We start from the raw sequence: 57,671 nt of genomic DNA, 5'->3' as shown, positions 1-57,671 counted from the left end.
GATGACTTTATCCGGGTCACCACCAACGTCATTAAAGACGGGCAACGGGCTATCGGCACTAAACTGGCGCCTCAGGGAAAAGCCATGGCGCAAATCAAACAACGCAAAGCTTATTACGGTGCGGTGGATATTCTTGGCAGTCCTTACCTGACAGCTTACGAGCCAATGTTTAACGCAAGTCAGCAGGTCATTGGTATCTGGTACGTGGGCTACTCCGCCGATTTACAGGTTCTGGAAGAAGCCATTACCAAAAGTAAATTGCTTGAAGAGGGCTTTGTCGCGCTCAAAGACAGCAAGGGCAATTTGCGTATGCATTCGGCACACGTTAACGAAGCCACGGTTAATAATGCCCTGGCGTCTGGCAAAGACAACTGGGATGTCACCACTATTCCTTTCGAAAAATGGGGCTACGAGCTAATTCTGGCCTCATCGAGTAATGAAAAGGCAGCCCTGGTAACATCAGCGGTGTTGGCCGTGCTGGTTAAAATTCTGATTGCCAGTGGGGCAATTCTGGCTACGCTCTTCTACCTGATAAATCATATGGTGGGTAAACCGCTGGATGAATTTATTGGTGTGGTGAACGATCTGGCCTCTGGTGAGGGCGACTTAACCTTCCGCTTTAATGCAAACTCCAGCGATGAATTTGGCCTGATGGCCAAAGGGTTTAATAAACTGTTATCCCAATTGCAAACCACTTTGAGAAGTGTCAATCAAGCCACCGACACCATGCTCTCGCAATCCCGCGAACTCAATGAAACTGCAGATAAATCCAGCTCCACGGTGACTGAATTAACCAATGAAACCCGCGCTATAGGGGATGCGTTGTCGACCCTGCAGGAAAATGCAAGAGCCGTATCCGGTAACATTAATCATTCTAATGAGGCTGCTGGCGCCGCCGACAGCGACACACGCAACAGCGTAAGCGTGCTATCGGCAACCATAAAAGACATTGAGGCGCAGGCCCATAATATCGATACCTCAGTACAGGTGATCAATGAGCTGGCCGCCGCCAGCGAACAAATCAGTGGCGTTATGGATGTGATCCGCAATATTGCCGAACAAACCAACCTGCTGGCGCTCAATGCAGCTATTGAAGCCGCCAGGGCGGGTGAGCAGGGCCGAGGCTTCGCAGTAGTGGCTGATGAGGTTCGCTCTCTGGCGAGTCGCACCCAATCATCCACCGAGGAGATCCGCGTAATGATTGAGCGGCTGCAACAAGGGAGTCGGGAAGCCGCTGAGAAAATGCAGCAAAACAAGGACAATGCGTTTTCTACCGTCCAGGTAACACAGAATGCCGGCGAGTCGCTGGAGAAATCCCTGCATGCCGTAGCAACCATAACAGAGTTGAATCAGGAAGCCGCCACCATGGCCTCACGTCAGGCCAGCATTACTGAAGATGTGGCAAAACGGTTGAGCAGTATTCAGGATGTAGGCAACCAGAATAGCGACTATGCAAGATTGGTGGCACAAAACTGTGCGCAGCTGGTGGACGAAATCAGCAGCATGCAACAACAGCTTAAACGTTACCGTTTTTAACGCCCGGCTGACGCCCGTTGAGTCAGTAACGAGTCAATGATTTCCCGGTTTGCGGCCGGGAAATCGTCATACTTCAGGTTATTTAAATCCAACCATTTACCAGGCTGCCCTTCAGCGCCTTTGGGTTCACCGCTAAACCCGCTTACCGTGTAGACATGCAATCGTACACACTTATCGCCATAATCATGTTCAATCAGCGTTAGCGGCTCACAGTGCGTGGTAACAATGGCCACTTCTTCCTGCAACTCCCTGCTCAGTGCAGAATCAGGCGCCTCACCCTCCTCCACTTTACCACCGGGGAATTCCCATTTACCGCCCTGATGTTTATTACTGGCGCGTAAACATACATAGGTTTGGTTATCACGCAGAATAACCCCAACAGCCACATCAATATATTTCATGATTTGTTACCTGTTTAATCTTACAAAAAAGGCCGGATACCTGCGATATACAGATAACCAGCCTTTTCATTTTCAGTGCTGACAGCCTATTTTAACTTTCCGTGACACTGCTTGTATTTTTTGCCGGAACCACAAGGACAAGGGTCATTACGGCCTACTTTGGGTCCCTCTCGCATCGCGGTCTGAGGACCACTGACATCTTCTGAGGGTTCGCCATCTGCGTCAGCATGCTGGAAATTCTTCGGTACATCATCTGCCTGACGACGTTGCTCTTCAACTTTTTCCACATCCGACTCAGCTCGCACCTGTACCCGGCTTAAAATAGTAATCACTTCAAGTTTCAGGCCCTCTAACATATTGGAGAACAACTCAAAGGCTTCACGTTTATATTCCTGCTTAGGATTTTTTTGTGCGTAGCCGCGCAGATGAATACCCTGACGCAGGTGATCCATTGCCGCTAAGTGTTCTTTCCAGTTGCTGTCGAGGTTTTGTAACATCACCGCTTTTTCGAACTGACGCAGTACCTGCTCGCCAACCATTTCTTCTTTGGCTTTATACGCTGTATTTAACTCATCCAGAATGCGTTCGCGCAATTTTTCTTCGTACAGTTTGTCATCCGCATCCAACCATTGTTGAATTGGCGCATCCAATGCAAAATCGGCTTTCAGGCGCTGTTCAAGGCCATCAACGTCCCACATTTCTTCGAGGGATTGTGGCGGAATATACTCATCTACCACACCACCAATGACATCTTCGCGAATAGCCTGAACGGTTTCACTGATGTCTGCCTCATCGAGCAGCTCATTACGTTGCTCGTAGATAACCTTACGCTGATCGTTGGCCACATCATCGTATTCCAGTAATTGCTTACGAATATCAAAGTTACGGCCTTCCACCTTGCGCTGAGCATTTTCAATGGCGCGGGTTACCCAAGGGTGCTCGATAGCCTCGCCTTTCTCCATGCCCAGACGTTTCATCATACTGGCCATTTTTTCTGAGGCAAAAATACGCATCAGGGCATCATCCAGCGACAGATAAAAACGCGATGAACCAGGGTCACCCTGACGGCCTGCACGACCACGCAACTGGTTATCAATCCGACGGGACTCGTGACGCTCGGTACCGATAATATGTAAACCACCGGCCGCTAGTACGGTTTCGTGATCCTTTTCCCACTGTTCTTTAATCTTCTGGATCTGAGCTTCGCTGGGATTTTCAATCTTATCGACTTCCGCCTGCCAGTTACCGCCGAGCACAATATCGGTTCCCCGACCCGCCATGTTAGTGGCGATAGTTACCGCGCCAGGACGACCCGCCTGGGCAACAATGTCGGCTTCCTGAGCGTGGAACTTAGCATTAAGAACTTTATGCGGGATCTTTTCTTTTTTCAGAATGCGTGACAACAACTCTGAATTTTCAATCGATACCGTACCAACCAGCGAAGGTTGACCGCGCTTAACACAGCGGCGAATATCTTCCACGATGGCATCATATTTTTCCTGAGCCGTAAGGTAGATTAAGTCAGCTTTGTCGTCACGAACCATGTCGCGGTTGGTGGGTATAACAACCGTTTCCAGGCTGTAAATATGATTAAATTCAAATGCTTCGGTATCAGCCGTACCGGTCATACCCGACAGTTTTTCGTATAAACGGAAATAGTTCTGGAAAGTTATCGAGGCCAGCGTTTGGTTTTCGTTCTGGATTTTAACGCCTTCCTTCGCTTCCACTGCCTGGTGCAAACCTTCGGACCAACGACGGCCTTCCATAGTCCGACCGGTATGCTCATCAACAATCACGATATTATCGTCTTTAACGATGTAATCAACGTCGCGGGTAAACAGCTTATGTGCACGCAAAGCCGCGTTAACGTGGTGCAGTAATGAGATATTACCGGCATCAAATAAGGATTCTTCTTCATTAAGCAGGCCTTCACGTTTCATGATTTCTTCAACGTGGATCTGACCGTGCTCTGTAAGGTGAATTTGTTTGGCTTTTTCATCAATGGTGTAATCACCATCGCCATGTTTACCCTCTTCGTCTTCCTTATCCTGCCGGTTCAGTTCAGGAATAATCTGGTTAATGCGTAAATACAGCTCGGAGCTATCTTCAGCGGCACCAGAAATTATCAGAGGGGTACGGGCTTCATCGATGAGGATAGAGTCAACTTCATCAATAACCGCATAAAAGAGTTCGCGCTGGACTCTGTCCTGTGGACTGAACGCCATATTGTCGCGCAGGTAATCGAAGCCAAATTCATTGTTGGTACCATAAGTGATATCGGCCTGATACGCTTCGCGCTTTTGCTCCGGCGCCAACCCTGGTACGTTACACCCTACGGTTAAGCCGAGGTATTCAAATAAACTGCGGCTCCAGTTAGCATCCCGCTTGGCCAGGTAATCGTTCACGGTAATAACGTGTACGCCTCGCCCGGTTAACGCGTTCAGGTAAGTGGGCAGCGTTGAGGTCAGTGTTTTACCCTCACCGGTACGCATCTCGGCAATTTTGCCAGAGTGAAGCACCTGGCCACCGAGCATCTGAACATCGAAGTGGCGCATGCCATATACACGTTTGCTGGCTTCACGCACTGTCGCAAAAGCCTCAATCAGAATATCATCGAGACTGGCGCCCTCTTTCAGACGTTGCTGAAATTCGGCCGTCTTTTGCTTTAGCGCAGCATCATCAAGAGCTTCGTATTCTGCTTCCAGCGCATTAATGGCATTGACGTGCTTTTGTAATTTTTTTAATAGTCGATCGTTACGACTGCCAAATACTTTCCTGAGCATGCTTGCAAACATTGTGTTGGTATTTCCACTTCTGTGATTTATCAAAAACAAAAAATCTGACCGGCAGATTGTTCTGTCGCGTTACATTAGATTGATTGGCGTGTAATAGAGGCTTACGCTACTTCTTGTAGACGTAAGGAAGTGGATCGACTTTTTGACCAGCTTTAATGACTTCGTAATGTACATGAGCGCCGGTAGAACGACCGGTGCTCCCCATTAGCGCGATAACCTGGCCTTTAGTAACCAAATCACCTTTATTAACCAGCAAAGTCTGATTGTGACCATAGCGTGTTACCAGACCATCACCGTGTTCAATCTCCACGAGATGACCGTAACCGTAGCGGTCGCCTGACCAGGTCACTATGCCTGCCGCGGTGGCTACGACATCGTCGCCCACTTCACCGGCAAAGTCTAATCCGTTGTGCATGGCCGGTTGTCCGTTAAAAGGATCCGTACGCATGCCGTAGTAGGATGATAACCATCCTGTCTCTATCGGGCGTCCCGACAAACTAATCTGTTCATCTATATGGTGCCCGGTAACCAATCTTTCAAGTGCGGCCAGTTGCTGCTGCTTGTGCTTTAACTGACTGCTTAATTCTTGTATGGGTGATAACAGTCGCTGTTCTTCTGCTTCTAACTGACTGCTTATCGTTGCTGATGCCAAACCAAAATCGCTTACCGACTGTTCTTCCACGCCCATCGCCCTGGCCAGTACCTGGGTCTTTGCATCAATTTTATCCAGCGAACTTTGCATGGCCATAAGCTGTGCCGCAAGGGCCTTTACCTGTTCATCGGTAGCCGCTGCGAGAGAATCCACTTGTTGCTGCTCGGCTTCAAGAATATTTTGAGCTACTTTTACGCGGGCGAGATTTTCGAAAGAAGAGTCGGTAGAACGGCTGGATACCAGCACAAACAATGACGATAAAACAGTAAGACTCACGATCGAGCGCACGCTAATGCTGCGCCTGATGCGTTTATGCTTACCTATAAATGTCACTGTTAGTTTCATTGTGTGTCTTATTTTGCTTTTCTGCGGTGGGCCAGCGGTACAATAACAGCCAGCCTAAATCTTTTGATTCGCTATTCTAGCGACATTCGCCCCTATTAAACAACAAAAAAGCCGCCACGAGGGCGGCTTTTTCAGCATAAAGTATTAAACCAGGGCGGGTTGTGCATACCGGATTGGCGCTTCGTCCTGAGACTCGTAAGTAATGTACTCCCAGCAGTCGCGCTGAGCCAACACGGCATTTAACAATTTATTGTTCAAGCCATGTCCGGTTTTGTAAGCGGCCAATTCACCAATAATGCTGTGACCGCCTAAATACAGGTCGCCAATAGCATCAAGGATTTTATGCTTAAGGAACTCATCGTCATAACGCAGTCCTTCGGGATTTAGTACCCGGTAATCATCCAGTGCGACGGCATTTTCCATACTGCCACCCAGCGCCAGATTGTTCGCGTTCATGTATTCCAGGTCGCGCATAAAACCAAAAGTACGGGCGCGGCTAACCTCATTAACATAGGAGCAGGAATCAAAGTCCATCACCATATGCTGACGGGTCTGGCTGATAACCGGGTGCTCGAAGTCGATTTGAAAATCAACCCGGAACCCATCGTAGGGGCGTAACTCTGCCCACTTATCGCCATCTTCCACGCGTACGGGTTTGGTGATTCGAATAAAACGCTTCGGCGCGTTCAATTCTTCAATACCCGCTGATTGTAAAAGAAATACAAACGGGCTGGCACTGCCATCCATAATGGGCAGTTCATTACTGTTAACCTCAACAATAATGTTATCAATACCCAGTCCGGCCAATGCTGAAGCTAAGTGTTCAACAGTATGTATACTCACACCGTCGTCATTATTCAGACAGGTACACAACATGGTATTCCCTACCGCGTTAGCGCGGGAGTGAATGTCGACATGCGGTTCAAGGTCAATACGCCGAAACACGATTCCCGTGTTCGCAGGCGCAGGCCGGAGAGTCATCGTGACCTTGTCCCCTTTGTGCAAACCTATGCCAGTTTCCTGGACTGCATGTTTAATTGTACGTTGTCTAATCATGGCTTTAAAAAACACCTAACCTAAAGCGGCCGAACATTATAGTTAGCCATCACTTACTTGTCAAAAATATCGGCTATTTTATGAACAACCTTAACCTTTTGAACAAGTACCCTGTAAATTTTTGTTTACCGTTCTAGTCTGCTTGCTTACGCAGGAAAGCCGGAATATCCAGGTATTCAAGGTCATTACCAGGTTGCGCATTTTCATCTGCTTTAAGCGCCTGGTTACCTTCTGTACCGCCAACCGCACGGGATTCACCGCTGGACTGGAATTCCCTGGCAGTGGCACTCAGGCGTGAGCCTTCAGAACTCACCAAAGAAATATCAGGCTTGCGCTCTGCGCCAATGCCGGTAGCCACTACGGTAACCCGCAGTTCATCGGTCATTTCCATGTCGATTACCGTACCCACTACCACAGTCGCGTTCTCTGATGCGAAAGCTTTTACCGCGTTACCGACAGTTTCAAACTCATCGATAGCAAAATCAGGACCAGCGGTAATGTTGACCAGAATACCGCGGGCACCCGACAGATCGATATCTTCCAGTAACGGGCTGGCAATCGCTGCTTCTGCTGCTTCTTCAGCACGATCCGGACCAGAGGCTGCACCACTGCCCATCATGGCTTTACCCATTTCAGACATCACGGTACGAACGTCAGCGAAATCCACGTTAATCAGACCCGGACGGGTGATCAGCTCAGCAATGCCCTGTACGGCTCCGCGCAACACATCGTTAGCCGCGCTGAATGCCTGTAGCAATGGTGTACCAGGACCCATCACTTTCAGCAGCTTTTCATTCGGAATGGTAATCAGTGAGTCGACATTGTTCGCCAGTTCATCGGTGCCCTGGTTTGCAAAATCAGTTCGCTTTTTACCTTCAAATGGAAACGGTTTAGTGACAACCGCGACGGTCAGAATACCCATCTCACGAGCAATCTTGGCCACTTCGGGTGCCGCTCCCGTACCAGTACCACCGCCCATACCTGCGGTGATAAAGATCATGTCCGCACCATCCAGCGCTTGTCTGATGGTTTCACGATCTTCTTGTGCAGCTTCACGACCCTTATTCGGATCAGCACCGGCCCCCAGACCTTTGGTGACATTTGAGCCGATCTGCAAAGTAACATCTGCAGATGAGCTTCGTAGCACCTGTGCATCGGTATTAACTGCAATAAACTCTACGCCTTCAATGCTTTGAGACACCATGTGCTCAACTGCATTGCCACCGCCGCCACCGACTCCGATGACTTTGATTACGGCTTCTTCGCCGTGGCTATCCATTAATTCAAACATACTTACTCTCCGGTTCTGTACGTCTTTCTAACACTTGAGTTCACCTGCATATTGAGCATTCCATGACTCTCGCCGGTCAACCTAAGCGCCCCCTAAAATTTAAAATTCGCCTTTAAACCAGCTTTGCACACGCTTGAACAGACTATCTGTCGCACGTTGCTTACCCGTTTTTTTATTATCTGCTTGCATTTTTCCATAGTGGAGCAGGCCTACGGCCGTCGCAAAGCTGGCATCATCGGTATATTCTGACAAGCCAACCATATTCAACGGACTACCGACCCGCACCGGCATCTGGAAAATTTCTTCAGCAATTTCAACAGCACCTTCCATTTTCGCGGTCCCGCCGGTTAAAACCAGCCCCGCTGCAATTTGCTCTTCAAAACCACTGTTTTTAATTTCTTTATGTATCAGTTCAAATAATTCCTGATACCGAGGTTCTATGACCTCTGCGAGCGTATGTCGGGACATCACCCGGGCAGGACGACCGCCCACACTGGGTACCTCGATACTCTCTTCCATACTAACCATGTCTTTTAGCGCGCAGGCATAGTTAACTTTTATCTCTTCAGCATTGCTGATAGGCGTTCTGAAGATTTTTGCTATATCGCTGGTAATCTGATTACCTGCTAACGGCACCACCGCAGTGTAACGAATGGCGCCATCGGTATAAATCACAATATCCATGGTGCCGGCGCCGATATCGACCACACAAACACCGAGTTCGCGTTCGTCATCGGTCAGCACTGCATAACTGGAAGCCAGTGCCGAGAAAATAATCTGATCAGCCTGCAACTCACAGCGCTCGATACATTTCACCAGGTTTTTCGCCATATCATCCGCACAAGTGATGATATGCGCTTCAGCTTCCATTCTTACGCCTGACATGCCAATCGGGTTTTTGATCCCTTCCTGCACATCAATGGTAAATTCCTGTGGCAACACATGCAGTAAACGACGCTCTGCCGCAATGGGTACCGAGCGAGCTGCATGAACCACGTTATCCACGTCTTCCTGGGTCACTTCCTGGTTATTAATCGGCACCATGCCACTTTCATTCTGACACTTTACGTGACGACCAGAAATCGACATAAACACAGAAGAGACCTGACAATCCGCCATCAGTTCCATTTCATTTACCGCGCTTTGAACCGATTTCACTACCAGGTTCAAATCATTCACGCCGCCCTTGTCCATACCACGGGCAGGATGGGTACCGACACCTACGATACTGATTTGATCATCGTCGAGTAACTCGCCGAGGACAGCCTTCACACGGCTGGTGCCGATATCCAGTCCTACAATCAAATTACGTTCTGCCGGTTTAGACATATGTCGCTTATCTCTTATTAACTTTTAGTCTGATTACTATCAGAGTCATTTTGCCAGCCTACGGCCAGCCCTGTGTCGTAGCGTAAATCCACGTAACTGACACCCTTAGGTTGTTCGCTCAGTAACGGGTAAACATCTACAAATCGTTGTAAACGGTCAATAAACTCCTGTCGACCAAGGTTTATCTCTATGCCATTTACTAGTTGTACCTGCCATGCAAATCGCTCAGATAATGACAACTCTTCAATATCCAGTTGCCGACTGCGCAATAAACTCTGCATGGCGTTAAACCCTTCCAGCGCCGTCTTCTCACTGCCCCCCGGGCCAAACAGTCGCGGTAAACCCAAATTCTTACCTTCTGCGTTAAAACTCTCGCCGTAAGGATTCAGCATCAAATCTTCATTCCATCTGGCGACCGGTGTTTGCTCCACCAGGTAAACCTTGAGCCGGTTAGGCCACTGTTTACGTACCGATGCCCGGTACACCCATGCCTGATCTTCCAGCAGCTGGTGAATGTCGTTGACATCCAAAGCAAAAAAACTCCCCGGCTGCGACTGGCGAATAAGCCTTTCCAGTTTCAGAACATCCAACTGCTCAAACTGGCCGGAAAAATCAATTACCTGCACCGGCGCCTGCTGCTCGTCCTGCATCCAGTGGTAGGTGTGAATGCCGCCTACCGTCAACATCACAACCAACACGGCTAAAAAAGCAATGCCGCCCCAGGGCGCCTGGCGTTGTTCTGCTGACATTTTCGAATCACTCCATACTGGTTGCCAGAATAGCTAATACTAAATCAGTAAAACTAATCCCGGCGGCAGCCGCGGCCTTGGGCACCAGACTTTTTTCAGTCATGCCAGGTACCGTATTGGCTTCAAGTAAATAAAACTCACCAGATTGTTTGTCCTGCATTACATCAACCCGCCCCCAACCAGTGGCTGAAAGCGCTTCAAAAGCTGATGTACACAGCGATGCCAGGTGTTGCTCGTCTTTGTCAGACAAGCCACTCGGGCAAAAATATTCGGTCGTATTATCCTGATACTTTGCCGAATAATCGTAAAATATATGCGGGGTTGACATGCGGATCGAAGGTAAAGCCTGCCCTTGCACAACGGCAACGGTATATTCAGGTCCTTCAATATACTGCTCCAACAAGACTGTATTATCATATTTAAAAGCGTCTTGTATGGCAGTCGCGAGTTGTTTAGCGCTAGTCACTTTGGCCATCCCGATGCTCGAACCTTCCCGAGCCGGTTTAACCATGACTTTTCCCCCTAATTTATCCATTATAGCGCCGCATGATCCAGCTTCAAAGCGACTTTTTACAGCAATTTCATATTTCGCGGTGGGAATATTCAGACACTGCCAGATTTGCTTACTGTGGATCTTATCCATTGCCAGTGCCGAGCCCAGTACACTGCTGCCGGTATAGGGTATTTTTAGCTGCTGCAAGGCACCTTGCATACTCCCATCTTCGCCCCCGCGACCGTGTAACATAATCAACACGCGATCGAACTTTTCATCAATCAATTCAGTGAGTTGCTTTTCAGCTGGATCGAAACCTACCGCCTCTACACCGGCCCCTTGCAAGGCGCTTAAAACGGTCTCTCCCGAGCGCAGCGACACCTCTCGCTCAGCCGAGTCGCCGCCGTACATCACAGCCACTCGTCCGAAGGCTTTTGGAGTATAAGTTTTTAAGGTCATTACTGCCCCTCCGGCTGCATGAGTTCGGGATTCAATTGCATGGCAGCCAGTTTCCTGGCTAACTGCCCCACATTACCCGCGCCCTGGGTCATCACAATATCGCCATCCTGTAACTGATTTGCCAGAATAACCGGCAGCTCCTCATGTTCACTGACATAAACCGGTTCTAACTGGCCACGGGCCCGAATCGAGCGCGCCAGCGAGCGGCTATCGGCACCATCGATGGGCTGTTCACTGGCGGCATACACATCCAGTAGTAACAAACAATCCACCTGGGATAACACTTCCACAAAATCTTCATAAAGGTCCCGGGTGCGAGTATACCGGTGCGGCTGATAAATCATCACCAGACGCTGTTGCGGCCAGTTATTGCGGGCCGCCTCAATGGTGGCAGCCACTTCGGTTGGATGATGACCATAATCATCCACCAGGGTAACTTCGCCGACACTGGTGGCAAATTGCCCCAGCACTTCAAATCGGCGACCTATCCCACCAAAGCTAAGCAATGCTTGTTGAATAGACTCATCATCAATGCCTTCTTCACTGGCCACCGTAATTGCAGCCAGTGCGTTCAACACATTATGCTTACCGGTTTGATTCAGTTTCACAGTCAGTGGCGTTCGTTGCGGGCGGTGAACCGTAAAATGTGCCGAACCAAAACTAAAACGAATATCCGTTGCATAAACATCGTTATCTGCATCCAGACCATAGGTGATCACGCTGCGGCCGATTTGCGGCAACAGAGAGCGGATCACCGGGTCATCACCGCATACCACGGCCTGACCGTAAAACGGCAGATTATGTAAAAACTCTATGTAGGTGTCGGTCATTTTGCTGAAATCACCGCCATAGGTTTCCATGTGATCGGCTTCAATATTGGTCACCACACTCATCATCGGCTGCAAGTGCAGGAACGAAGCATCACTTTCGTCGGCTTCAGCAATCAGATACCGGCTGCTGCCCAGTCGCGCGTTAGTTCCGGCGCTGTTTAGTAAGCCGCCGATCACAAACGTGGGATCGCGCTCAGCTTCAGCAAAAATGGTGGCAATTAAACTGGTCGTCGTGGTTTTGCCATGTGTTCCCGCCACCGCAATACCGTGACGAAAACGCATTAATTCGGCCAGCATTTCAGCGCGCCGGATAATAGGGATCCGCTGGGCTCTGGCGTATTGAATTTCCGGGTTTGCCTCGTTGATGGCGCTGGAGACGACCACTACGTTTGCATCCACTACATTTTCCGCTTTGTGACCGATAGCAATATCGGCCCCCAGCGCGGTGAGGCGTTCTGTCATCGCTCCGGTCTGAATGTCAGAGCCAGCAATATCATAGCCTTCATTCAACAGTACCTCGGCAATACCGCCCATCCCGGCGCCGCCAATGCCCACAAAAAATATGCGCGTAATTTTTCGCATTTGCGGACTTTGAAAAGGCGTTTCCAATACCATTTACCGCTATCTCTCTTTGGTTAAAGCTTCACAGGCATCTGCCACCTGTTGAGCTGCGTTATAGGGTGCAAACTGCTTTGCGTTGGCCGCCATCCTGACACAGTCGGCAGGATTTTCCAGCCAGTCACGCACAATTACCGGCAATTCTTCACTAAGTGCTGTTTGAGCCACCAGTTTGGCCGCATTCTGTTCAGCCAGTGACCGGGCATTCAGGGTTTGATGATCGTCAACCGCATGGGGCAACGGCACAAATATCGCCGGTTTACCCGCTGCAGCGATCTCTGCCACCGTCAGCGCGCCAGCCCGACAGACGACAAAATCTGCCCATTCATAAGCCGCTGCCATATCAGTAATAAATTCAGACACTTCAACCGCTTTGTCACCATAGGCCTGGCGCACGCTGTGTTCGTTGCCTTTGCCACACTGATGACGTATTGCCAGTTGCGGGAATGACTGACAGATAACCGGCAATTGCTCATTAAGCGGCCGGGCACCCAAGCTACCGCCAATAACCAGCATACGCATTGGCTGAGAAGCCTCAGCTTTTGGTTTAAGGGCAAGAATCTCATCCCTTACCGGGTTACCAACTGCCTGACACTTATCTTTGACACTTGCAAAATAGGGACTGGCAGAGGCAAAGCCCAGCATCACTTTGCTGGCAATTCGTGCCAGCAACTTATTGGTGACTCCCGGCACGGCATTCTGCTCATGGATGATAATCGGGATGCCCAGGGTTTTAGCCGCAATACCGCCTGGTCCGCTGGCATACCCACCCATACCAATCACCACATCCGGCTTAATTTGCTGTAGCAACTGGCGGGCACAGAACAAGGATTTAACCAATGCCATGATGCCCGTAAGTCGCGCGGTTATTCCTTTGCCTCTTAATCCCTTAACGGGAATAAAGTGAATCGGGAAGCCGTACTCAGGAACAACCTGAGCTTCCATGCGTTCTGCAGTGCCCAGCCAGTCAATATGCCAGCCACGACGGCGAAGTTCGCTGGCCACGGCAATCCCCGGGAACACGTGTCCGCCGGTTCCGCCCGCCATGACCAGACAACGCTTATTCATCATCCGGCTCCTCGGCTACATCACGCTCATTCTGTTCCAGCGGTTTTAAGGCAGCTTTGACTTTGCTTTTACCTTCACGTTTACGACCTTTATCGAGTGCCTGTACACCCGCCACCCGCAATTCAAAATCAATACGCAGTAAAACAGCCACCGTGACAGACATAATAATCAAACTGGAGCCACCGTAGCTGACCAATGGCAGAGTTAGCCCTTTAGTTGGCAATATACCGGCACTGGCGCCAATATTTACCGCGGTTTGAAAACTGAACCAGATGCCAATAGCGTAAGCCAGAAACCCTTCAAAAGCCCGTTCGTTCGCCAGCGCCTGATTGCCAATTTGCAGCGCGCGAATAACTAACCACAACATCAGTAACAGCACCACCATCACGCCTGTGAAGCCAAGCTCTTCAGCGAGGATAGCCATTACAAAATCGGTATGCGCCTCGGGCAGAAACTCCAGCTTCTGCAAACTATTACCCAGCCCCTGGCCAAGCCAGTTGCCCCGGCCATAGGCCATTAACGACTGGGTCAGCTGATAGCCGCTGCCAAAAGGATCGGCCCAGGGATCCCAGAACGAAGTAACCCGTGCAAGGCGGTACTCAGAATCAACGATCAGCGCCACGACTGCCAGCACACCGGCAAAGAGTAACGCGAAGAACTGCCATAACTTAGCGCCGGCCAGAAACAATAGCCCCATGGTGGTTGCCAGCATAACAACAACCGTTCCCAGATCCGGCTGTGCCAGTAGCAGCAGCGCGAGAATAAAGAACACCACCAGCGGTTTAATAAACCCTTTAAGGTTTTCTGTGACTTCATCATAGCGACGCACCATGTAGCCGGCCAGATAACAAAAGAAGAACAGTTTTGCGGGTTCCGCCGCCTGCACCGTGATAGGCCCAACAACCAACCAGCGGGTCGAACCGTTAACGTTCCGGCCAATCAGCAGTACTGCCACCAGCAATCCAATTGCAGCCAGCAACATGTAAGGGTTGGTTACCCGCCAGAACTGCATTGGCAGCTGCACGGTGATCATCGCCGCGATGATGGCAGCAATTAGGTATATGCCGTGACGAATTGAAAAATGAAACGGGTTATCGTGTAACCGGTCAGCTACCGGCATGGAAGCAGAAGTAACAATAACCAGGCCAATGGCCATTAAAGCAAAGGCTACCAGCACAATGCCGCCGTCAAAAGCCGGTGCGGTAGTCGCCGGTTTATCGTGACGCGCCGCGAACAATCCGGCCAGGTGAGAAGTCACTGCATTCATGCCGACAACTCCCTGACCGCCTGTTGAAACACGTCAGCCCGATGTTTGTAGTTGTTGAACATATCCAGACTGGCACAGGCCGGTGAGAGTAAAATCGTATCGCCAGACTCTGCCAGTGCAAATGCCTGCTGGACAGCTTGCTCCATGCTCTCAACATACCAGCCGCGGGCTGCCATCTGACTGAGGATCCGGCCATCACGCCCGAGCGCAACGACAGCATCGACATGAGCCTGCAGCGCCGGTGCCAGTTCGCTTAAATCTGCGCCCTTGGCATCGCCGCCCGCGATTAATATTAACTTTCCGGTCAGACTGCCTGCCAGTCCTTTAAGCGCCGCTTCCGTCGCACCGATATTAGTGGCTTTGGAGTCGTCAATAAAACTCACGCCCGCCACCTCGGCAATTTTGCTGCACCGATGGGCCGCACTGTGGAACGTTTTCACGGCTTCTGCTGCGGCTTCCATATCATCGCTAAATACGCTGACCAGGGCCAGTGCTGACTGGATATTCAGCGCGTTGTGCTGGCCTACCAGCGCAGTGTCGGTCAGACACAATAGTGGTTTGCCGTGATAAGTGATCATTTGCTGCGCTGCTTGCCAGCCGAAACCCTGGCTAGTTGCGGTCAGGCCTGTAGCTATCCGCGAGGTAACGGCCGTCATGGGCATTGTATGACTGTCTTCCCGATTTACCACCGCCACCTCACAGTGATCGAAAATGCGTTGCTTAGCTTCACTGTACGCAGATAATGTATGGTGACGGTCGAGGTGATCGGCAGAAAGATTCAGTATGGTCGCGGCCGCCAGGTGCAGACTACGGGTCGTCTCCAGTTGAAAACTGGACAATTCAAGCACGGTAATATCCGCCCCGTGCTGCAGTGAGTCCAGGGCCGGTAAACCTACATTGCCGGCGGCAATCACGTTATAGCCCAGGTGTTTAAGTATATGCGAGGTTAACAGGGTGACCGTGGTTTTGCCGTTTGAACCGGTAATACCGATAACTGGCCCGGTTACCGCCACAGCAAACAGCTCAATATCACCAATGACACTAACACCGGCCTGTTTAGCCGTTGAAACCGCCGGTAAATCCGTTGCAATACCGGGGCTCAATACCAGGTGAGTCACACCATTCCAATAGTTCTGCGGCACTTCGCCACAGGTAATTTCAGCGTTTACCCGGGCCGCCAGTTCATCACTCACCACCAGGTCTGCGCGGGTATCCCACACTTTAAAAGCCAGCGACTGGTTTTGCAGATAGCGCACACAGGAAAGCCCGGTCTGTCCCAGACCGGCAATGACATACTGTGGTAAACGCTGTGTCTCAGTCATACTCTATCGTAACTTCAATGTGGCTAAACCAATTAACACCAGAATCAGCGAGATGATCCAAAATCTTACAATCACCCGCGGTTCGGGCCAGCCTTTTAATTCATAATGGTGATGAATGGGTGCCATACGAAAGATACGCTGCCCCCTGAGTTTATAAGAGCCTACCTGCATGATGACCGAAACGGTCTCCATCACAAACACGCCGCCCATGATAATTAAGACTATTTCCTGACGGACCAGCACAGCCAGCACGCCAAGTGTTCCGCCCAGAGCCAGCGACCCCACATCGCCCATAAATACCATGGCCGGATAAGTGTTAAACCATAAAAAGCCTAACCCTGCGCCAACAATAGCAGTGCACACGATCACCAGTTCACTGGTAAGGGGAATATGCGGAATATTTAAGTAGCCGGAAAAGTTAGCATTGCCGGTAACGTAAGCGAAAATAGCAAATGCGCCGGCAACCAGTATGGTTGGTACAATCGCCAGGCCATCGAGCCCGTCAGTAAGGTTGACCGCATTGCTGGTTCCCACCAGCGCAAAATAAACGATGGCGATATACAAAATACCCAGTTGGGGCAACACTTCCTTGAAGAAAGGAACCAGCAGTGCGGTTTCTTCCATGGTCTGCGCTGACGCATACAGGTAAAACGCTACGCTCAGGGCAATCACGGATTGCCAGAAATATTTCCAGCGAGCTATCAGACCTTTTGAGTCTTTGCGTACCACTTTGCGATAATCATCAACAAACCCCACAATACCAAAGGTCACCACCACAAACAGGGTGACCAACACATAGGTATTCGTGAGATCTGCCCACAGCAACACACTTACCACAATAGCCGCCAGAATCAGCAGACCGCCCATGGTAGGGGTACCTGACTTTGACAAATGTGACTCCGGTCCATCGGTACGAATGGTCTGGCCAATTTGCATCCGTTGTAACCAACGGATCATCTTCGGGCCGATAATAATCGCGATTAACAGCGCTGTGAGCGTACTCAGGATCGCCCGTAAGGTCAGATAAGAGAATACGTTAAAACCTGATTCAAATTGCGTTAGCCAGTCGGCGAGCCATATTAGCATGCTATTTTCTCCCGCCGACGACTAAGCTTTCCCAGCGGCGATGTCTCCAAAGCCGCTATGACGTTTTCCATTCTGGCACTGCGCGAGCCTTTAACCAGAATGGTTAGGTCGCGCTGCTCCGTTCCTAAATCCAGCTCTAACGCCGCTATCAATGACACCTGATCGCTAAAGTGATAACCGTTTTCACCAAACGCCGAGGAGGCACTCTGACTCAATACGCCAGAGGTATACAGGCAGTCGATAAACTTTTCTTTGGCATACTCACCAACCTGTTCATGATAGTAGCGCGCCTTTTCGCCCAGCTCCGCCATATCTCCCAGCACCAGTACCCGACGACCGGAAAAACTGGCCAGAGTATCGATGGCCGCTTTTACTGACCCCACATTGGCGTTATAAGTGTCGTCAAGAATACGTACCTGCTCGGTTAGCGGCACGACTTTTAACCGCCCGCCAACAGCCTGCATGTCTTGCAAGCCATATTTAACATCTTCCAGTGTCGCCCCTACCGCCATCGTCAGCGCCGCCGCCACCAGCGCATTGCCAACATTGTGCATACCGGGCACCGCGAGCCGAATATCGGTATTACCCTGGGCAGAATGCAATGCAAACTCAGCACAGCCATTTAAATCAATAATGATATCCGTGGCATAAAAGTCAGCTTCAGGGCTCTGGTTATCCGGTGAAAACGTTTGTACTGGCTGATACTTCAGTTTGCCCAGCCAAAACTCAGCAAACTGGCTGTCCTGATTCACAATAGCCAGTCCTGCCTCGCCCAGGCCTTTAAAAATCTCGCTTTTCGCCCGGGCTACGCCGAGCAAACTGCCGAACCCTTCAAGGTGTGCCGCCGCGGCATTAACAATAGTCGCCACGTCGGGTTTCACTAAACTGGTGGTATAGGCAATTTCACCAAGATGATTAGCGCCCATTTCGACTACCGCGTATTCGTGCTCCGGCGTCAGGCGCAGTAAGGTCAGTGGAACGCCAATCTCATTGTTAAAATTCCCGGCGGTTGCCAGTACATTACCCCGGCGCGATAAAATAGCCGCGCACATTTCTTTAACGGTGGTTTTACCACTACTGCCGGTTATACCTATGGTTTTAGGGTTAACTTCAGCCTTTACTGCCGCGCCAAGCTGACCCAGTGCCAGTTTGGTATCTTCAACATAAATCACCGGCAGGCCACAGGTGACCGGTTGACTGGCAATGATGGCCGCAGCGCCTGCACTTTCAGCGGCTTCAATAAACCGGTGGCCGTCAAAGTTTTCCCCTTGTAGCGCCAGATAAACAGCGCCATCTTCCAGGGTTCGGGTGTCAGTGCTGACCGCAGATACAGTGCAGTCATCGCCCACCAGGCGACCCTTTATTTGCTCTGCTATCCACATCAAAGACCTAGTAATCATTTGCTGCACTCCTGCTGCAAACGGGTAATGGCTTCCCGTTCGTTGTAGTTTATTTTTTGTTCGCCAATTATTTGATAGCTTTCGTGCCCTTTGCCCGCCGCCAGAATAAGGTCATGCTTACCGGCGTTGGCTAAACAGTAACGAATAGCCTGTTCCCGGTCAGGAATATCCCTGGCATTTTCAGGGTGGCTGAGTCCGGCGCGAATGTCGTCTGCAATAGACGATGGCGACTCTGAGCGACTGTTATCGGTGGTGATAATCAACTCGTCAGCACCGTCTTCGGCCGCTTGCGCCATGAGGGGGCGTTTGCCTTTATCCCGGTCGCCGCCACAGCCAAATACACACCAAAGCTTGCCATCGGTATGCAGTCTTAATGCTTTTAGCGCCTGACTTAACGCATCTGGAGTATGGGCATAATCCACCACCACATTGGCGTGCTCAGGGAATTCAAATACTTCCAGGCGACCGGCCACGGCCTGAACCTGCTCAATGGTTTTTACCACGTTGTCAAAACGCTCACCCTGACACAGTAGGGCCGCCGTGGCGCTCATCAGGTTGGCAATATTAAAGTGCCCGAGTAAATCGGTTTGTACCACGGTAGTTCCCCAGGAAGTGGCGAGCCGGAACTGGCATCCATTAGGATGGTATTGCACATTTGTGGCAAAACAATAGCGACCTTCTGGCAAATTCTGCGCAGGTTCTGGCAATACGGCGGTCCAGACTTTCTGAATCGATTTTTTGGCCTTTTTTGCCCACGCGTTGCTGGCCTCATCGTTATAGTTCAGTACCACCGAATGCAGACCGGGCAAATCCAGCAAGCCCAGTTTGGCGGCTGCGTAAGACTCCATCGTACCGTGATAATCGAGGTGGTCCCGGGTCAGGTTAGTGAACACCGCGATGTCGGTATTAACCTGCTTCAGGCGATTTTGCACCAGCGCATGTGATGACGCTTCATAAGCCACCTGATGGACTTCCTGCTGCACAAACTCCGCCAGTAAATACTGCATCGAAATGGCATCCGGCGTGGTATTGCCATTAGCTGGCGGCTTAAACTGCGCGTCGTCGCGATAAATGCCACTACCAAGCGTGCCGATTGATGCCGCCCGATGGCCGAGCAGATGCTTCATTTGCGTAATCAGCTGCACTACCGACGTTTTGCCATTGGTGCCGGTGACTGCAATGGTTGCCAGTTTGTTAGCCGGGTAATCGTAAAATGCTGCCGCCAATGACGAGAGCAAATCGGCAAGCCCCCAGACCTTAACGATAACCGTGTGTTCCCGCATCAGGACCTGACCATGCTCACCCGCTTCTTCTGCCTCGGCAAGAATAGCGCGGGCACCCAGGCTGATGGCTTGTGGAATAAAGTCCCGGCCATCACGGCTATGTCCTTTAACGGCTACGAAAGCCAGTTTCGGGGTGACTTCACGACTATCCAGTGTCAGCCCATGCACCCGAATATCCGGCGCATTAATACCAAATTTAATTAACAGTGCATGCAGACTTTGCATAAACGCATTAACCACCATTGGTTGACCTCTCTACCACCTGCGTGGCGCTTACCTGACGATCATCCGGTGCAATGTTTAGCAGTTGCAACGCACCGCCCATAATTTCAGAGAAGACAGGCGCTGCCGTATCGCCGGCATGATAAAGGTCTCCGCCGGGTTCGTTGATCAACACAACGGTCACCAGTTGCGGGTCGTTAAGCGGCGCAATGCCGGCAAAAATATTGACATACTCTTCACCATAGCCGCCGGCAACTGCCTTACGACTGGTACCGGTTTTACCTGCCACCCGGTATCCGGGAATACGAGCTTTAACACCTGAGCCGTCTTCCTGAGTCACGGTTTCCATCATGGCCATAATCGCTTGAGCATTTTGCTCACTGAGCACCCGTTCAGCACTGGGTTTATAAGCCTGATTACCGCTATCCCTGACAATATTAAGCGGCCGTTTAATGCCTCCGGACGCGATGGTGGAATACATTCTGGCTAGCTGTGCGGTGGTCACTGAAATGCCGTAGCCAAACGATAAAGTGGCGAGTTCAAACTCCGACCAGCGGCTGCGTTCGTGAAAAAGACCGCTGCTTTCACCGGGCATATTAATACCGGTGTCAGACATCAGGCCCATATTGTAATAGGTGTCCAGCAAAAACGGTTTTGGCACCGACAGGGCCAGTTTGGATGTTCCCATGTTACTGGAATGCTGGATTATTTCCGCCAGCGATAACTTTCCGTAATTGCGGAAATCCTTAACCAGACTACCGCCCAACCGCATCCAGCCAGGGGAGGTATCGACGATATCACCCACTTTAACCGCGCCAAATTCCAACGCGCTAAGGACCGCTAAGGGCTTCAATGAGCTGCCTGGTTCAAAGGCGTCGGTGATCACCCGGTTACGCATCCGGCGAGGCGAAATGTCACTGCGGTCGTTAGGGTTAAATGACGGCGCATTGACCATGGCCAGTACATCGCCACTGTGGACATCAATAACTATGGCCGACGCCGAACTGGCCTGGTAATAGAGCATGGCCTCTTTAATTTCGCGATAGGCCAGCGCCTGAATGCGCTGATCGATGGTTAGTGTAAGATTACCGGCGGCTTCGCCGTCTTTGGTCTCCAGTACTTCCACCTGACGGCCTTTGGCATCGCGGCGGATTTTACGCGAGCCTGGCGAACCGGTCAGCCAGTCGTCATATAACCGCTCCAGCCCTTCAATGCCTTTATCATCAACATTGGTAATACCGATAAGCTGCGCGGCCACTTCGCCGGTGGGGTAATAACGACGAGACTCTTTGCGCAAATATACGCCCGGGATCTCCAGTTTATCCACATAGTCAGCCATCGCAGGGGAGACCTGACGTTGCAAATAGACAAACCGGCGTTTAGGGTTGCCGACTTTGCCCACCAGCTCGTCCACATCCTGGCCCAGCACTTCAGCCAGCGCCAGCCAGCGTCGGGTTTGATTCAGGCCATTTTGTTCATGAATGATTTTCGGGTCGGCCCAGATTGCTCTCACCGGCACACTGACCGCAAGCTCCACGCCATTACGATCGGTAATCAGGCCACGGTAGGCAGGTGTGTTGCGCGTTCTCAGGGTGCGACTGTCGCCCTGCTCAATCAATGCGTCCGGCGCGATCACCTGAATAAAGGCCGTACGCAGCGCCAGGATCAAAAACACCAGTACAATAATGCCCACCACCAGGAAAAAGCGCCATTGCATAGGGCCTGGACGGGTGTTAATTTTTGCCCCGCCCGCCTTGGCTTTGGTGTGTTTTAACGTGATGGCTGTCATTTAATTCGCACCACTACCTCGTCATCCACACCGGGGCGATGCATGTCGAGTTCCTTCTGAACCATGGCTTCAATACGGTTATGCTCGGTGAGTGCGCGCTGTTCGAGCACCAGGTTACGCCACTCTACGTCGAGCTGATCTTTCTCGCGCATGAGCTCCTCAAGCGCAATATTTTGCTGGCGATTATGGTGAGTACTGAGGATCACCGCCAGGGCACTGGCTATCACCGCTATAAACAACAAAACCCGCAGCTTATGGCGGGTCAATTCGGTAACCAGGATGAGGAGGAAATTAAAGTTAGTCGTCGAACCGGTCATCGTTTTTCCGCCACCCTGAGTACCGCACTTCGGGATCGCACATTGTGTTTCAGTTCTTCTTCGCCGGGCTTGATGGCCTTGCCTATCAGCGTTAATACTTTGTCGGCGTCAATTTCCGCCTGAGTCACCGGCAGGCCTGGTGGTAGCGCTTTGCCCTTGCTCTGCTCTTTCATAAAGCGTTTTACCAGCCGGTCTTCGAGTGAATGAAACGAAATAATCGCCATTCGGCCACCGGGACGTAAAATTGCGGTAGCGGCCTTCAGGCCCACCCTGAGTTGGTCCAGCTCCGCATTAATATAAATACGAATGCCCTGAAAAGTGCGGGTGGCCGGATGCTTGAATTTGTCTTTGACCGGTACAGCCTGATCAATAATGGTGACTAACTCGCTGGTACGGGAAAGAGGCTGTTGCTGACGGTAATTAGCAATAGCGTGTGCAATACGTTTTCCGAACTTCTCCTCGCCAAACTCTTTAATCACCTGGGTGATATCCTGCTCATCTGCCGTGTTCAGCCAGTCTGCCGCGCTGAGTCCCCGGGTCGTATCCATTCGCATATCTAACGGACCATCGCGCAGAAAACTGAAACCGCGTTCAGCGTCGTCTAACTGTGGGGATGACACACCCAAATCCATCAGCACGCCATCTATTTGGTGGGTGAGGCCCATTTGTTCAATAACCTCAGCCATATCACCAAACGCAGAATGGACAATTTCAAAACGACTGTCATCAGCAAAGCGCGCGGCGGCTTCAATGGCCTCGGGATCGCGATCAAACGCAATTAACCGGCCATTGCTACCCAATTGTTTGAGGATTTCGCCAGAATGACCGCCTCGGCCAAAGGTGGCATCGATATAAATACCGTCTGGTTTAATCGCCAGGCCGTCCAGGCATTCCTGCAGAAGCACAGAGGTATGCGAAAACGATGCGGTCATAATGAGAAGTCCTGTAAACGCTCAGTGAGCTCAAAGTTACCAGAACGCTCAACTTCCATATCTTCTTCGATACGTTTAGCCCAGATTTCTGAATTCCAGATCTCGAATTTATTTAATTGCCCAACCAGCAGAATTTCTTTGTCTAATTTGGCATGATTACGCAGAGGGACAGGAATGAGCACACGACCGCTTTTATCCATTTCACAGTCGATGGCATAACCGAGTAACAAACGAATTTTTCGTCTTTCCTGCTCGATGTTGCTGGAAAACTTACTCAGTTTGAGTTCGATTTCTTCCCATTCGGGAAGCGGGTAAAGCAGCAAACAGCTTTGTTGTGTGTCAATGGTGCAGATGAGTTGTCCGGCACAATCATCCAGAAGGGGCTGCCGATGCTTTGTCGGTATAGCCAGTCTCCCTTTGGAATCCAGATTGATTGCGTTAGCGCCGCGGAACATTCCCCTAGCCTTTTGTGTATTGATCTTATTATTCGTGTTTTATGAGATCTGATCTGCAAAACGTTGATTATATGATCCACTATTTGCCACTTTTACCCACTTTTGACAGTTTAGGTATCATTCCTCCCCACTGTCAAGCAAAAACGCGCCTGACAGGATGAGTAACAAAATGGGGGAAACTCCCTTATTTTCGGGCTTCGCGCTGAAGTGGCTGATTAGAAAGAAGGAAAAAGGGGGAAAAGTGGGGAAATCCGTCCCCGTTAGAAGCAAAGCTAAGGTGAAGTGGGTAATTAATTCTAAAAAGGTCTGAGATCGGCAGCGAAAAAAAATTTACTGCGGCCGGTAATCACACATATTTAGCGTGTTATTGATCGCTGGGATCTTATCTTCACTGTGGTGGTTAACGTAGAGCAGTGTGGTACTGCCCTCACGGGCGAGTAAATCCAGCATGGCCAGCACCTTGGTGCGATTGATTTCATCCAGGCCATTACATGGCTCATCCAGAATCAACAGGCTGGGATGCTTCACCATGGCCCTGACAATCAGTAACAGGCGCTGATCACCAAACGACAATGACTGAAACGGCGTTTTTGCATCGTTTTCCAGGCCAATGGCTGCCAACCATTGCCGACACAACAGTCGTTGCTTATCAGTAGGTGTCTTATACAAGCCGATACTGTCGTAAAAACCTGAACACACCACATCTGCCACCGAACAATTGACCCGGTATTGCAAATGCAGACTGTTGGAGATTATGCCAAGGTGTTGTTTGATATCCCAGATACTCTCACCACTGCCCCGCTGGTATCCAAAGACGTTCAGATCGTTGCTGTAGCACAGCGGGTTATCGCCGGTGATTAACGTCAGTAAACAGGTTTTACCTGAGCCATTAGGCCCTGTAACCTGCCAGTGCTCACCTGGTAAAATGGTCCAGTTGAGGTGGTCAAATACCACATTGTCGCCCCACGCAACCCGGCCGTTGTTGAGTTGGACCAGCGGCGTTGCCGTGTCACTGATGACCGGCGCATACAAATCGCTGTCGCGCCCCGGCAGTGACTCAACATTCTGTTGGATATGCATGATTTGCTTAAGTGGTTGCAGTGCAGCCTCATCGAGTACATCACCGCTAATTTGCCAGGCAATGCCGCCATTTTGTAAAAACAGCAGCCGCTGCGCCCAGGCAGGAATTTCGCTGACCCGGTTAACCACCATAATAATAGTACAACTGGCGCTTAGCTTATCCAGATACGCTGAAAATCTGGCAACCGTTCCGGCATCCAGACCATCGTAAGGCTCATCCAGAATCAGCCACTCAGGTTGTCGAAGCAATTCTCTGGTTAACAGTACCTTACGGGTCTCACCAGTGGACAGGGCCAGAAACTCCCGGTCGAGCAGAGCGGTAATACCCAGCAACTCACTCAGTTCCAGCAAAGGTTGCGATTCACGTTGTTCGCCCGCAACACCATCCAGGATAACTTCCCTTGCGGTGCTGGGCACAGGAACCACATCGAGAATGTCAGCATCATCTTTGCGGCGCTCGGCTTCAATAACGGCCTGTTGTTGTGCCACACTCACCCACCCGCAGCGATCGCTACTCTGCCGCTCACCACTGAGAAGTTTTCCTTCCCCCGCCAACAGCGCCGCCAACACCGATTTACCGCTGCCATTCAGGCCGCTGATAATGGTGTGCTGGCGCGGGACGATCGTCAGTTCAGGACCTTTCGCAGTCAGAGTAGCCGATAATTTCACGGTGGGGTTAGATAGGCTGAGTGACATGAGAGACATGAGAGACATTCCACAGGATGGTTCAGGTTAATTGGGCTTCATCAAAAAGGGTGGGCTCTCGCCCACCCTTTTAAGTTTACTTAACAATGCAGCGTATTACTGCTGTGGCGCCTCAGCTTGCTCTGCTGGAGCAGGCTCCATTTGCATGGCTTTAATTGGGCTTTCCGCATTAGTGGACAACTCAATCAGGCGATTCAGCTGACCCAGAGACAGCATCATGGCATACAGTGCGCCCATAAAGCCTGCTTTGTGCAGCTCTACAACCTGCTCGTCAGCCAGCTCAACCAATTTCTTCTCATCAATTGTCAGAATTCCACCTACATTGCGGCCCTGACCATTGCTGTACTGAACGCGCAGTTGCATTGGGTTTAACAGATCCAGTTCAACCACTTTAGAGACAAACTGCTGAGTCAGCATTTCGCTGTTAGCCAGATCGCCCAGTAACTGCTGACGATTGTTCAGGAAGTCGGTTGGATTACCCTCTTCGGTGAATAACGGCTGACCTTCTTCTTTAATCAGATCACTGTTTTCATCGATGTAAACGCCCAGTTTATCGCCATCAGGACGCACGTCGAACGGATAGCGTACGATGTTCATTGGGATATGCGGTGCATTCCACTTACCGTCTTGTAAAAACAGGTTTTGCCCTGGCTCAATGCCGAGCATTGCCACTACGTGGTGCTTGTTAGTTTTAGGATCCTGGATAAACACCAAAGGCATAGCGCCGGCTAATTGTGCAAATTCACGAATTGATGCCGCGGCCAGGTGAGTGTTTTTCGCGTATGGAAAAGCAGGATCTACCGCTACTTTCAGATCTTTATGTTTATTTTTATCCAGCGGTACGAAATTCATTGCCATAAGTACTATCTCGATTCAATTTTAATGTGTGGTCTGGTATCCGTTTCAGACACCAACACCTGTTATTTTTTAGTTAATAAGGGTCTGGCGACATTATTCAAGGGGCGTATACCAACAAGTTGGTATTTTTATTCACGATACCCGCTATGGCGCTGGTCTTTTTTCCGAGTCCCCCGCAGGTAGTCCACCCTGCACTGGTTCTTCTCCCCGCCACCTGTTGCTTCTCAGATGCCAGACAACCGCCGGGCAGTATGGCGTATTTCAACTTGCGCGTCCAGCCACCCCAGCCAGAGACCGACCAGAGGGTAACCAGGCAAGATGAATAAAATATGAAAGCAAACAAACCGCTCCCCGAATAAACCTCCAGGTGAGTAAATGGAAAAATCATGGTAGGTTTATAAAAAATACGTTCTAACTATCCCCGAGCTACCTCAAATTGGTTTAATGCAGAGCCGCTATACCAGCAACAGTTTGAGGTGGCACGGGCAGATAACTAACAGGGATTTACACTATGAAGCACGCTTTCTTGCTGGGGACTGTTACGGCACTCGCACTGTTAACAGGTTGCCAATCTACGTCGGCGCCAAACCAGCCGCCTAAAGGCTTGTCAACGGCCCAGGATATCGCACAGCGCTATATTATTGTGGATGGCCACATTGATGTACCGTATCGTGTTCATAATAAATGGGTAGATGTTACCCAAGCGACCGAAGGCGGTGACTTTGACTACCCCCGCGCCGTGAGCGGTGGCCTGAATGCACCGTTTATGTCGATTTACGTCCCCGCCAGTCTTGACGACTCAGATGAGTCGACGCAGCTCGCCCACATGCTCATCGACAACGTTGAGGCAATCACAGCCCGCGCGCCGGATAAGTTTGCCATTGCCATGAGTCCACAGGACGTGCGCGAACAGTTTGCCAAGGGACTCATCTCCCTGCCCATGGGGATGGAAAATGGCTCGCCGATTCAGGGCGACCTGAAGAATCTCGAAATATTCCACCAACGCGGTATTCGCTATATTACACTGGCGCACTCAAGAGCTAACCACATCAGTGATTCGTCCTACGACATTCGCCGTAAATGGGATGGTCTGAGTCCCTTTGGTAAAGAGCTGGTAACGGAAATGAACAATATCGGCATTATGGTCGATATCTCCCATGTCTCCGACGACGCTTTTTATCAGGCTATTGAAATCAGCAAAGCACCGGTGATTGCGTCCCACTCTTCACTTCGCACCTTTACTCCCGGTTTTGAACGTAACATGACCGATGAAATGCTGGTAAAACTGGGAGAAAATGGCGGCGTAGTAATGATTAACTTTGGCTCTGGCTTTGTCACCAAAGAAGCCCGCATGTGGAGCGACAATCGCACCAAACAACGTAATGCACTGATTAAAGAGTTTGGTGCAGACAGTCAGGAAGTGGCTGACTTTGCCGACAACTACAGTAAAGAAAACCCTTATCCGTATTCCACACTGGCCGATGTACTTGACCATATTGACCACGTTGTCGGGCTAATTGGCATCGATCACGTGGGCATCGGTTCCGACTACGATGGCGTTGGCGATTCGTTGCCTATTGGTCTGAAGGATGTATCGTCCTATCCGTCACTGGTACAGGGGCTGCTTGACCGCGGCTACTCAGAAACGGCTATCGCCAAGTTACTGGGCGAAAACCTGCTCAGAGTATGGACTGAAGTGGAAGCCTACGCCGCCGCGCATTAGCCCGGCACATTAAACTGTTTCACCGGGGACAATCAGCAGCTTGTTGGTTTACCCGGTGAAAGGAAAATCAGTATTTCCCTGTCTGTTATGAATATCGTATACTCTTGTTAGTTCCATTACCGGATTATTCTGTGCAACGACTGCTTGGTTACATTCTGCTTAGCATGCTTATTTTTCTGCCGACATCAGGTCAGGCGGAAAGCGTGCGTATGGCAGAAACAGCAGCTGTTCAGACCCAACAGGCCGGTAATGCCGATTGCATGATGCATCAATCGGGCAATGAAATGGTTCATGCTGCGCACGCTGAACAGGCAAACGCCTCTTCAACAGCAGATTGTTGCCAGAACGATGCCGAACATAACTGTGCCCAGCAAGCTTCGCCCTGCGCTAAAAACGGCTGTCAGTGCGAACATGCCAGCTCCCATTTAGTCAGCTACCTGGCAGGAATGTACACCCCTCTGCCAATAACCAGTGCAACAACCCACATTGCTGGTCGGCCGGTACTGGCCTTTTCCGGCTTTCCAAGCTCGCTGTTTCGCCCTCCGATACGCCTTAGTTAACCACACCACTTATGCATGCAGTGCCAGAGGCATTGTGACCGGGTAATTGCACCCGCTTTCAAAGGTTAACCATTGAGGTAAGTATGAAACTTCCTTCTTTATACGTAGTGTCAGCAGGCATTGTATTCAGTTGCTGGCAGTTAGTTGCATCAGCGCAGCAATCCCCACAGCCACAGTTACCACAGCTGCTGTCCCAGGCGTTAGGTCAGGACTATGCACTGGCGCGCAGCCGCCAGAGCGAGCATGCACTAAGTACCCAGCGCAATGCGGTGCAGTCATTACCGGATCCGCGGGTATCTGTGGGCATGCTAAACGTTCCTACCGATGGACTCGCCCTTAATGAACAGGCAATGACCCAGCTCAAAATGGGCGTTAGCCAGATGTTACCCCGGGGCGATTCTGTTGCCCTGCAACGTAACGCCCTGGCCGCCAAAGCAGCCGAACAGCCTGCCAGACGCGCTCTGCGCAAAGCTGACGTAACCCGTGCCATTAGCCTGGCCTGGACCGATATTATTATCCTGCACAACAGTACAGAACTGGTGACCGAGCAGTTGAACTTACTGGAACAACTGACTACCGCCATTGAAAATAACTACGCCAGTTCATCAGGTGCCAGCCAGTATGATGTGCTCAGCATGGAAGTGCTGCATACGGCACTTGAAGACAGGCTGGAATCACTCGTCGCTGAGCAGCAATCCGCTATCGCTGGTTTATCAAACTGGCTGACACCGTCACAGCAATCGGTCCTGCGTGAAATCAAGCCGAATCAGGCCGATCAGCGCTGGTTAGCCGCCCTTATCGAAAAGTCCCTGCTGCCTGCGCAGCAATCGGCACTGCTTGAGCGGTTACAGCAGCATCCTCTTATTGTCAGTCGTAACGCGCTGATTGACGTCCAAAAAATAAAGCAGCAGCAGGTAGCCAGCAGTTTCGATCCGCAGTGGGAGTTTAATGCCAGCTACGCGTACCGCCAGGACGCTACTAATAATACTTCCCGGGCAGACTTTGTCTCGGTGGGCATGAGTGTTGATGTCCCGCTGTTCTCCCGTGAAGTCAAAGAGGCCGCTCTGGCTGCCACCGTTGCCGAAACGGAAAGCCTCGAAACAGAGAAGCGCCTGGTTATCCAGCAACAACTAAGTGAAGTGAACCAGCTTTACGCCCGATACCCTGCCCTGCACTCACGGATTAACCGCTATCAGCACACCTTATTGCCACTTCGCCAGCAACACTACGATGCTGCGCTCAATGCTTATACCACCGCCAGTGGCAGTTTTTCCGATGTCATGCAAAGTCATCTGGCACTGATTGACGATCAGATGAAATTACTCAACCTACAAGGTGAATTGGCCGCGCTCATGATCCGCCTCGACTATTTTATTCACCCCAACGCCTCGCTTTCAGGGAGTTCACTATGAACCGTATTATTGTTCCTTTTATTGCGCTGATCGCCGGGGTGGGTATCGGCTATGCGCTGCTGTCGGCCAGCACACCGCACAACGAAAACAATTCAGGCGCCAGCAACGAGCCGGACATTCTTTACTGGGTGGCGCCCATGGATAGCAGCTACCGCCGGGATAAGCCAGGAAAGTCGCCCATGGGCATGGACCTGGTGCCGGTCTATGCCGGTGAAGAAAGTGCCAGCGCGGGGACCGTGAGCATTTCGCCGCAAATTGTGCAGAGCCTCGGCGTAACGACGGCTAAGGCACGTCAGCGCAACCTGTCTGAATCGATCGCGGCCACAGGCGTAGTGGAAGTAGCCGAAGACAACATTGTGCATGTTCATCCGCGAGTCAGCGGCTGGATTGAGCGTCTTACCGTCACCACCGATGGTCAGCCGGTTAACCAGGGCGAAACGCTCTACACCTTGTATTCTCCGGAGCTGGTGAATGCCCAGGAAGAATACTTACTGGCTCGCAGTCGCAATAATCAGTCGCTGATCAACGCAGCCAGAGACCGGCTCAGCGCGTTACAGCTACCCGACAAAGTCACTAACGCACTCGACAAAACCGGTAGAGTGCAGCAACAAATTGCCTTTGAGGTACCTCAGGACGGCTATGTAACCAATCTTAATATACGCCCGGGATTCTATGTAACACCGGGCACCACTATGTTAGCTATCGCCAGTTTGCAGAAAGTCTGGATAACGGCCAGTATCCCCCAACGTTATGCTAACAGCCTTAGCGCGACGCAAGCGCTACGCGTCACACTGCCGGCGTTGCCTGGTGAAGAATTTACCGCCATGGTCGACTTTGTTTACCCGGAACTCGACAGGCAAACCCGTTCACTCAGGGTCCGCCTGGTACTGGACAACCCGAACGGCCGGTTAAAACCCAATATGTTTGCTACCGTAACATTTGATACGTCAAACACTGAAGCCCTGGTGATACCGCGCTCTGCGTTAATCAGAACCGCCGCGAACGATCGCGTAGTGCTCGCCTTAGGCAACGGTGAATTCCGCTCAGCAGCGGTCGCCGTTGGTCGCATCACTGCAGACTATGCAGAAATCACAGCGGGTCTTAAAGAAGGCGATGAGGTTGTCATAAACGGTCTGTTTCTGATTGATTCCGAAAGTGCAATCGATGCCGACTTATCCCGCATTGCGGGGGCTGATGATAACGCTGACAGTGAGACTCAGTGGGTCATACTGACTATCGATGCCATTGACTCTGAAGCGCTAACCGTTACGGCTAGTCACGGCCCGATTGAAGCCTGGGACTGGCCCGGCATGACCATGGATTTTGCCATTGGCAGCGGTGTCGACCGTTCACTTTTGAGCCCCGGTACTCGTTTGGATGCTGAATTGAACCGCGACACCGACGGCCTGGTAGAGATCATTGCTATTGACGCCACCAGCGTAGCATCGAGCGTTCCTTCAGCCACAGTAAACGGCACGGTTAACCGCATCAACGCTGAAAACCGAACAATCAATATTTCCCGGGACGCCATCGAAAAATGGGGCCGCGCTCCGGCCACCATGGACTTTATGATCAGCGACCAGGTTGATTTGTCGGCGTGGCAAAAGGACCAGACAATACGCTTCACGTTTGAGATCAGAGACGGTGAGTTTGTTATCACCCACATAGAACCCGCCATGGCCATGTCACATGACATGGATCACGCTGGTCACTAGCAGGAGCTTGCCATGATTGCCGTTATTATTAACTGGTCTCTTAAAAATCGCGTGCTGGTGCTGCTCGCAGCGCTGATGTTAACCGCTGCGGGCATCTGGTCGGTGAAACAAACGCCGGTAGATGCCATTCCGGATTTATCCGATGTGCAGGTCATTATTCAAACCAATTACCCCGGCCAGGCTCCCTCGGTGGTTGAGCAACAGGTTACCTATCCACTGACTTCAGCCATGCTGTCGGTGCCCGGTGCGCATACCGTGCGCGGATTCTCGTTTTTTGGTGACTCATACGTATATATCCTGTTTGATGATGATACCGACATGTACTGGGCCCGTTCCCGGGTACTTGAGTACCTGTCGCAGGTAGCGCCTACTCTGCCCGCCTCAGCAAAACCCAGGCTTGGTCCCGATGCCACGGGTGTGGGCTGGGTATATATGTACGCCCTGAGCGATCCCACCGGACAACATGATATTGATGAACTCACCAGCCTGCAGGACTGGTATCTTAAATTCGCCCTGCAATCGGTGGCTGGCGTTTCAGAAGTGGCCACGGTTGGCGGCATGAAAAAGCAGTATCAGATTGTTGCCGATCCCTACAAGCTCGATGCCTATAACCTCACTATGGGTCAACTTGAGCAAGCGGTGATTGAGAGCAACCAGGAAGTGGGCGCTTCGGTTATTGAGATGGCCGAAGCGGAGTACATGGTGACCGTCAGTGGTTACATTGAAACTTTAAGTGACATTCGCCAGATTGCACTAAACGTTTCAGATACAGGCATACCGGTTACTCTTGCTGACGTCGCAGACATCAGATTGGGCCCTGCGCCCCGGCGTGGGGTTGCCGAGCTCAATGGCGAAGGCGAGACTGTTGGCGGCATTATTGTTATGCGCTATAACGAAAACGCGCAACAAACGATTGATGGGGTGAAGGCAAAACTGCAGGAATTGCAGGCCGGGCTACCCGAAGGCGTGGAAATCACCACGGTCTACGACCGCTCTAACCTTATCGCCAGCGCTATAGACAACCTCTGGGATAAGCTGCTTGAAGAGCTCATCATTGTTGCCCTGATTTGCGGCTTATTCTTACTCCATTTACGCAGTGCACTGGTCGCGCTCGTGACGTTGCCGCTGGGCATATTAGGCGCCTTTTTACTGATGCACTGGCAGGGTATCAATGCCAATATTATGTCATTAGGCGGCATCGCCATCGCCATCGGCGCGATGACCGATGGCGCTATCGTGATGATTGAAAACTTTCACAAGCATCTGGAAAAAGCACCGGCTAACGCTAATCGCTGGGAGTTGGTCAGTAAAGCCGCAACCGAAGTGGGACCGGCGCTGTTTTTCAGTTTACTGATCATCACGGTAAGCTTTTTGCCGGTGTTTATTCTGGAAGCTCAGGAAGGCAGGATGTTCGCACCTCTGGCTTACACTAAAACCTTTGCTATGGCCGCGGCCGCCGGTTTAGCCATTACACTTATCCCCGTGTTAATGGGATACCTGATCCGCGGCAACATTGCTGCCGAAGAGCGTAACCCCATCAACCGCTTTGCCCAGGCGGCCTACAAACCGGCTCTGAAACTGGTGCTGCGTTTTCCTAAAGTCACCTTGCTGCTCGCTGTGCTGGTAACGGCCGCTGGTTACTATCCGTTGTCGAAGCTGGGCAGTGAGTTTATGCCGCCACTGGATGAAGGCGATCTGATGTACATGCCGACCACCTATGCCGGCGTGTCAATTGCCGAGGCGCGGGAGATTTTACAGCAGACGGATAAGCTTATACGTACCGTACCTGAAGTAAAAACCGTGTTTGGTAAAGTGGGGCGAGCGGAAACGGCTACCGACCCGGCCCCGCTGACCATGATTGAAACCTTCATCCAGCTCAAACCAAAATCACAGTGGCGCGCTGGCCTCACCAGTAAGGACTTACGTGATGAGCTCAACAACATTGTTGCTTTCCCCGGTTTAACCAACGCCTGGGTGATGCCCATTCAGACCCGTATCGACATGCTGGCCACCGGTATTAAAACGCCGTTGGGGATAAAAATCTCCGGCCCGGACGTAAAACAGATCGAAGCCATAGGGGCCAGTATTGAAAAGCTACTTGGCGATTTACCAGGCACTGAATCGGTCTATGCTGAGCGGGTAGCCGGCGCCCGGTACATCCAAATTGATATCGACCGCCTCGCCATTAGCCGTTACGGCCTGTCTATCGCCCAGGTACAACAGCTCATCAGCACCGCCGTGGGCGGCAAAACCATCACCACTACGGTGGAGGACATCGCTCGCTACCCGGTTAGCCTGCGTTATCCGCAGCACTACCGTGACAGCCCCGAGGCGCTGGCTGAGTTGCCGCTGTTAACCCCTCGTGGTGACCGCATTACGCTGGGTGATATCACAGACATCCGCATTGCCGAAGGCCCTCCGGCACTTAAAAGTGAAAATGCCCGCTTAACCGGCTACACGTTTATTGATGTGACTGGCATTGATATTGAGAGCTACGTTAAACAGGCCAAATCTGTGCTGGAGGAAAAACTGAATCTGCCGGCCGGCTATACGCTGCAATGGGCCGGACAGTATGAATACCTTGAGCGGGCAATGCAGAAACTGACTTTTGTGGTGCCCATGACGCTGGCGGTAATTGTAATCTTACTGTTTATGAGTTTCCGCCGTTTAAGCGATGTCTTGCTGGTACTGGGTACCCTGCCCATGGGCCTGATTGGCGGCGTATGGTTGCTCTACGCGCTGGATTACCACCTCTCCGTTGCGGTGGGGGTGGGCTTTATTGCGCTGGCAGGTGTCGCGGTGGAAATTGGCGTGATTATGGTTATCTATCTCAATAGCACTTGCGAGCATATTCAGGCATCGTCCCACGAAGAGGTAAGTGCCAGCCTGCGCGCAGCGGTGGAAGAAGGCGCACTCAAGCGCGTGCGCCCGGTACTGATGACAGTGCTGACCGTTATGATTGGGTTATTGCCGGTGATTAGCGGTTCCGGTACCGGCTCAGAAGTGATGAGCCGGATTGCCGCGCCTATGGTCGGCGGTATGGCCAGTGCGCTGGTGCTGTCACTGCTGGTTGTGCCGGCCGGTTTCTACCTGCTGAAACGCGCGAAACTGTAATGATAAGGCCCTGCTCAGTTTTGCAGGGCAAACTCAACAAAGCCACGCAAGGCTCTGGCCATTGGGAAAAACTGGGGATTGACCTGAGGAATCGCGCAGGTTTCGCTGAGATCTGCGCGACTTTTATCAAAGTCCATTTTTTCCAGCAGCAGGCGATTAACTACCAGATCGGCATGACATAACTGGTACTGCTCATCGATAACATAAAAGGTGTTGTCAGCATCCACGTAAGTTAACAGGTCTTGCACCCCTTCAATGGGGGTGGTCTGGTCGGCCTGAGAATGGGCGACAAAAACAGGGACATCTATTCGCGCACCCTCCTCAAGACGCTCACGGATGCTGCGGATGAGTTCCATTAATTCTAATCCCGCGAAGCTGGCTACTTTAGGGTATTTTTGAGGGTTTGGCCCATTGGTCTGATAATCCCCATCGAGTAGTTTCGCCAGTGTCTTAATGCCCCAGAATTTCGACAGAGACTCTACGTTACCGTTCAACGCCAACGCGCCGGAAAACAACAGGATCCCTTGCACGTTATCAGGGTTAGATAAATAATAATCCACCGACAGTGCGCCGCCAGTAGAAAAACCGCCTAGCACGACCTTATCAGACGATTGTAGCGCCAGTTCAACTACCTCAGCCAAATGCGCCTGCCAGCGCTCAGCCAGTTGCTCGTCTTCCATAGCAACGTCAGCATTTTTCAGGCCATGACCGGGCAACAGCGGGGCAATAACGGTGTAACCGGAATGATAAAGCTCATCGGCAATGGCAGATACAAAGAAGGGGGAGTCACTTAACCCGTGAGTCAGCACCACAATCGGGCTGTCTGCTTGCTGAAACAGGATAAACGGTGCATTACCGTCTCCTCTTAACGCCGGCGAACATACCGCGTAGCGATTAGCCGATGAACTCAGACACTTTTGCGTGCTGCCGAGTTCTTGTTCGTACAGCTCAGCAAAAGACTGGTTCAGGGCAAACTGAGATTGGCCCACAGCCAGTGCAGAAAAACACAAAGTAGCGGTCAGACAGACCAGATTAAACAACGACTTCACTGGTTAGGCTCCATTAAAAGCAGCAAGGGCGCATACTATGGCGGCCTTGCCAGCGAATTGCAATCATTGCGATAACCGTGGCAATTTAACGCTCACTCAATCGCCACATCAAAATAGCGGCGCGTTTAGCCTGTGCAGGCAAGGCACTGACCACCGCAGTTTCATTCACCGTGTGACCACCTGAGCCACTCATGCCCAGGCCATCCAATGCCATGTCGACATATTCTGAAGTAAACGACACATCGGCAGCCCCGGCGTTGAGGGGATTCACCGCCGTAACACTGCCCTGCCCCAGGTCTTTACTGACCTCGCTGTAGAGATTAAGCAGTTCATGATTGCCTTTCTTCGGCGATAACGGCGGGTAGCCTTCACCAAATTCGATCACCGCACTGGTCTCCGGCAGACTCTGTTTTACGATGGCCTGCATTTTATGTTGTACGCGGTTTAACTGCTCCAGGGAAACGGCGCGGATGTCGCCGGTAACAATGGCATGCTCGGCCACGACATTGTTTTTACCAAAGGTGCTGCCACTGTTATTAAGTTTATCGTGAGTAACGTCGGTTCCACCTATAATTCTGCCGGGATTAAATGTAAGTAACTGCTCACTACGAAGCTTATCGTAAAAGTTGGTTAGAATACGCGAAGCTTCGTAAATTGCGCCGGCACCTACTGTTGGTTTGAACACCTGGGATGAATGAGCCGGCGTGCCTTTCACCGTTAACACCCAGTCCACCGATCCCCGTCGCGACACATTGGCGGTGGCCGGATTACCGTCGCCATTTTCAAAACCCAGTGAAACATCGGCCCATTTGGCGCCGTCAATTAAGGCTTTCTTAGACAAGGCTAACGGGCGGCCACTGAGCTCCTCATCGCCGGTCATTACCACCATAATATTCATCGACGATAACTTACCGGCCGCATGCAGCGCCCGCAGTGCTTCCAGCATAATAATATTACCGCCTTTCATATCGGCAACGCCCGGCCCTTTAATATGCCTGTCGTCTACCCGACTAAAGGTTTGAAATGAACTGGAGGGTTCAAAAACCGTATCAAGATGGCCAATCAGCAGCATTTTGGGGCCCTTGCCCCCTTCAATTCTGGCAATCAGATGGCCCGCCCGGTTGAAAGCCGCTCCATCCTCAAACCACACGTCAAAGCCCAGCGCCTCAAATTCCGGCATCAATTGGTCTGCCACCTTTCTGACTCCGGAAAAGTTCATGGTGCCGCTGTTGATGTTGACACTTTTTTCCAGCAGGCTAATCGCCGCCTCTTTACGGCCATCAATATAGTCGGCCATCTGCTGCTCATTGCCAGATAGCGCCGCCGTGGTTGTTAGCGAGAACATCAGACTGGTAGCGCAGGTAAGTGTTGTCAGAAAAGAAGGTTTCAAAGTGTTTGCCCCTGAAGTGTTGTGTTTTTTCTACTATGGCAAAAACCATTGACGATAACGAGGGGAATAACGATAAAAGGCCAGTAAAAACAGATTGCAGGTAAGCTTTTGACTTCAGGAACAGAATCGCCATACTGAGACTAGTAAAAAAACAAAGTCCACGCCTGTTAAGGATTTCTCATGTCAAAGAAAGTGTATTGTAGCGCCCAGTTTTTACCCAAACCCGGCAAAGAAAAAGCCCTGTTTAAAGTACTCCAGAGCCTCGAGCCGAACACGCTAAGAGAAGATGGCTGTATTCAGTATATCGTGACCCGCCATATCACAAGCCCATTCGCCGAAGGCAACAGTTTTCCCATTGCGTTTAATGAAATATGGGCCGATATGGCCAGCTTTGAAGCTCACTGTCAGCGTCAGGAAATCAGCGATTTCTTTAATACTTATTGTCAGGCCGAAGACGGCCTGGCTGAAGACTGGAATGTGTGTATTTATACCGATGAGCCTGAGGACTTCGACGCCCCGCAGCTGTAACTAAGTTTTTGAGTAAAGAAGCCATCTTCTAACGAAGTTGGCTTTGCGTTAAGCCCCTATAAAGGTGGCTTTGTTTACATCGAAGAAAGAACAATAATTGTGCCCTTCTTCAGTGTTGTCATCGTCACTGGCATACATGGCGAACCAGAAGAAGCATCATGGATGAGGATTCAGTCGATGCGGCACAGGGATGTGCCGTCATTGACGGTCTGGTTTGCTCTGCCAGGGACGATGACGCTTTTCACTGATGAGGGCTGCGGGGAGTCCAGAGTGGTTCACGGTCACCGGGTCGCACAACACCCTTTGGTCGCGGTCGGCGACTCCGACAACAATCTGTGAACATCCTTGTTTCCTAGCTTATATCTAGACGGGCAAAGCCCTACCTCGAAAGATAACCACCTACTGAAAACAAAAAAACTCGCCGATTGGCGAGTTTTTTATCATCTTAATACGGCCCTATTCAGCAAAATAGGCTTCCAGATCGTCGCTGCCGCCAATGTGCTTACCACCAATAAATACCTGTGGCACTGTGTCGCGACCGCTGATGGCTTTCAATGTAGTCAGCGTAGCGCCTTGCCCCATAACGATTTCTTCGTATTTAAAACCTTTGTTCTGTAGCAGTGCTTTGGCTTTCGCGCAGTACGGGCAACCCGGTTTGGTAATAATAGAAACCGGCTCCAGTTTCACTGCATTAGGCGCAATGTAGGACAGCATGGTATCAGCGTCTGATACCTCAAACGGGTCGCCGGGCTTGTTCGGTTCGATGAACATTTTTTCCACTACACCGTCTTTCACCAGCATAGAGTAACGCCAGCTGCGCTTGCCAAAGCCTAAATCCGCTTTATCCACCAGCATGCCCATGCCGTCGGTAAATTCACCATTACCATCGGGCACCAGAGACACATTGTCCGACTCCTGATCCGCTGCCCAGGCGTTCATGACAAAGGTGTCGTTCACTGAGATACACACGATTTCATCTACGCCTTGGTCTTTAAATGTGTCGGCCAGTTCGTTATAACGTGGCAGGTGAGTCGACGAACAAGTCGGCGTAAAAGCGCCAGGCAGAGAAAATACCACCACGGTTTTACCGCCGAAAATATCGTCGGTAGTGCGATTGATCCACTGCTCACCTTCCCGAATGGCAAAGGTCACATCAGGTACTTTTTTTCCTTCAAAAGAAGGCTTATCAATGGGGTGTGTCATTATATTCTCCTTAACAGTTTCAATAAGTATAACCCTAACCGTGCAGAGAACCAGCGGTAAATACCTATCGCCACAATCAAAATAAACGATTAAAAAATCACTACGAAATCACAATAAAAGATTACACTCCACATTTAGGGTATGGACTTCAATCCCTGAATATAAATTTCAATGCCTGCGGACAATGGATGCAGCTCCTCTCATACTTTATGATTTGTTCAGGAATTAAGGGGTGCTTACAAGCATTCCCGTAGTATATGAAAAAGGCAAAACACTTCGAAAGAGTGTGACGCAAAGCCTCCGGTCTACGTCTAAGGATAAGATAGCGGGGTTACCGAACACTGTGCAGTGACGTTGGATTGCTTCCCCCGGCACGCCGGCATTGCTGACAGTCAGTTCACTTTTTTATTACGTAATTGCGATTACTTAATGAGGATTGAACAATGATGATATTAGTTGGTGGCGAAAAAGGTGGTAGTGGAAAAAGCTGTCTGGCCCAGAACATCGCCGTATATTTACGCTGTGAGAAAAAAGCCAGCGTTCTGATGGTGGACTGCGACCCCCAGCGCACCACTTCAGACTGGGCACAAGAGCGCAGCAGCAATGAGGAGTTGCCGTCAATTACCTGTATCCAACTCTACGGTAAAATTCGCAACGAACTGTTAAGTTTGAAAGCTCGCTACGATTATGTGGTTATCGATTGTGGCGGCCAGGACAATCTGGCGCTGCGCTCTTCAATGGCTGTGGCCGACCATATTTTAATTCCGCTACGTCCGAAACGCCGCGACCTGAAAACCGTTCCCCATATGGAAGACATATTGTCGACGTGTAAAATGGTCAACCCACGAATGAATGCCGCTTTTGTTATTACTCAGTGTCCCTCTTTGCCCTCGCTGGCTTCGCGGATCCTGGAAGCCAAGGAAGTGTGTCGTTCGTTTGAAGTCCCTGTTTTAAACTCCGTGACCTTTAGCCGCAACATGTATGACGACTCGGAAGAGTCAGGCCGCTCGGTGCTGGAAAGTGAAGCCGATGGTAAAGCTGCGGTCGAAATACGCAGCATCATTGAAGAGTTACTGGCCCGAGGTAAAGGGGAACAAAATGAGTCTGATAAACCTTTCTCGCTCTACGCCGCCAGTTAGGCGTACAGCCAGTAAAAATGTCAGTGCGGAGGAGTTTATCCAGGACGCACTGCAATATGCCAGTGGTGTGGTCGTGCCCATTTCTGCCGCCGCAGAAAAGCAAATCAGTGAACCTCACCATGAGCCAATGCGCAGAGCAACGTTTACGCTGACCCAGGAATGCATTGAACAGCTGCAGCAGTTATCAGCACAAAGCGGTATTGCCAAATCAAAATTGATCAGGCTTTGGATTAAGCGACACGCCAATCTCGATTTTGATTAAGTGTAAGAAAACACACTCACGCTATTGATTATTTTTTAAACGAACCTCAGAATAACAACATAACAAAAGAGTGTACTTTAGTATAAATACGACATGACAGCGCAGTAATGGAGTCGCGCGTCTTACGTCACAGGGCGGTGTAGAAAGTAATGATGTTAAACCGTGTTGGCCTGTTGGTGACTTTACTGTGCTGTTCTGTACCCGGATTAGCGCACTCAGTGCGTCACGTTTCGATGGATGAACACTCGTTCTATGCCAGCGGCTTTAACGTTGAGAAGCTGGTAAACCAGGGCAACACTCAGGAAGCCGAACGCCAGATACTTAAACAGTTAGAATTATCCCAGTCAGAACAAGATGAGCGGGCTGCGGCAAACGGCTCCCATGCCATCGGCCATATTTCACTGATCAAAAATAATTATCCGCTGGCCCTGAGGCAGTTCCAGAGTTCGCTCGACTTTTTTAAAGCGGCCAGAGAGCCCCTCGGTATGGCCGGCTTGTACACTGATATTGGCAGAACTTACCGAATGATGGGACTTTATCAGTCCGCTTTAGGTTATTTTAATCTCGCCAAAGATATCTATCATCAGCAAGGCCGTTATGATGGTATCGCTCTGCAACAGCTGGAAGTGGGTATTTCATTGCGACAGCTGGGCCAGTTTGAGAGTGCACTGAGTCAGTTGGAACGCGCATTGCCATTGTTACGTCAGGAGAACAATAACCAGGCCACGGCCTCCACATTGATGCAGATTGCCCGGGTATACAGTGAAATTGCTCAAAATGACGAAGCCATGCTGTATTTGCAGGAAGCAGCGGTTCTCATTGACACACTGCAAATCAAAACACTGCAGGCAGAACTGGATTATCATCTTGGTCAGGTCAATATCCAGATGGGCCATTATGCGAATGCCCGTCGCCACCTCGAACAAAGCAGAGCACAATTCACCCAGTTAGAAGCACAGTGCGATGTCACCAAAATTGACACCAGTCTGGGCAACATTCTGATATACCAAAACCAGTCTGAAGCCGGTATTACTCTGTTGGAGTCAAAGCTACAACAAGCCACCTCGTATAATTGTACAACCCTGCTTACTGATTTGCATTTAACCTTGGCTCAGGCTTATCTTGGCAACGATCAAAAGGCATTAAAACGCCATCTTGAACAGGGTCTTCAACAAGCTATTGAACGGGGTGAATTACTCACTCAGGCGCGGTTTGAGGCGGTTAAAATGCAGATGCATGAGCAGTCCGGTGATTATCAGTCTGCCTTAGGTGCGCTTAAACGCCAGCAACAGCTGGAAAAGCAAAGCCTCGAGCAGCGCCGCTCGCTGGCACTGCTATACCTGCAATCACAACTTGATGTGGAACGTCAGGCTCAGTCACTGGAACTACTCAATAAAAACCAGGCCATTCAGCTCGCCAAAGCTGAACAACAGGAACTGGAAGTGCGTATGCTTTATGCATCGTTGTTTGCGGTGACCTTACTGGTATTTTTAATCTGGAGTCGGTTTAACCACAGTCAACGCTCACGCTTTTTAAAACGTGAAGTGCGTCGTCGTACTCAGGAACTGGAGTCTAAGAATGCCGAACTGGAAAACGCCTACATTGCCCTTGAAAGGGCCAGTCTTATGGATCCACTTACTGGTTTGTACAACCGACAATACCTGAATAACCAGTTACCACAGGAAATTAATCGCGCCCAGCAAGCTTATCTGTTGTCCCACGAGACTAACCTTGAAAACAGCCCCTCAGATATGCTTTGTTTTCTGTTGGATATCGATAACTTTAAACGGATTAATGACACCTACGGTCATATGGCAGGTGACAGGATTCTGACCGAGCTGGCCAAGGTAATGCGTTCTGTGTTCCGTCCTTCTGACATGTTGATCCGCTGGGGAGGCGAAGAATTCCTCGCGGTATGTCGCAATACTAACCGGCTTGAGGCCGTTGCTCTGGCTGACAGACTGCGTAACGGAATTCACGAACATGACTTCCAGATAAGCACTCAGCACAGTCTTCACATTACCTGTTCGATTGGTTTTTGCGTGCTGCCGCTCTACCCCAGCGAACCCGCGCTGCTGGACTGGGACAGCTATTTCGGCCTGCTGGATGAATGCCTGTACGCCGCAAAACGTTCGGGTAAAGACTGTTGGATAGGATTAGTCGGCGGGAAATCCGCCTCGGGAGAGCGAAACGCCACCCAGCTTGAAGAAAAGTTTGAGTTGCCGCCAACCCGGATACAAACTTCGCTCAACCACCTGTCTTCGATCAACTGGGCCGAGCAAAGCAGCCAGTCATAGGACAGGTGCCCCCTGCCTGACCGGCGTAGCTGTAACTACACGCCGGTTTTCAGATCTTCAAGATGATACTTGTCGATTAATGAATATAACGTAGGGCGGGTTACGCCCAGCAGTTCCGCCGTTTTTGACATATTCTTATCAGCGCGTTGATAAGCCTTACGAATCGCTTTGCTTTCCGCCTGCTCTCGTACTTCGCGCAGATTCAGGATCTCGCTTTCAAAATCTTCAGAAGGCTCCAGTAACCCCAGATCATCGGCCTGAATTACCGTCCCCTCGGCCATAATTACCGCCGACTTCAATTTATTCTGTAGCTCGCGAATGTTCCCCGGCCATCGATGGGCCAGCATTGCTCTCATGGCACCATCACTGAAACTTTTGGCTTTAGCGTTAAACTCTTCCCGGTATTGATTAAGGAAGGTACGCGCCAGCAGTACGATATCCTGCTCACGATCGCGCAGTGGCGGGATATTAATCGGGATCTCACCGATACGATAAAATAAATCCTCACGGAAGGTCTCTTCACCTACCATGGTTTGAATATCTCTGTGAGTGGCACAAATCACCCGAATATCGACCGGAATTTCGTTTCTGCCCCCCACCCGTTCAATCACTCGCTCCTGCAGGAAGCGCAGCATTTTAGCCTGTAAACCAATGGGCATATCACCGATTTCATCCAGAAACAGGGTGCCGCCCTGAGCCGTTTCAATTTTACCAATGGTGGTTTTATTGGCGCCGGTAAAGGCCCCTTTTTCATAACCGAAGAGTTCACTCTCGAGCAGATTTTCCGGAATTGATGCACAGTTAATGGCAATAAACGGCTTGTCTTTACGCGGGCTGTGTTCATGGATAGTCCGGGCGAAGACTTCTTTACCCGTACCACTTTCGCCTAACAACAGGGTACTGATATCTGTTCCGGCAATCTTCTCAGCCTTGCGCATCACAGTCTGGATGGCATCACTGTTACCAATAATACGGCCCATTGCCGGTCGGGTTTTAGCCAGAATACGGTTTTCATCTTCCAGCTTCGCCAGATTCAAGGCACGGTTGATAAGCAGCTTAATGGTATCAGAGTCGATCGGTTTCTGATAAAAATCGTAAGCACCAAAGTCGATGGCTTTGAGCGCGTTATCTTTGTCGTTGTTACCGGTCACCACAATTACTTTGGTATTGGGTGCCAGTGCCAGAATTTCTTCCAGGGTTTTCAGGCCTTCTGAAGCATTCGCCGGATCGGGAGGTAACCCCAGGTCCAGAGTGACGACTTTGGGTTCAAACCGACGTAACTGCGCAATTGCAGAGGAACGATCGTCGGCGAAAACCACATTAAAATCGGTCAAACTCCATTTTAACTGCTTCTGAATACCTAAATCGTCATCAACTACCAGGATGGTGTCACTCATACTCTATTTCCGTTTTCTTCTGCTCGATAGTGGCATAATTACTGGACGGGAAAGCCCAACGTAAAGCAAGTGCCTACATCTGGCTGACTTTGCACCTGTAAATATCCGCCTATCGATTCCATATAGGTTTTTGCATCATATGCTCCGATGCCCATCCCAGCGTTACCTTTAGTGGTATCAAATGGTTTGAACAAGCGATGCTTGATAAATTCTTCATCCATGCCTGTGCCATTGTCCTCAATAAACACAAGCTGATGTTGACGTTCAGCATCCAGCACCAGGGTCACTTCAATTTCACCGTCATCAGCACAGGCCTGCTGGGCGTTGCTCATCAGATGATACATCACATTAGCAAACTTATCCTGATCTACCACTACTTCAGTTTCTTCTTTTACCACAACCTGCGGCAGCGGTAGCAAAGACTGACAGCGTTTATCAACGACCTGTTTAATCAACAATGATAAGGTATGTGTGGCGTCGGCGCCTCTTTCTTCTACCTGTTTTTCTGTTAGCTGACGCAGCATCCGGTCCATACGTGCTTTGGTATGATGCAGGGTTTCGAAGGTATCTTCAATAAATTCAGGGTTACCTTTGTGCTGTTCGGCATTACACAGGATAAGATCTATCTGTGCCAGTACATTCTTCAAATCGTGTAAAACGAATGCCGCCATCCGGTTAAACGCAGCAAACTGCGCATTTTCTGCTAACGATTGTGCCGCTTCGTGTAAATAAATGAAATTAGCAATTTGGTTTGTTACGGCGTTTAAATAATCCCTGACTTCCCAGTTAAGCGACACCTTGGGTCTATCCACTGCGCACACCAGTGCCAGCCCCCACATATTGTCCTGACGGATAAACGGGATAACCAATTGTAAATGCGTGTTTCCGACCACCTCATTAGACAGATTAAGCCCTTCGTACACATAAGGTTTGGTTCGGTATTCATCGAGATCGATAAGCCACCCGGTTTTTTCGCAATAATCCCATAATGGTTTCAGCGTGCCTTCCACTTCAGACAACGGCATAAAGTGGTGGCTACTGACCACATGAAAACCGGGGCCCTGCTTTTTAACCAGTGCACCGCTGTCGTAATTGATAGCTCCCATCACTCCTTCAAGGGCCACCTGATAAACACTGGGCAATGACTGGTCGTTTTGAGACAACACGTTAGTTAATTTAACCCACTCTTCCCGGTAGTCAAATTGGTTAGCAAAAAAGTGTTTGGTAATAAACACTTTAATGCGGGTGCGAAAAGAATTCGACAAAAACAACGTGGCCAGAAGTACCAGCGACAGCGCAATCAGTATGATCTGCACTGTTGAGCCCCAGGTCCAGCCCAGATAGCTGATCACATAGCCCATGGCCGCCATGATGAACAGATACACCCCAGCCACCAGCAACAAGGAACTGTGTAATACCACTTCACGGGAAATAAATATATTTACCCCCCAGTGCTTAATACGCCGCGTAGCAATCACCAGAAACGGTAGCATCAGCAGGTAAATATAACCGCGGGCGGCAATGAAGCCAGGTTCGACACTGGCAATCATGGTGGCGTTAGCATAAGACACAAATTCGAACAGGTTTGTGGCGCCCAGATACAACGCCAGCGGCTTGTACGCCCATTGATCCTGCCCAACCTGTCGATACAGAACTTCAAGCAGAATTAACACTTCAAGCGCAATAAGGGTTTGCATAAGGAAGTGCCAGGTAATATCGACCTGAATAAACCAGGGGCTCAAAAACGCCACCGCAGGCACTAACAGGGCAAATAAGGTGGCTGGCTGACGCAGCACCTGCCAGATATTAGCAAAGTCATTTTTCAGACAGCTGGCAATAAACAGCAGCCAGATCCCCTGCTTAATCGTATCCGCCTGGAGTAAGTGGAAAACGCTCAGAGGACCGCTTAAAAACGAGACAAAGCTCAGTGACCACAGCAGGGTTACCAGCGTCGCGAGACTCAGCATATACTTGGCCAGCCCCGGTTTACGCACGGTAAACAGCAATAACAACAAGACCAGGTAACCAATACTATTCAGGCCGTAGCCGATATCTGCAATCATTTGTTGTCCTACTGTTACACCGAGGCAGTTGTGGTGGGCTGCAGTATTTGTCGTACACTGCCAGAGAGCGGAAGATTAACCCCCTCTATTTATTGGTTATTTTCTATCACAATCTGCCTCTGGCTTCCAGCTACCTTTTGCGGACGACCAGGCTGCCAATCGAGTATCCCGCCCCGAAGGAACAAATCACCCCGACATCCTGACGGGCCAGATTCTGATGATGTAAGGCAAACGCGATAATCGAGCCGGCTGAAGCCGTGTTAGCATACTCATCCAGCACAATCGGCGCTTCTTCACGGTTAGCATCCCGGCCTAACAACTTTTTGCAAATCAGCGTATTCATATTGATGTTGGCCTGATGCAACCACCAGCGACTTACGTTTTCCGAGGTCAGCCCATGCAGCGCAAGGTGATTGGCGATATGCTCTGCCGCCATGGGGCACACTTCTTTAAATACGCGACGACCGGCCTGATGAAAGAGTTTATCAGGCCCAAACGGATCCACATCATTGGCCCGGCTCATGTAACCAAAGTTAGAGCGGATGTTATTTGAATAAACGGTTTTCGCCTGCGTACTGAGAATATCAAAAGCGGTATCAGTGCTAACCGTTTCGGCCGTTTCAAGAATGGTTGCCGTGGCCACGTCACCAAAAATAAAATGGCTGTCACGATCGGTGTAGTTGACCTGGGGGGATACCAGTTCAGGATTAATCACCAGCACACATTTAGCATTGCCCGACGCTATCATTTCCCAGGCTCTGTGCATGCCAAAGGTCGCCGCGGAACAGGCTACCAGCATGTCAAAACCAAACCCGTCGATACCCAGTTCGTGCTGCACTTCAATGGCAATGGCCGGATAGGAGCGCTGGGTATAAGCGCAGGCCACTATCACCGCGTCAATGTCAGCAGCTGTCTTGTTGGCATCTGCCATCGCCAGCTTCGCCGCCTCTATGGCAATTTCCGCCTGATTGGATAACTCCCCTTCGCCGCGCTCAGGGATCTCCGGGCGCATACGTGCAATATCCAGCGCGCCTTCCTTACGGTAAATGTAGCGGCTTTTAATCCCCGAGGCTTTCTCGATAAATTCGGCACTGGAGAAAGGCTTAGCGGTAAGTTCACCGGCTTCAATCTGCGCCTGATGTGTTTGATTGTAGGCCTCAGCCCAGGCGTTGTAGCTCTCCACCAGTTCCTGATTGGTAATTTTGTAGGGCGGCGTCCACAAGCCAACACCGCTTAGTACGACATTTGCATTCATGTTATCGGTTCTCTTTAGCAAATGGCCTGTCAGCCCCGGCAACGGGCAGTCAAACAGGTCCAATGAGTTTTGTTAAGCTTACCCCTTTGACATGCAAATGTCATTGATCAGCCTGCCATAGCGCTCGGCGTTAGAGCAATACAGCTCTCTACAGGCGGGAACCGGCACCAAGACGCACAAATTCATCAATTAATCTTGCCGCCATTTTGTCCAGCGAGACCACATGATCCGCAGCGCCCATTTCAATAGCGGCCTTAGGCATGCCAAACACCACGCAAGAATCCTTATCCTGGCAAAAGGTGGAAGCCCCAACCTGCTTGAGCTTGTGCATGCCAGCGGCGCCATCTTTCCCCATCCCGGTGAGCAGTGTTGCCACAACATTGGCCCCGGCAGCCGTTACCAGCGACTCAAGCAATTTATCCACGGAGGGCTTATGGCCGGTGACCCGCATGCCGCCATCAAGCAGGATCCGATAGTCTGCACCGCTACGCTCTACAATCATGTGTTTATCACCGGGGGCTAAGTAAGCACAACCCGGTAATAAGCGCTCACCGCCTTTAGCTTCGCGAACCTGCATAGCGCTGGCCGCATCCAGCCGTTTAGCAAACGTCGAGGTGTAACCCGGAGGCATGTGCTGGGTAATCACCGTTGCCGGTGAATTACCCGGCAACCCGCTAAGGACCTGCTTAATTGCCTCGGTACCGCCTGTAGACGCACCAATGGCAAGTATTTTCTCGGTCCCCGAAAACTGCACTCTGGCGGCTGAGGTGACCGGTTGTTGTCGGGGTTTGCGTACGTGGGCTCTGGCCACGGTTTGTATTTTTTCAATGATCATATCACTGTAGTCTTTAATGCCCTGAGCAACGCCCAGCCTCGGTTTAGGAATAAAATCGATAGCGCCCAGTTCCAGTGAACGCAAGGTCGCTTCAGCCCCTTCCTGGGTTAAGGTTGATATCATCAGTACCGGCGTTGGCCGGGCCTGCATCAGAACCTCCAGAAAGCGCAGGCCATTGACTTTGGGCATTTCAATATCCAGCGTGATAACGTCCGGGGCATGCTCCAACACCATTTTCTTTGCCACATAGGCATCAGGCGCCGCTCCCACCAGTTGCAAACCCGGTGCTAAATCAATTATTTGCGCCAATAGTTGGCGAATTAAGGCAGAATCATCAACAACTAGTACTTTTATTGCCATAACAACCTCTGTTGAACTAGCCCACAACCTGACGTGACAAACAGGAGCGATGCTCCTTTTCACGTTCAATAATGGTGGTGTTGTTTAACCGGCGAATTCGTCTCATCTGTACTTCACCGGTTTGTGGTAAAAAATACACCTTCCTGGCATAGTCCTGATAAAGATCCCGCGACACTATAGGGATCTGGTGTAACGCCATATACTGCTCAATAAAACGGGCGTTCTGGGTGCCCACGTCACAGCTTTCGAACCCGTCCATCACCTTTCCACCGCCAAACACCTTAGCCTCATAGTTTGCCGGTTTTGCTCCCATGCGTTGCAGGGTTTCCAGCAACGTTTGCATGGCTTGCTGACCATACCGGGTAAACGTTTTTGCCGTTTGTTGATCGGCTCTGATCACGGCCGGCAACATAAAGTGATTCATCCCGCCAATACCGCTTACGCGATCCCGTACGCAAGCCGCCACGCAAGACCCAAGCGTAGTAACGATCATGGTTTCACCGCTTGTGACATAGTATTGACCGGGCAATAGCTTTACCGCGGCACGTTGAAAATACGGGTCAAAATAAGCGGTTGGCGCATCGGTAAAGCGTTCCGCGTTATGTGCCATTAGCGGCTTTCACCGGCTGATAAAGCGTTTTGCCAATGGGCCTTACCAGATGTGTTTGATGGTTAAAGTTTTCAGAATGACCGGCCACGTAAAGCCCGTCAGGCTTCAACAGCTGCACCATACGGTTGAGTACTTTAAGCTGGGTTGATTTATCGAAATAGATCATCACATTGCGGCAAAAGATAATGTCGACTGGCTGGCCAAACCCCCAATCCGCTTGCTGTAGATTAATTTGTCTGAAAGTCACCATATCGCGGAGCTCCCTGACTACCCGCACCTTGTCAGACTGGCTGCCGCGACCTCGCTGAAAAAACGATTTACGTCGCTGTGGCGGAATTTGCTCGATGTTCCTGCTGGGATACACGCCCTCGCGAGCCGTGGCCAGTACATTACTGTCGATATCCGATGCAATAATCTTGACCGGCGTTTTGAATGAGCCAAATACCTCAGCGACAACCATGGCAATAGAGTACGGCTCCTCTCCTGTACTGCTCGCTGCGCACCAGATAGTGGTGGTTTGCGGGTGTTGCTGCAGGTACCCGGCCAGCGCATCAAAGTGATGCGGCTCCCGAAAGAATGAGGTCAGATTAGTGGTCAGTGCATTAACGAACTGTTCCTGTTCGGCATTTGAGCCATCCACGAAATCCAGATACTCGGCAAAACTAGACAGCCCCAGAGCGCGAATGCGTCTTGCCAGGCGGCTATACACCAAACCGTCCTTGGCGTCGGTCAGCCTGATACCCGCTTTCTGCATCAGGCTGGCGCGAACTTTGTCAAAGTCCGCGCGCTGGAACACGAACTCACGCTCTTGTTGTAAAGCTACCGCGTCCATCTTTAGAACGACTCCCACTCATCTTCTGCCGACACCGCAGGCTTTAACAGTGCCCCGGAAAGGCTTTGCCCGTTGAACCCGCTGCCATTAAGCTTTCTGGCCACCGGCGGTACATTCAGCGTTTTAGGTGCCGACGGAGCGGCAATGCCCACGGGTGTGCTTGCCGCGGTATCCAGTTTAAAGCTCGAGACGCGGTCAGAGAGCTGGCTGGCCTGTTGGCGTAAGCTGTCTGCCGCTGCGGCAGCCTCTTCCACCAACGCGGCATTTTGCTGTGTCATTTCATCCATTTGCACCACGGCTTTGCTCACCTCGTCGATCCCAGAGGCTTGCTGAACAGACGCCGCAGCAATTTCTGACATGATGTCATTCACCCGTTTAATCGAATTGACCACATCGTTCATGGTTTCACCTGAACGGTTAACCAGTTCATTGCCGGTGGTAATTTTGCTTACCGAGTCGGAAATCAGCTCTTTAATATCCTTAGCTGCTTCCGCCGAACGCTGCGCCAGCGTTCTAACTTCGCTTGCCACCACAGCAAAGCCCCTGCCTTGCTCCCCTGCACGGGCAGCCTCCACCGCCGCATTCAGGGCAAGAATGTTGGTTTGAAAAGCAATTCCGTCAATCACACCGATGATGTCAGAAATTTCCTGGGCAGATTCATTAATCGACGACATTGTGCTGACAACCTGACGAATCATGTCGCCCCCCTGGGCCGCTACGTCACAGGCCTGGGCAGCCAGCCCATTGGCTTGCTCTGCATTCTCGGCGTTCAACTTCACCGTACCGTTGAGCTCTTCCATACTTGATGATGTCTCTTCCAGACTCGATGCCTGTTGTTCGGTACGAGACGATAAGTCTGCATTACCGGAGGCAATTTCAGAAGATGCTGTGTTGATGGTTTCTACTGCGGTATTAATTTCACCGATAGTTGAACGCATGTTGAAGATAAACTGATTAATCGCTTCACCCAGCACTTTAAAGTCACCTTCAAACTCGTGCTCAATGCTGCAGGTTAAATCACCGGCGGCTAGCTGAGTCATGACGTTTCTGATGTCCATGATGGTGGTTCGCATGTCTTTAATGAACTGGTCAGTGGCAATACCCAGATCTTTGAAGTCGCCTTCAAACTCCTGTTCAATGCGGCAGTTCAAATCCCCCTTCGACAACGAATGCATGATGTGCTTCATTTCGTTTACTGCTTTGGTCCGGGCTGTTACATCAGTGGCAAACTTGACCACGCGAAATGGCTTGCCGTTTTGGTCCATGATGGGGTTATAAGTAGCCTGGATAAAGATTTCACGCCCATCCTTTGCGATCCGCTTAAACTCACCAGAGGCGTAGATGCCCTTATTCAGCTTGTCCCAGAATGCCGCGTACTCTGCGCTGTTTTTATACTCTTTTTCCACAAACAGGCCGTGATGTTTACCTTTGATTTCATCCAGGCTGTAGCCGAGCGTATTGCAGAAGTTTTCATTGGCACTGAGAATAACGCCATCCAGATCAAACTCGATGACTGCCTGGGATTTACCGATGGCATCCAGCTGACCTTCGAAATAGGCATTTTTCTGCTTTTCTGCAGTGATATTCGTGGCATATTTCACCACTTTGAAGACTTTGCCGTTCATATCAAAAATCGGGTTGTAAGAAGCCTGAATCCAGATTTCTTCGTCGCTTTTACTGATGCGTTTAAATTCTCCCGCAAAAAATTTACCGTTTTTCAGATCATTCCAGAACGATTTATACGCTGAACTGTTTTGCTCTTTGGTCTCAACGAACAAACGATGATGCTGCCCCTTGATTTCTTCCAGCGTGTAACCCACGGTATTGAGGAAGTTTTCATTGGCGGTCAGAATGGTGCCGTCCGGCGTGAACTCGATGGTAGCCTGCGACTTACCGATGGCTTCCAACTGACCGGAATAATCAGCGTTGCGAAGTTTAGTCTCCGTAATGTCGGTAGCATATTTAACGACTTTGAAGGGTTTACCGGTCAAATCCATGATCGGGTTATAGCTGGCCTGGATCCAGATTTCCTTCCCTTCTTTACCAAAGCGCTGATACTCCCCAACAAAAAACTGACCGGCTTTTAGCTTCTGCCAGAAGCTGGCATATTCCGGACTGGCGGCATGGGCACTGCTGACAAATTTACTGTGGTGCTGACCTTTGATTTCATCGAGGCTATAACCAACAGTGGCCAGAAAGTTCTCGTTTGCGTTTAAAATAGTCCCCTGAAGATCAAACTCGATGACCGCCTGAGATTTACTGATGGCATCAATCTGGCCGCAGAGGTCGGCATCGCGTGTTTTAGTCGCTGTGATATCGGTTGCAAACTTGATCACTTTGACCACTTTTCCAGCTTGATCCAGTACCGGATTGTAACTGGCCTGGATCCACACTGCCTCGCCGTGCTTATCGTAGCGGCAGAATTCACCGCTATGATAATCACCACTGCGTAAAACTTGCCAGAACGCTTTGTACTCAGCACTGCGTGCGTAGGCGGTATCAACAAACAAGCTGTGATGCTGACCTTTGATTTCGTCCAGACGATAACCCATGGCGTTCAGGAATAACTCATTGGCATTTTCAATGATGCCGTCTGAATTAAACTCGATCACCGCCTGCGAACGCTCCATGGCGGCGATCTTCCCAAAAGCCAGTTGATGCTCCTGTTCGTCAAACCATTCCAGTACATAACTTTCTATCTGGCCATTAGGGCCTTGCACCGCAGTGACGTTAAGATCCAGCGTGCATTCACCAATAGTGACTGATTGTTTCTGACCGGCGTTAAGTAAGCGACTGCTTAAATCTGACTTGATCACACTACAGTGCTGACCAGTGAGCATTTCTGCCTGCCACTGAGCAGAATTCGTTTGTAGCTCGGCCTGACGAAGCCTGAACAAGTTACGCAGTGCCGGGTTAGTATAAGTAATAATGCCATCGTGATTGAGCACCATCAGACTTGAAGAACTGGCATCCAGCGCCTTATTTTGAACCAGTGCTTGTTGCTGTGCTTTTTTCAGGGCTTCCTGATTGAAAATGTTTAATACACCCATGATTTTACTCCACCATTTTGTCTTGCTGCGTGCCGACCTACCTTGGGCCTTCACGCAAAATTCTGTAATTAAAAACCTTGCCAGTTAGCACCGAACTTAACCGGCCAGTGACATACTCTGACTGTTATCCACCAGCGCTAATGCATCGCTGGTGATCAGTTTTTCGATATTGACCAGGATGACCATGGTGTCATCCACCTCAGACAAACCGTGTAAATACTGACTGTCGAACGCCACACCAAACTCAGGCGGCGGTAATATCTGTTCGTCGGTAAGTCGCACTACATCCGACACCCCATCGACTACGACGCCGACAATCCGCTCATGGACATGGAGCATGATCACAATGGTGAATTGGTTGTAAGTAGCCTCGCCTACATTGAATTTCAGACGTAAATCGACAATCGGTACAATGTCGCCCCGCAGGTTTAATACCCCTTTAATAAAGGCCGGCGCATTGGCGATTTTGGTCGCTGCCTCATAGCCGCGGATTTCTTTGACCGTCGTGATATCCAGGGCATAATGCTCCTTGCCCAGTACAAAACTCAGAAATTCCTTTTCATTGGATGCCACGGGTGATTGCTGTAAGGTTGAATCGCTCATGCACACACCTCATGTTTAATGTTTAACTGGCAGGACTGAGCCATGGAATCAACGTCGATAATCAACGCTACTTTGCCATCGCCCATAATGGTTGCACCGGCCACGCCAGCGACCTTTTTGTAATGCTTTTCAAGACTTTTAATAACGACCTGTTGCTGTCCCATGAGTGCATCAACCTGCACACCAAAACGGTGTTTACCGCTCTCTAACAGCACAATAATGCTTTCGGTAGGCGCCAGAATTGCGTCGTCTACCTGCATCATCTGATGCAGTGGTACCAGCGGCCAGTATTCATCCCGGATCCACAGCACGCTGTCGTTGCCAATGGTCTGTATTTGCTCTGCTTTGGGTTGGAAAGACTCAATGATATTAAGCAATGGCATCACGAAGATTTGCTCACCTACGGTGACGCACATACCATCCACTATCGCCAGGGTGAGTGGCAGATGAATGCTGAACGATGAGCCCTGGCCCAGAGTTGATTCGATTTCAATGCGCCCGCCGATAGACTCAATGTTACGACGCACCACATCCATCCCCACACCGCGACCAGACACGTCGGTCACTTCTGCCGCGGTGGAAAAGCCCGGTTGGAAAATAAGTTGCCAGACTTCGCTGTCAGGCATGTCCAGAGATACCGGCAACCCGTTTTGCACGGCTTTATCCATAATGCGTTCACGGTCTAATCCAGCGCCATCATCACTGATGCTGATAATAATACTGCTACCTTTTTGCTGCGCACTGAGGACAACCGTTCCGGACTCAGGCTTTCCCGCCTCAGTGCGGATGTGTGGCGACTCAATACCGTGGTCAATACTGTTGCGTACCAGATGTGTTAGCGGATCCACCAGCTTCTCAATCAGGCTTTTATCTATTTCTGTGCCGCCGCCCTCAATTACCAGCCTGACCTGCTTACCGAGTTTTTGTGACAAGTCGCGAACTACCCGTGGGAAACGGTTAAATGTCATATTGACCGGTAACATCCGCATCGACATGACCGACTCCTGGATTTCCCGGGTATTACGCTGTAATTCGTCGATGGCTGCCTGCAGCATTTCCCCTGATTGCCCTTCAATATCACGGCCAATCATGGACAACATCGACTGCGTGATCACCAGCTCGCCAACCAGGTTGACCATGCCATCAATTTTGGCGGTATCTACGCGAATTGAGCCGGACTCTTTGCTTTGACTGCTATTCGTTTTAGTGGCAGCGGGCTTTTTCGCAGCACTTTTGATGGGCGTAACATTTACCGCGGGGGCTACTGGCGGTTCAGGCAGGTCTTCGAAAAAGCCAAATGCCTCTTCCTCTTTTTCTTCCTTTACTGCCACTGGCGCGGGTATCTCATCAAAAAAACCGAAGCCGTCATCTTCTGCAACCCCATCGCTCGCTGTCTCCGGCACGGCGTCCTGCGATTCCGAGCCAAAGGCCAGATCGCCAAATAAGTCGTCGGTGTCGCTGTTATTAATGCCCGCCTCGATAACCGCATTCGCGTCAGGCAAGTCATCAAAGAAGCCAAACCCCGCATCTTCCTCACAATCCTCGTCTTCCAACTTGTCAAAGGCCGGGGGGGCAGCATCAAGCGCGCTTAATGTCGCTTCCAACTGACTAATCCCCGCCGCAATTTCTGCTTCTGGCAGCGGCTGCTGCTCGCGATAAGCGTTCAGCGTGGCTTTCAGAATATCAACCGTTTCCAGAAACAAATCGACAATGGCTGAATTAAGTTGAATGGCTTGATTACGGGCTTTATCCAGCAATGTTTCCATGATGTGGGTAAGCCCGGTTAATTGGTCAAAACCAAAGATACCGCTGCCGCCTTTAATGGAATGAGCCGCCCGGAAAATACTGTTGAGCTCCTCCATATCCGGCGCATCCACATCGATGGTCATCAGCAAGTCTTCCATTGCCTGCAAATGTTCTTCACTTTCATCAAAGAACACGCTATGGAACTGTTCGACATCTATAGACATACTCACCTCTGCAACCGCTTCGCCGATTTAGCCCAGTACCCGTTTGAGTACATTAAGTAATACGTCCGGTGAAAATGGCTTTACCATCCAGCCGGTAGCGCCCGCAGCTTTGCCTTTTTGCTTCATGTCATCGCTCGATTCAGTGGTCAGTACCACAATGGGCGTTTTGCTAAACTGCGCCTTACTGCGCAGCGCCCGGATCAATGTTAAGCCATCCATACGCGGCATATTCTGGTCTGTCAGGACAAAATCAAACTGGCCACTACTGCATTTATCAAGCGCGTCCTGACCATCTTGCGCCAGGGTCACATTAAACTGCGCCGCCCGGAGTGTGGCCTCCACCATCTGACGAATGGAGACAGAATCATCGACAACTAGGATATTTTTGCTCATGGGATGTCCTCTGCTTAACACGACTTAGTTAAAATAATTCCACGTCACCGGCGTCCATCGATGACGCCGAGACAGGGTTATGGTCCAGTTGGCCTCTGGCGACCAGCTGCCCCTGATAATCTTCAATTTGTGCTTCAATGTGCGCCATATCCTGAGTGTCCAGTTGATCTTTCACCATCGAGAGAATGCCACTGGTGTGGGTCAGGTTTTGCCCGTTAATATCCCCAAACTGCATGCCACGAATAGCATCGCCAATAGTGGCTGAAAACTGACTGTTCAGACTTTCCAGTTGTTCGGTAACCGACATATCGTTCCGGGCTTTCTCAGCAATACTCAGCAGTTGCGCTTTAATGTGATCTTTCTTGCAAGTCACATTGCTTACATCCATGTCCGCCACAAAGCGCGCTTCCTTTTCGAGTTTGACGATAAGGTCAGCGATCATGCTCATTTGCTGGGTAATCACACCGCTGAATTCAGTTGAGCGGGTAGACAACTTACGAACCTCGTCGGCAACGACTGCGAAACCACGTCCTGCTTCGCCTGCCCGGGCAGCCTCAATGGCTGCATTGAGTGCCAGCAGATTGGTTTGCGATGAAATAGAATCAATATCACTGAGTGCTTTTTGCACTGTAGGCATGGCTTCGCAGATAGTGTTGACCTGCGTCATTAACGACTGGGTTGATTGACTGATTTGCTCACTGGTATCGATAAACGACATCAGGGTCTGGTCGGTCTCTTCAACAAATTGCTGCAACTGCACGGCATACACTTTTTCACCGTCGGTGTCGGATTTAAGCAGGGCATAAGTGAGCTGGTTTTGCTCTTCTACCAGGGCACGCAATGTACCAAAGGCGGCAGACAGCGTTTCTACTGCATCATCCTGCGTAGATTTGACCCGCTGAATGTTTAGCTCACACTCAGCCAGCAACGTGTAAAGTGAACTGTTGATTCGTTGCATCCGCTCAGGTACCTGAGTAACGGGCTCCTGAGGGTTGCGCTCAGTCGCCAGAGCAAGTTCGAGGTCGTTAAGGGCCTGTTGATCGCGGGCGGTTCTGGCCACGGACGCCATTACGGCCAGCGATAAAATAGTCAGAGAAAGCGCCGTTTGTTGCGTATACGCAGTTAACCAGGAAGTTAAAAGTACAATAAATGATAACCAAAACCAGCCTCCTCTGAAACTGAGTGGATGCTTTAACGAACTGACTAACTCTGCCATAACTACCTTACCTTCTCCCACCAAACCGAATTTAAGTAGCGATTAGCGGGCTTTTTGTTTTAAGTCTGGATGCATTCGGCATCTACCTGTTCCGACGCACCCATAAATAGCTTTTGTACATTTTAGAGCCTTTATGATTTTAATGACATTTGCGACAAAACGGATATTAATGATAGTCCTGCCGCTTAGCAAGGACGATTTTTAACCAGATGAGGACAGTTTCGGAGGTTTAAATTAAAAGGCACTCTAAATCAGCAGCTTATTAAATCTGCAAACACGGCTATTTAGACTAAAGAATAACGGTGAAAAAGCGCTGGGTATAACAGTTGTCGGGCAATGGATAGGGACAAATGTTAT

Annotated in this window: 45 protein-coding genes and 1 riboswitch (1 of these 46 running past the window's edge); of the genes, 10 read left to right on the top strand and 35 right to left on the bottom strand. The window is 50.4% G+C overall.

Annotated features, from left to right (window positions below):
* Positions 1 to 1,536, top strand: partial view of a methyl-accepting chemotaxis protein gene (locus tag AC27IB_RS01825; protein ID WP_487118523.1) — the 3' portion only. The gene continues 387 nt to the left of window position 1, outside the view; 1,536 of the gene's 1,923 nt are visible here — the last part of the coding sequence; its start codon lies off the left edge, out of view; it ends in the stop codon at positions 1,534 to 1,536.
* Here AC27IB_RS01825 and mutT read toward each other — a convergent pair.
* The 21 genes from mutT to AC27IB_RS01720 all read right to left on the bottom strand — a co-directional run bounded on the left by mutT (position 1,533) and on the right by AC27IB_RS01720 (position 26,338).
* Positions 1,533 to 1,937: an 8-oxo-dGTP diphosphatase MutT gene (gene mutT, locus AC27IB_RS01820; RefSeq protein ID WP_487118521.1), complete on the bottom strand. Its 405-nt coding sequence runs from the start codon at positions 1,935 to 1,937 to the stop codon at positions 1,533 to 1,535. The genes AC27IB_RS01825 and mutT overlap by 4 nt on opposite strands.
* An 86-nt stretch (positions 1,938 to 2,023) precedes the next feature.
* Positions 2,024 to 4,732, bottom strand: coding sequence for a preprotein translocase subunit SecA (gene secA, locus AC27IB_RS01815; RefSeq protein ID WP_296046550.1), 2,709 nt, complete (start codon positions 4,730 to 4,732; stop codon positions 2,024 to 2,026).
* Positions 4,733 to 4,838: 106 nt separating this feature from the next.
* The gene (locus AC27IB_RS01810; RefSeq protein WP_296046548.1) at positions 4,839 to 5,729 is read right to left on the bottom strand and encodes a M23 family metallopeptidase; all 891 of its coding nucleotides are present in this window, start codon (positions 5,727 to 5,729) and stop codon (positions 4,839 to 4,841) included.
* Positions 5,730 to 5,873: 144 nt separating this feature from the next.
* Positions 5,874 to 6,785 carry a UDP-3-O-acyl-N-acetylglucosamine deacetylase gene (gene lpxC, locus AC27IB_RS01805; RefSeq protein WP_296046546.1) on the bottom strand — a complete coding sequence of 304 codons (912 nt, stop codon included), beginning with the start codon at positions 6,783 to 6,785 and terminating at the stop codon, positions 5,874 to 5,876.
* Between the two features lie 133 nt (positions 6,786 to 6,918).
* Entirely contained in the window at positions 6,919 to 8,076 is a 1,158-nt protein-coding gene (ftsZ, locus tag AC27IB_RS01800) for a cell division protein FtsZ (protein WP_296046544.1), read from the bottom strand.
* Between the two features lie 99 nt (positions 8,077 to 8,175).
* A complete protein-coding gene (ftsA, locus tag AC27IB_RS01795) occupies positions 8,176 to 9,405 on the bottom strand; it encodes a cell division protein FtsA (RefSeq protein ID WP_296046541.1) in 1,230 nt (409 codons plus the stop codon).
* 17 nt (positions 9,406 to 9,422) lie between these two features.
* Positions 9,423 to 10,154: a cell division protein FtsQ/DivIB gene (locus tag AC27IB_RS01790; RefSeq protein WP_487118517.1), complete on the bottom strand. Its 732-nt coding sequence runs from the start codon at positions 10,152 to 10,154 to the stop codon at positions 9,423 to 9,425.
* A gap of 7 nt (positions 10,155 to 10,161) precedes the next feature.
* On the bottom strand, positions 10,162 to 11,106 hold the full coding sequence (locus tag AC27IB_RS01785) for a D-alanine--D-alanine ligase (protein ID WP_487118515.1): 945 nt from the start codon (positions 11,104 to 11,106) through the stop codon (positions 10,162 to 10,164).
* On the bottom strand, positions 11,106 to 12,551 hold the full coding sequence (murC, locus tag AC27IB_RS01780; RefSeq protein WP_296046536.1) for a UDP-N-acetylmuramate--L-alanine ligase: 1,446 nt from the start codon (positions 12,549 to 12,551) through the stop codon (positions 11,106 to 11,108). Before murC ends, AC27IB_RS01785 begins: the two co-directional genes overlap by 1 nt.
* Before the next feature lie 6 nt (positions 12,552 to 12,557).
* Positions 12,558 to 13,622 carry an undecaprenyldiphospho-muramoylpentapeptide beta-N-acetylglucosaminyltransferase gene (gene murG, locus AC27IB_RS01775; protein WP_487118513.1) on the bottom strand — a complete coding sequence of 355 codons (1,065 nt, stop codon included), beginning with the start codon at positions 13,620 to 13,622 and terminating at the stop codon, positions 12,558 to 12,560.
* Positions 13,615 to 14,889 (bottom strand): cell division protein FtsW, encoded by a 1,275-nt coding sequence (gene ftsW / locus AC27IB_RS01770; RefSeq protein WP_296046533.1) that lies wholly within the window; start codon positions 14,887 to 14,889, stop codon positions 13,615 to 13,617. The genes murG and ftsW overlap by 8 nt, the downstream gene beginning before the upstream one ends.
* A complete protein-coding gene (gene murD, locus AC27IB_RS01765) occupies positions 14,886 to 16,211 on the bottom strand; it encodes a UDP-N-acetylmuramoyl-L-alanine--D-glutamate ligase (protein ID WP_487118511.1) in 1,326 nt (441 codons plus the stop codon). The genes ftsW and murD overlap by 4 nt, the downstream gene beginning before the upstream one ends.
* Positions 16,212 to 16,214: 3 nt before the next feature.
* A complete protein-coding gene (gene mraY, locus AC27IB_RS01760; RefSeq protein WP_487118509.1) occupies positions 16,215 to 17,297 on the bottom strand; it encodes a phospho-N-acetylmuramoyl-pentapeptide-transferase in 1,083 nt (360 codons plus the stop codon).
* Positions 17,291 to 18,697 (bottom strand): UDP-N-acetylmuramoyl-tripeptide--D-alanyl-D-alanine ligase, encoded by a 1,407-nt coding sequence (gene murF / locus AC27IB_RS01755; protein WP_487118507.1) that lies wholly within the window; start codon positions 18,695 to 18,697, stop codon positions 17,291 to 17,293. Before murF ends, mraY begins: the two co-directional genes overlap by 7 nt.
* On the bottom strand, positions 18,694 to 20,223 hold the full coding sequence (locus tag AC27IB_RS01750) for a UDP-N-acetylmuramoyl-L-alanyl-D-glutamate--2,6-diaminopimelate ligase (RefSeq protein WP_487118505.1): 1,530 nt from the start codon (positions 20,221 to 20,223) through the stop codon (positions 18,694 to 18,696). The genes murF and AC27IB_RS01750 overlap by 4 nt, the downstream gene beginning before the upstream one ends.
* On the bottom strand, positions 20,213 to 21,991 hold the full coding sequence (locus AC27IB_RS01745; protein WP_487118503.1) for a penicillin-binding transpeptidase domain-containing protein: 1,779 nt from the start codon (positions 21,989 to 21,991) through the stop codon (positions 20,213 to 20,215). The genes AC27IB_RS01750 and AC27IB_RS01745 overlap by 11 nt, the downstream gene beginning before the upstream one ends.
* A complete protein-coding gene (gene ftsL, locus AC27IB_RS01740; RefSeq protein WP_296046520.1) occupies positions 21,988 to 22,308 on the bottom strand; it encodes a cell division protein FtsL in 321 nt (106 codons plus the stop codon). The genes AC27IB_RS01745 and ftsL overlap by 4 nt, the downstream gene beginning before the upstream one ends.
* Positions 22,305 to 23,240, bottom strand: a complete 936-nt coding sequence (gene rsmH / locus AC27IB_RS01735) for a 16S rRNA (cytosine(1402)-N(4))-methyltransferase RsmH (RefSeq protein ID WP_487118501.1) — start codon at positions 23,238 to 23,240, stop codon at positions 22,305 to 22,307. Before rsmH ends, ftsL begins: the two co-directional genes overlap by 4 nt.
* Complete coding sequence (gene mraZ, locus AC27IB_RS01730; protein WP_105934320.1) at positions 23,237 to 23,695, bottom strand: division/cell wall cluster transcriptional repressor MraZ; 459 nt, start codon at positions 23,693 to 23,695, stop codon at positions 23,237 to 23,239. The genes rsmH and mraZ overlap by 4 nt, the downstream gene beginning before the upstream one ends.
* 330 nt (positions 23,696 to 24,025) lie before the next feature.
* Positions 24,026 to 25,471 carry a molybdate ABC transporter ATP-binding protein ModF gene (modF, locus tag AC27IB_RS01725; protein ID WP_487118725.1) on the bottom strand — a complete coding sequence of 482 codons (1,446 nt, stop codon included), beginning with the start codon at positions 25,469 to 25,471 and terminating at the stop codon, positions 24,026 to 24,028.
* A 105-nt stretch (positions 25,472 to 25,576) separates the two neighbouring features.
* A complete protein-coding gene (locus AC27IB_RS01720; protein ID WP_296046514.1) occupies positions 25,577 to 26,338 on the bottom strand; it encodes a SapC family protein in 762 nt (253 codons plus the stop codon).
* A 511-nt stretch (positions 26,339 to 26,849) separates the two neighbouring features.
* On the opposite strand from AC27IB_RS01720, the gene AC27IB_RS01715 reads away from it, so the two are divergent.
* From AC27IB_RS01715 to AC27IB_RS01695, 5 genes are all read left to right on the top strand, one after another.
* Positions 26,850 to 28,061: a dipeptidase gene (locus AC27IB_RS01715; RefSeq protein ID WP_296046511.1), complete on the top strand. Its 1,212-nt coding sequence runs from the start codon at positions 26,850 to 26,852 to the stop codon at positions 28,059 to 28,061.
* A 131-nt stretch (positions 28,062 to 28,192) separates the two neighbouring features.
* On the top strand, positions 28,193 to 28,621 hold the full coding sequence (locus AC27IB_RS01710) for a hypothetical protein (RefSeq protein ID WP_487118498.1): 429 nt from the start codon (positions 28,193 to 28,195) through the stop codon (positions 28,619 to 28,621).
* Between the two features lie 83 nt (positions 28,622 to 28,704).
* Positions 28,705 to 30,033 (top strand): TolC family protein, encoded by a 1,329-nt coding sequence (locus AC27IB_RS01705; RefSeq protein WP_296046507.1) that lies wholly within the window; start codon positions 28,705 to 28,707, stop codon positions 30,031 to 30,033.
* The gene (locus tag AC27IB_RS01700; RefSeq protein ID WP_487118496.1) at positions 30,030 to 31,748 is read left to right on the top strand and encodes an efflux RND transporter periplasmic adaptor subunit; all 1,719 of its coding nucleotides are present in this window, start codon (positions 30,030 to 30,032) and stop codon (positions 31,746 to 31,748) included. Before AC27IB_RS01705 ends, AC27IB_RS01700 begins: the two co-directional genes overlap by 4 nt.
* A gap of 12 nt (positions 31,749 to 31,760) precedes the next feature.
* Positions 31,761 to 34,862 (top strand): efflux RND transporter permease subunit, encoded by a 3,102-nt coding sequence (locus tag AC27IB_RS01695; protein ID WP_487118494.1) that lies wholly within the window; start codon positions 31,761 to 31,763, stop codon positions 34,860 to 34,862.
* A gap of 14 nt (positions 34,863 to 34,876) precedes the next feature.
* On the opposite strand, the gene AC27IB_RS01690 is transcribed toward AC27IB_RS01695, so the two are convergent.
* Both AC27IB_RS01690 and AC27IB_RS01685 read right to left on the bottom strand, forming a co-directional pair.
* On the bottom strand, positions 34,877 to 35,911 hold the full coding sequence (locus AC27IB_RS01690) for an alpha/beta hydrolase (RefSeq protein WP_296053469.1): 1,035 nt from the start codon (positions 35,909 to 35,911) through the stop codon (positions 34,877 to 34,879).
* Positions 35,912 to 35,996: 85 nt separating this feature from the next.
* The gene (locus AC27IB_RS01685) at positions 35,997 to 37,301 is read right to left on the bottom strand and encodes a M20/M25/M40 family metallo-hydrolase (RefSeq protein ID WP_296053468.1); all 1,305 of its coding nucleotides are present in this window, start codon (positions 37,299 to 37,301) and stop codon (positions 35,997 to 35,999) included.
* A gap of 180 nt (positions 37,302 to 37,481) precedes the next feature.
* Here AC27IB_RS01685 and AC27IB_RS01680 point away from each other — a divergent pair, with 180 nt between their 5' ends.
* Positions 37,482 to 37,829, top strand: a complete 348-nt coding sequence (locus AC27IB_RS01680; RefSeq protein ID WP_296053466.1) for a putative quinol monooxygenase — start codon at positions 37,482 to 37,484, stop codon at positions 37,827 to 37,829.
* A gap of 456 nt (positions 37,830 to 38,285) precedes the next feature.
* Here AC27IB_RS01680 and AC27IB_RS01675 read toward each other — a convergent pair whose 3' ends face one another.
* Positions 38,286 to 39,032 carry a glutathione peroxidase gene (locus tag AC27IB_RS01675; RefSeq protein WP_296053463.1) on the bottom strand — a complete coding sequence of 249 codons (747 nt, stop codon included), beginning with the start codon at positions 39,030 to 39,032 and terminating at the stop codon, positions 38,286 to 38,288.
* Positions 39,033 to 39,287: 255 nt separating this feature from the next.
* A riboswitch (cyclic di-GMP riboswitch) is annotated at positions 39,288 to 39,371 on the top strand.
* A 104-nt stretch (positions 39,372 to 39,475) separates the two neighbouring features.
* Between AC27IB_RS01675 and AC27IB_RS01670 the strand changes: the two genes are divergently transcribed.
* The 3 genes from AC27IB_RS01670 to AC27IB_RS01660 all read left to right on the top strand — a co-directional run bounded on the left by AC27IB_RS01670 (position 39,476) and on the right by AC27IB_RS01660 (position 42,730).
* On the top strand, positions 39,476 to 40,171 hold the full coding sequence (locus tag AC27IB_RS01670; RefSeq protein WP_487118491.1) for an AAA family ATPase: 696 nt from the start codon (positions 39,476 to 39,478) through the stop codon (positions 40,169 to 40,171).
* Complete coding sequence (locus tag AC27IB_RS01665) at positions 40,131 to 40,433, top strand: replication protein RepA (RefSeq protein WP_487118489.1); 303 nt, start codon at positions 40,131 to 40,133, stop codon at positions 40,431 to 40,433. Before AC27IB_RS01670 ends, AC27IB_RS01665 begins: the two co-directional genes overlap by 41 nt.
* A gap of 149 nt (positions 40,434 to 40,582) precedes the next feature.
* Positions 40,583 to 42,730: a tetratricopeptide repeat-containing diguanylate cyclase gene (locus AC27IB_RS01660; protein WP_487118487.1), complete on the top strand. Its 2,148-nt coding sequence runs from the start codon at positions 40,583 to 40,585 to the stop codon at positions 42,728 to 42,730.
* Between the two features lie 35 nt (positions 42,731 to 42,765).
* Here AC27IB_RS01660 and prsR read toward each other — a convergent pair whose 3' ends face one another.
* From prsR to AC27IB_RS01605, 11 genes are all read right to left on the bottom strand, one after another.
* Positions 42,766 to 44,127 carry a PEP-CTERM-box response regulator transcription factor gene (gene prsR, locus AC27IB_RS01655; RefSeq protein ID WP_296051248.1) on the bottom strand — a complete coding sequence of 454 codons (1,362 nt, stop codon included), beginning with the start codon at positions 44,125 to 44,127 and terminating at the stop codon, positions 42,766 to 42,768.
* Between the two features lie 38 nt (positions 44,128 to 44,165).
* A complete protein-coding gene (gene prsK, locus AC27IB_RS01650; RefSeq protein WP_296051245.1) occupies positions 44,166 to 46,190 on the bottom strand; it encodes an XrtA/PEP-CTERM system histidine kinase PrsK in 2,025 nt (674 codons plus the stop codon).
* Between the two features lie 130 nt (positions 46,191 to 46,320).
* On the bottom strand, positions 46,321 to 47,445 hold the full coding sequence (locus AC27IB_RS01645) for a beta-ketoacyl-ACP synthase III (protein ID WP_487118484.1): 1,125 nt from the start codon (positions 47,443 to 47,445) through the stop codon (positions 46,321 to 46,323).
* 148 nt (positions 47,446 to 47,593) lie between these two features.
* Positions 47,594 to 48,640: a protein-glutamate methylesterase/protein-glutamine glutaminase gene (locus tag AC27IB_RS01640; protein ID WP_296051239.1), complete on the bottom strand. Its 1,047-nt coding sequence runs from the start codon at positions 48,638 to 48,640 to the stop codon at positions 47,594 to 47,596.
* A gap of 16 nt (positions 48,641 to 48,656) precedes the next feature.
* A complete protein-coding gene (cheD, locus tag AC27IB_RS01635; protein ID WP_296051237.1) occupies positions 48,657 to 49,250 on the bottom strand; it encodes a chemoreceptor glutamine deamidase CheD in 594 nt (197 codons plus the stop codon).
* Positions 49,240 to 50,082: a CheR family methyltransferase gene (locus AC27IB_RS01630; RefSeq protein ID WP_296051235.1), complete on the bottom strand. Its 843-nt coding sequence runs from the start codon at positions 50,080 to 50,082 to the stop codon at positions 49,240 to 49,242. The genes cheD and AC27IB_RS01630 overlap by 11 nt, the downstream gene beginning before the upstream one ends.
* A gap of 2 nt (positions 50,083 to 50,084) precedes the next feature.
* Positions 50,085 to 52,712, bottom strand: a complete 2,628-nt coding sequence (locus AC27IB_RS01625; RefSeq protein ID WP_487118723.1) for a methyl-accepting chemotaxis protein — start codon at positions 52,710 to 52,712, stop codon at positions 50,085 to 50,087.
* Positions 52,713 to 53,228: 516 nt separating this feature from the next.
* Entirely contained in the window at positions 53,229 to 53,735 is a 507-nt protein-coding gene (locus tag AC27IB_RS01620; RefSeq protein ID WP_296051231.1) for a chemotaxis protein CheW, read from the bottom strand.
* Positions 53,732 to 55,705 (bottom strand): chemotaxis protein CheA, encoded by a 1,974-nt coding sequence (locus AC27IB_RS01615; protein WP_487118480.1) that lies wholly within the window; start codon positions 55,703 to 55,705, stop codon positions 53,732 to 53,734. The genes AC27IB_RS01620 and AC27IB_RS01615 overlap by 4 nt, the downstream gene beginning before the upstream one ends.
* 27 nt (positions 55,706 to 55,732) lie before the next feature.
* The gene (locus AC27IB_RS01610; RefSeq protein WP_296051228.1) at positions 55,733 to 56,098 is read right to left on the bottom strand and encodes a response regulator; all 366 of its coding nucleotides are present in this window, start codon (positions 56,096 to 56,098) and stop codon (positions 55,733 to 55,735) included.
* Between the two features lie 28 nt (positions 56,099 to 56,126).
* Positions 56,127 to 57,314 (bottom strand): methyl-accepting chemotaxis protein, encoded by a 1,188-nt coding sequence (locus AC27IB_RS01605; protein ID WP_487118478.1) that lies wholly within the window; start codon positions 57,312 to 57,314, stop codon positions 56,127 to 56,129.
* Positions 57,315 to 57,671 lie beyond the last annotated feature (357 nt).

This window comes from Alteromonas sp. 4NH20-0104 (assembly GCF_057547795.1).
Note: the sequence above shows the minus strand (reverse complement) of the source record. Positions and strands in the feature narration are given on the sequence as shown.

Bases quoted from the DNA above. Each gene is read 5' to 3' on its own strand.
- mutT (WP_487118521.1), bottom strand. From the start codon at position 1,937: ATGAAATATATTGATGTGGCTGTTGGGGTTATTCTGCGTGATAACCAA.
- secA (WP_296046550.1), bottom strand. From the start codon at position 4,732: ATGTTTGCAAGCATGCTCAGGAAAGTATTTGGCAGTCGTAACGATCGA.
- AC27IB_RS01810 (WP_296046548.1), bottom strand. From the start codon at position 5,729: ATGAAACTAACAGTGACATTTATAGGTAAGCATAAACGCATCAGGCGC.
- lpxC (WP_296046546.1), bottom strand. From the start codon at position 6,785: ATGATTAGACAACGTACAATTAAACATGCAGTCCAGGAAACTGGCATA.
- ftsZ (WP_296046544.1), bottom strand. From the start codon at position 8,076: ATGTTTGAATTAATGGATAGCCACGGCGAAGAAGCCGTAATCAAAGTC.
- ftsA (WP_296046541.1), bottom strand. From the start codon at position 9,405: ATGTCTAAACCGGCAGAACGTAATTTGATTGTAGGACTGGATATCGGC.
- AC27IB_RS01790 (WP_487118517.1), bottom strand. From the start codon at position 10,154: ATGTCAGCAGAACAACGCCAGGCGCCCTGGGGCGGCATTGCTTTTTTA.
- AC27IB_RS01785 (WP_487118515.1), bottom strand. From the start codon at position 11,106: ATGACCTTAAAAACTTATACTCCAAAAGCCTTCGGACGAGTGGCTGTG.
- murC (WP_296046536.1), bottom strand. From the start codon at position 12,551: ATGGTATTGGAAACGCCTTTTCAAAGTCCGCAAATGCGAAAAATTACG.
- murG (WP_487118513.1), bottom strand. From the start codon at position 13,622: ATGAATAAGCGTTGTCTGGTCATGGCGGGCGGAACCGGCGGACACGTG.
- ftsW (WP_296046533.1), bottom strand. From the start codon at position 14,889: ATGAATGCAGTGACTTCTCACCTGGCCGGATTGTTCGCGGCGCGTCAC.
- murD (WP_487118511.1), bottom strand. From the start codon at position 16,211: ATGACTGAGACACAGCGTTTACCACAGTATGTCATTGCCGGTCTGGGA.
- mraY (WP_487118509.1), bottom strand. From the start codon at position 17,297: ATGCTAATATGGCTCGCCGACTGGCTAACGCAATTTGAATCAGGTTTT.
- murF (WP_487118507.1), bottom strand. From the start codon at position 18,697: ATGATTACTAGGTCTTTGATGTGGATAGCAGAGCAAATAAAGGGTCGC.
- AC27IB_RS01750 (WP_487118505.1), bottom strand. From the start codon at position 20,223: ATGGTGGTTAATGCGTTTATGCAAAGTCTGCATGCACTGTTAATTAAA.
- AC27IB_RS01745 (WP_487118503.1), bottom strand. From the start codon at position 21,991: ATGACAGCCATCACGTTAAAACACACCAAAGCCAAGGCGGGCGGGGCA.
- ftsL (WP_296046520.1), bottom strand. From the start codon at position 22,308: ATGACCGGTTCGACGACTAACTTTAATTTCCTCCTCATCCTGGTTACC.
- rsmH (WP_487118501.1), bottom strand. From the start codon at position 23,240: ATGACCGCATCGTTTTCGCATACCTCTGTGCTTCTGCAGGAATGCCTG.
- mraZ (WP_105934320.1), bottom strand. From the start codon at position 23,695: ATGTTCCGCGGCGCTAACGCAATCAATCTGGATTCCAAAGGGAGACTG.
- modF (WP_487118725.1), bottom strand. From the start codon at position 25,471: ATGTCACTCAGCCTATCTAACCCCACCGTGAAATTATCGGCTACTCTG.
- AC27IB_RS01720 (WP_296046514.1), bottom strand. From the start codon at position 26,338: ATGGCAATGAATTTCGTACCGCTGGATAAAAATAAACATAAAGATCTG.
- AC27IB_RS01715 (WP_296046511.1), top strand. From the start codon at position 26,850: ATGAAGCACGCTTTCTTGCTGGGGACTGTTACGGCACTCGCACTGTTA.
- AC27IB_RS01705 (WP_296046507.1), top strand. From the start codon at position 28,705: ATGAAACTTCCTTCTTTATACGTAGTGTCAGCAGGCATTGTATTCAGT.
- AC27IB_RS01700 (WP_487118496.1), top strand. From the start codon at position 30,030: ATGAACCGTATTATTGTTCCTTTTATTGCGCTGATCGCCGGGGTGGGT.
- AC27IB_RS01695 (WP_487118494.1), top strand. From the start codon at position 31,761: ATGATTGCCGTTATTATTAACTGGTCTCTTAAAAATCGCGTGCTGGTG.
- AC27IB_RS01680 (WP_296053466.1), top strand. From the start codon at position 37,482: ATGTCAAAGAAAGTGTATTGTAGCGCCCAGTTTTTACCCAAACCCGGC.
- AC27IB_RS01675 (WP_296053463.1), bottom strand. From the start codon at position 39,032: ATGACACACCCCATTGATAAGCCTTCTTTTGAAGGAAAAAAAGTACCT.
- AC27IB_RS01670 (WP_487118491.1), top strand. From the start codon at position 39,476: ATGATGATATTAGTTGGTGGCGAAAAAGGTGGTAGTGGAAAAAGCTGT.
- AC27IB_RS01665 (WP_487118489.1), top strand. From the start codon at position 40,131: ATGAGTCTGATAAACCTTTCTCGCTCTACGCCGCCAGTTAGGCGTACA.
- AC27IB_RS01660 (WP_487118487.1), top strand. From the start codon at position 40,583: ATGATGTTAAACCGTGTTGGCCTGTTGGTGACTTTACTGTGCTGTTCT.
- prsR (WP_296051248.1), bottom strand. From the start codon at position 44,127: ATGAGTGACACCATCCTGGTAGTTGATGACGATTTAGGTATTCAGAAG.
- prsK (WP_296051245.1), bottom strand. From the start codon at position 46,190: ATGATTGCAGATATCGGCTACGGCCTGAATAGTATTGGTTACCTGGTC.
- AC27IB_RS01645 (WP_487118484.1), bottom strand. From the start codon at position 47,445: ATGAATGCAAATGTCGTACTAAGCGGTGTTGGCTTGTGGACGCCGCCC.
- AC27IB_RS01640 (WP_296051239.1), bottom strand. From the start codon at position 48,640: ATGGCAATAAAAGTACTAGTTGTTGATGATTCTGCCTTAATTCGCCAA.
- cheD (WP_296051237.1), bottom strand. From the start codon at position 49,250: ATGGCACATAACGCGGAACGCTTTACCGATGCGCCAACCGCTTATTTT.
- AC27IB_RS01630 (WP_296051235.1), bottom strand. From the start codon at position 50,082: ATGGACGCGGTAGCTTTACAACAAGAGCGTGAGTTCGTGTTCCAGCGC.
- AC27IB_RS01625 (WP_487118723.1), bottom strand. From the start codon at position 52,712: ATGGAGCGTTCGCAGGCGGTGATCGAGTTTAATTCAGACGGCATCATT.
- AC27IB_RS01620 (WP_296051231.1), bottom strand. From the start codon at position 53,735: ATGAGCGATTCAACCTTACAGCAATCACCCGTGGCATCCAATGAAAAG.
- AC27IB_RS01615 (WP_487118480.1), bottom strand. From the start codon at position 55,705: ATGTCTATAGATGTCGAACAGTTCCATAGCGTGTTCTTTGATGAAAGT.
- AC27IB_RS01610 (WP_296051228.1), bottom strand. From the start codon at position 56,098: ATGAGCAAAAATATCCTAGTTGTCGATGATTCTGTCTCCATTCGTCAG.
- AC27IB_RS01605 (WP_487118478.1), bottom strand. From the start codon at position 57,314: ATGGCAGAGTTAGTCAGTTCGTTAAAGCATCCACTCAGTTTCAGAGGA.